Here is a 55530-nt window from a genome sequence, read left to right as displayed (position 1 = left end):
TCCTCGCGGATGGGGGCGCTCTCGGGCGATACTGGACGCAGATATCGGCCAACGGAGGAGAACAAGGTGCGTGCGATCTGGAAGGGCTCGGTCTCGTTCGGTCTGGTGAACGTGCCGGTCAAGCTCTACTCGGCGACGGAGTCCCACGACGTGTCCTTCCGTCAGGTGCACGCCAAGGACGGTGGCCGCATCAAGTACCAGCGGGTCTGCTCCATCGACGGCGAGGAGGTGCCGTACGCCGACATCGCCAAGGGGTACGAGACCGAGGACGGCGAGATGGTGATCCTCTCCGACGACGACCTGGCCGAGCTGCCCTCCACCTCCTCGCGGGAGATCGCGGTGGAGAAGTTCGTGCCCAGCGACCAGATCGACCCCATGCTGTTCGAGAAGAGCTACTACCTCGAGCCGGAGAAGTCCGGGGCCAAGCCCTATGCGCTGCTGCGCCAGGCCCTGGTGGACGCCGACCGGATGGCCGTGGTCACCGTCGCTCTGCGCCAGCGCACTTCCGTGGCGGTGCTCCGCGTGCGCGACGACGTGATCGTGCTGCAGACCATGATGTGGCCCGACGAGATCCGCACCCCCGACTTCTCCATCGACGCCGGAGAGGTGAAGACCAACGAGGTCAAGATGGCCCAGATGCTGGTGGAGACGCTCGCCGGGGACTTCGACCCCGAGGACTTCGAGGACGACTACGCCGCCGCGGTGGAGACGCTGGTGAAGACCAAGATCGAGGGCGGCGAGGTCAAGCGCACCGCCACCGCCACCAAGAGCTCCGGCGAGGTGGTCGACCTGCTGGCCGCGCTCCAGAAGTCCGTGAATGCCGCGAAGAAGGCTCGTGGCGAGGACGTGCCGACCGCCGACGAGCCCGCCGACGCGCCCGCCGACGCGCCCGCCGACGCGCCCGCCGACGAGGCCCCTGCGAAGGGGGCTGCGGCGAAGAAGGCCACGGCCAAGAAGGCACCCGCCAAGAAGACGGCCGCGACGAAGACGGCCACCAAGAAGACGGCCGCCAAGAAGGTAGCGGCGAAGAAGGCGAGCTGAGGCCGTCCGCTCCGCACTGTCGCGCTCGCCGCCCGGGCCACACTTGGCTATGGTCCTGAAGTGAGGCACCTCACCAATTATGGACAAGAACTGACCAATCCGATTGGCGCCGGGGTCCGAACAACGTGCACCGGGGCAGTTTCTTGGTCTGCGCCGGACCACCGCGTGGCAGCACGCACGAGACGTTGGGAGCGTGGCAGTCGTGAGTCTGGCCCCCGACCTCGTCGTCCTCCTGGACGACGACGGCGCACCGTGCGGGACCGCGCCGCGGACAGAGGTGCACACCACCCGGACGCCGCTGCACCTGGCCTTCTCCTGCCACGTGCGCGACGCGGACAGACGGGTGCTGCTGACTCGGCGGGCCGTCGGCAAGCGAACCTGGCCCGGGGTGTGGACGAACTCCTTCTGCGGCCACCCGCGTCCCGGCGAGGAGCCGGAGGCAGCGGTGCACCGCTACGCGACTCACGAGCTGGGCCTGGTCCTGCGCGACCTGGAGCTGGTGCTCCCGGACTTCCGCTACCGGGCGGTCGACGCCTCCGGCACCGTGGAGAACGAGATCTGCCCGGTCTGGGTCGCCGAGACCGAGCAGGCGCCCGCCCCCAACCCCGACGAGGCGGAGGAGTTCCGCTGGGTCACCCGTGAGGAGCTGCGGGCCGCGGTGGCCGCAGCACCCTGGGCGCTGAGCCCGTGGCTGGTCGAGCAGCACCCCCGGCTCGAGGCGCGCGACTGGTCGCCGACCCTCGCCGGAGGCCGGCGATGAGCACTCCGCTGGACTCCGATGATGCGGCACTGGAGACGGCCCTGTCCCGGGCCGGGACCGGGGGCAAGCAGTTCCGACCCCGCCTGGTCCACTCCATCCACGACCTGCTGGGCGGGCGGGCCGGCGAGGCCGTGACGCAGGTGGCCGACGCCGTCGAGCTGCTGCACACCGCCTTCCTGGTGCACGACGACGTCATCGACGGGGACGACGTACGACGGGGGCGGCCAAGCGCCTCCGGCGCCTTCCGGTCCGCGGCGACCCGGGCGGGCGCCTCCCCCTCGGGCGCCGACTCCTACGCCCTGACCGGTGCCGTGCTGACCGGCGACCTCGCGCTCGCCGACGCGCTCCGTGCCGTCGCCACCGCCCCGGTCCCACCCTCGACCGTGCGCCGGCTGCTGGACCTCTTCGACCACGCGCTGCGGGTCTCGGCCGCCGGCGAGCTCGCGGACGTGCGTCTCTCCCTCGGCCTGGAGGAGCCCACGATGGAGGAGGTCCTGACGATGGCCGAGCACAAGACGGCCGTCTACTCCTTCCAGCTGCCGCTGCAGTGCGGTGCGGTGCTGGCCGACGCGTCACCGGAGGTGGTCGCCGGTCTGGGCGAGATCGGCCGCCGGGTCGGGGTCGCGTTCCAGCTCATCGACGACCTGGTCGGCATGTTCGGCACTCCCGAGCAGACCGGCAAGGCCGCGGTGAGCGATCTCCGCGAGGGCAAGCGCACTCCCCTGATCGTGCACGCGCGCACCACCCCGGCCTGGACCACGGTGCGACGCCACCTGGGCGACCCCCGGCTCACCGAGCAGGACGCGGAGCGGGTCCGGGCCGCGCTGCGCGCCGGTGGCTCGCACGCGTTCGTCAGCGACCTGGCAGCCGAGCACCTCGCGGCGGCGGCGCGCCACACGGTGGCCCTGGGTCTGCCGGCCGGGCTGGTCGAGCGGGTGGGCGACGTGTCCGGCATGCTGCGCGAGGGCGCGGCATGAGCGCGGCCGACCCGCAGGGCGGGCCCGAGTCCCGACCGGCACCGCACCCCTTCGAGCTCTACGACGCGGTCGCCGAGGCCGCCTCCGCGCTGGTGATCCGGCGCTACTCCAGCTCCTTCGGCATGGCCAGCCGGCTGCTCGCCGAGCCCGTCCGCACCCGGGTGCGCAACATCTACGCCCTGGTGCGGGTGGCCGACGAGGTCGTCGACGCGCCGCGGCCGGACGGCTCACGTGCACACCAGGCCGCGGCGCTGGACGACCTGGAACGCGAGCTGCGCGCGGCCCTGGTGCGCGGCATGAGCCCCAACCTGGTGGTGCACGCCTTCGCCCGCACGGCGCGGGTCGCCGGCATCGGCCCCGAGCTGATCGACCCGTTCTTCTCCTCGATGCGCACCGACCTGTTCCGCAGCGAGCACGACGCGGAGAGCTTCGAGCGCTACGTCTACGGCTCGGCCGAGGTGGTGGGCCTGATGTGCCTGCGGGCCTTCCTGGTCGACGAGCCCGACCCCGCCACGGCGTACGACGCCCTCGCCCCCGGCGCCCGGCGCCTGGGTGCGGCCTTCCAGAAGGTGAACTTCCTGCGGGACCTGGCCGCCGACGAGCAGGACCTGGGACGTCACTACTTCCCCGGGCTCGACCCCGAGCACCTCGACGACCGGACGCGCGACGCGCTCCTGGACGACATCGACCTCGACCTGGCCGCCGCGGCCGCGGTGATCCCCGACCTGCCGCCGAGCAGCCGTCGGGCGGTGCGGGTGGCCCACGACCTCTTCGCCGAGCTGTCCGCCCGGCTGCGCGCCACCCCGGCCGTCGAGATCCGCCGGCGCCGGGTGCGGGTGCCCGGTCCGCACAAGGCGCGCCTGGTCGTCGGCAGCCTGCTGCGGAGCGCCCGATGAGCGCGGGCCGCGTGGTGGTCATCGGCGGCGGCATCAGCGGCCTCGCCACCGCTGCCCTGCTCGCGACCGACGGCTGGAGCGTCGACCTGCTCGAGCAGCACGACGAGCTGGGGGGCCGCGCCGGGCTCTGGGAGACCGACGGCTACCGGTTCGACACCGGACCCTCGTGGTACCTGATGCCCGAGGTCTTCGAGCACTTCTTCGCGATGCTCGGCACCTCGGCCGCCGCCGAGCTGGACCTGGTGCGCCTGGACCCCGGCTACCGCGTCTTCTTCGAGGGCGATGCCGAGCCGGTCGACATCGCCGGCACCCGGGCGGAGAACGAGCGGCTCTTCGAGTCCCTGGAACCCGGTGCCGGGTCGGCGCTGTCGAGCTACCTCGACTCCGCGCGGCATGTCTACGACCTCGCGGTCGATCGTTTCCTCTACACCAGCTTCGACTCCGGCTCCTCCCTGCTCAACGCCGACGTGCTGCGCAACGGGCCACGGCTCGGCGCCCTGCTGACCCGGTCCCTGGAGTCCCACGTGGCGGCCCGCTTCGACGACGTGCGCCTGCGCCAGGTGCTCGGCTACCCCGCGGTCTTCCTGGGCACCTCCCCGGACCGGGCGCCCAGCATGTACCACCTGATGAGCTGGATGGACCTGGCCGACGGGGTGCTCTACCCGCGCGGCGGCTTCACCACCCTCATCGACGCGATCACCCGCCTGGCGGCCCAGGCCGGGGCCCACCTGCACACCGGGTGCACGGTGCAGGAGATCCGCACCACCGCACCCTCCCCTGGCCGCGGCCGCCGCGCCGCCGTTCGCGGGGTCACCTACGTCGACGGCGACGGGGCCCGCCACGAGCTCGACGCCGACATCGTGGTCGGCGCCGCCGACCTGCACCACGTCGAGACCGCACTCCTGCCCAGGCACCTGCAGACCTATCCCGAGTCCTGGTGGGCCAAGCGGGACGCCGGCCCGGGCGGAGTGCTGGCGATGCTGGGCGTCGACGGTGCCCTGCCCCAGCTGGCTCACCACTCGCTGTTCTTCACCCGCGACTGGCACCAGAACTTCGACGACATCTTCGGCCACCCCTCCCGGGTGCCGGATCCCGCCTCGCTCTACGTCTGCCGACCCTCGGCCACCGACGACCAGGTGGCCCCGGCCGGCAAGGAGAACCTCTTCGTGCTGGTGCCCGTCCCCGCAGACCCCTGCATCGGACGGGGCGGGACCGACGGCCGGGGCGGCCCGAACGTGGAGAAGATCGTGGACGCGGCCATCGCCCAGGTCGCCGGCTGGGCCGGAGTGCCCGACCTCGCCGAGCGCGTGGAGGTACGCCGTACCTTCGGCCCCGGCGACTTCGCCGGCGAGCTGAACTCCTACCGTGGCAGCATGCTCGGACCAGGTCACGTGCTGAGGCAGAGCGCCTTCCTGCGCGCCGACAACATCTCGAAGAAGGTGGACGGGTTGCACTACGCCGGCTACGGCACCCGCCCGGGCATCGGGCTGCCGATGTGCCTGATCAGCGCGGAGCTCACCCTGAAGCGGCTGCGGGGCGACCGCACCAGCGGACCGTCCCCGGTGCCCCCGGCGGTGGATGCGTGAGCCTGCTCTACCTGGGCTTCGTCGTGCTGTCCACGCTGTGCATGGGTCTGGTCGACCGACGGTGGTCGCTCTTCCTGTTCGCCCGCCCCCGCCTGGCGGCCGGTGTGGTGGGCCTCGGGGTGGCGTTCTTCATCGCGTGGGACCTGGTCGCGATCGAGCTCGGCATGTACGTGCGCGGAGACTCCCCCGCGATGACCGGGCTGGAGGTGCTGCCCGAGCTTCCGGTGGAGGAGATCTTCTTCATCGTCTTCCTGTGCTACATCACGATGGTGCTGCACTCCCTGCTCCTGCGAGCGCCGTGGCGGGCGGAGGTGCGCCGGTGACCTACGCCGAACTCGCCGGGATCTTCCTGCTCAGCGCCGCGGCGCTGCTGGTGGTCGCTGCGGTGCTGCGTCGCCCCGACCGGTCCTGGTGGGCCGCCACGGGGGCGACCGCGGCCGCGATGATGGGCCTGACCGCCGTCTTCGACAACGTGATGATCGCCGCGGACCTGTTCCGCTTCGAGGAGAGCCAGCTCTCGGGGGTCATGATCGGCCTGGCTCCGATCGAGGACTTCGCCTGGCCGCTGGCCGCCGTGGCCGCGCTGCCCGCGCTGCGGCTCCTGCTCCAGGGGCAGGCACGCCGTACCGAGCCGGGGACGAGGTGAGCGCCGTGGCCGCCGAGGCCGGGGACGGCGCCCGACTGCTCGGCCAGGTCGTCGGGTCCTCGCGGCCGCTGAGCTGGGTCAACACCGCCTACCCCTTCGCGGCGGCCTACCTGCTGGCCGGCGGCGGCGTCGACCTGGTGCTGGTGCTGGGCACCATCTGGTTCCTGATCCCCTACAACCTGCTGATGTACGGCGTGAACGACGTCTTCGACTACGAGTCCGACATCCGCAACCCGCGCAAGGGCGGCGTGGAGGGCATGGTCCTGGACCGTCGGGTGCACAGCCTGACGATCTGGTCCGCGGTGCTCCTCAACGTCCCGTTCGTGGCCGCGCTGGTGGCGCTGGGGGACCTGCGCTCCACGCTGGTGCTGGGCGTCAGCGTCTTCGCGGTGATCGCCTACTCAGCGCCCGGCCTGCGGTTCAAGGAGCGACCCTTCCTGGACTCGCTCACCTCCAGCACGCACTTCGTCAGCCCCGCCGTGCTGGGGCTGGCGCTGGCCGACGCACCGGTCACCGGCACGGCGGCAGCGGCACTGGGCGGCTTCTTCGCCTGGGGTGTCGCCTCGCACGCGTTCGGGGCCGTGCAGGACATCGAGGCCGACCGGGCCGGCGGGATCGGCTCGGTGGGCACCGTGCTGGGAGCACGGCGCACCACGTGGTTCGCCCTGGGCGCCTACCTCCTGGCGGGGCTGCTGCTGCTGACCCTGCCGTGGCCCGCCACGCTCGCCGCGGCCCTGGTGCTGCCCTACCTGGCCAACGTGGCGCCGTACCTGCGGCTGGGCGACACCGAGTGCGAGCGGGCGCACGACGGATGGCGCCGCTTCCTGTGGTTGAACTACCTCACCGGGTTCCTCATCACTCAGCTGTTCATCCTGCTGACCTTCTCCGGCTGAGCGCCCGCCCCAGCCTCTCGGTCCAGCGCAGCCAGGGGGGTTGCACCGCCCAGTTCACCCGCAGGGTGCGCAGCGCCCGCACCAGCCGGCGGCGCAGCTGCGCCCCACCGCGCAGCGAGCGGGCCGACACCCCCACCCCGAGGGTGGGGTCCAGGACGATCCGGCGGGTCGGCCCCAGCACGAACGCCAGGTCCAGGTCGTCGTGCAGCTCGGGGTCCTCACGGTGCACCTGCGCACTCACCGCCTGCCAGGTGGTGCGCCGCACCGCCATGCTGGAGCCCCACACGGCGGTGTGCCCCAGGGCCAGGTGGCACAGCGCGTAGTAGGCCCCCAGGTAGATCCAGGCCACCGGCGTGCGCAGCGGCCAGGGCAGGTCGTAGAACCAGCCGGCGCCCGTGACCGCGTCCCGGCTCTCCTCCGACATGGCCCGGGCGACCCGCGCCACCCAGTGCCGCGGCGGGCGGGAGTCGGCGTCCAGCCGGGCGATGACCTCCCCGCTCGCGGCGTCGTATCCCACGGCCGCGGCCATCGGGATGCCGCGACGCGGCTCGTGGACCACCACCGCACCGAAGTCCCTGGCCACCTGCGCGCTGTCGTCGGTCGAGCCGTTGTCGACGACCACGACCTCCAGCGGCGCCAGGCTCTGGCGGCTGAGCAGCTCCAGGCAGTGGCGCAGCGCCACCGCGTCGTCCAGCACCGGGATCACCACCGAGACGGTGACCGCTGCCTGCGGCCCGGCGGCCGATCGGTGCCCGGTCACCGGCGGCGCGCCGGGAGCCGGGAGGCGAGCAGCAGGGCGGCGACGACCGAGCCGGCGAGGCCGGCGACCAGGTCGCCCATGGTGTCGTCGTACCCGACCTGGATGTGCTCGTCAAGGAGGGCGTGGCCCAGCCACTCGCCGAACTCCCACAGCACCGCCAGGGTCACGCCCAGGCACACGGTGACCAGCCAGACACCGCCCCGGGGCTGGTCGTTGGAGAACAGGCGCAGTCGGCGCGCCGCGACGTACCCGATGGCGGCGACCAGGCCGGTGGCGCAGGCGTGGACCACCACGTCCAGCCAACCCACGCGCCGGTACCAGTCGAGCTGGGCCGCCCAGGCGCCGAAGAGCAGCATGGCGCAGTAGGCCACGTCCAGCACGGCCGGCGTACCCAGGGCCCGGGGCACCATGACGCCTCCCAGCACCAGCATGAAGAGGGCGAACCCGATGAAGCCGTCGGTGAAGGTGCTGACCACGACGCTGAGCAGGGCCGCCGCCCGCAGCAGGTCTCCGGGCACCAGGGGCCATCGGCGCCGGTCCCCCGCGGTGATCTGGTTCACGAGCGTCAGCGTAGACGCCTGCGTCGCAGCCCCTGCCCCGCGGCGGATCCGCACCCGCGGTCAGCCGATGGTGAGCAGACCGCGCACCACCCGCAGCCCCACGGACATCCGCGCCAGGTCCGCCTCGTCGTCGAGGCAGATCTCCTCCAGGGTCTCCGCGGAACGGGCCACCAGCTGCGAGTGGGCGTCCTCCCAGACGGCGACCCGGGCTGCGGCCGACCCCTCGTCCCGCGTCCCGGAGAGCACCTGCGCGGTCAGCTGGGCGTGCACCGAGTAGAGGTCGTCCCGCAGCGCGGCCCGGGCCATCGCCTGCCACCGGTCGGCCCGGGGCAGGCTGAGGATGCGTTGCACCAGCGCCGGCAGTCCCAGCCGCTCGCCGAGGGTGAAGTGCAGGCGGGCCACGTCCGCGGTCGCCTCGCCCGCGCGATCGGCGGTCTCGAGGATCGAGAGCAACGAGTACGCCGCGGGCAGCACCGCGACCCGGGTGGCGAGGCCCTCGGGCACACCCTGCTGGGTCAGGGAGTCACGCCTGCCCTCGAAGGCGAGCTGCTCGCGACCACCGATGAGGTTCGGCAGCTCGAGCATCGCCTTCTGCACCGGCACGCTGAGCGCGTCGACGATGGCGTCGCTGTCCAGGGGCGCGCGCCGGTTGGCCACCAGCCAGCGCGAGGCCCGCTCCACCAGGGTGCGCATCTCCAGCCGCATCCGGGTCTGCACCGCGGCGGGCAGCCGGTTGTCGGCCTGCCGGATCTCGTCGCGCAGGGCCAGGGAGCCGAAGAGCTCCCGGGCCACGAAGTTGGCACGCGTCAGCTCGGCCGCCCCAGCCCCGGTCTCCCGGGCCAGGCGCGGCCAGTAGGTGATGCCCGCGCCGTTCACCAGGTCGTTGACCACCTGGGTGGTGATGATCTCGCGCCGCAGCGGGTGGGTGAGCATCTGCGCCCGGTAGTCCTGGCGCATGTTGGAGGGGAAGTAGGTGATCAGGTCGAGGCGTAGGTACGGGTCGTCGGGCAGCTCGGTGGCCAGCAGCTCATCGGCCAGCACGATCTTGGTCCAGGCCAGCAGCACGCAGAGCTCCGGGGTCGTCAACCCCTCGCCGCGCTCGATCCGGCGGCGCACCTCCTTGCCCGAGGGCAGGCCCTCGAGCTCCCGGTTCAGCACGCCACGCCGCTCCAGGGTCTTCATCCAGTCCTCGTGCACGTGCAGGAGCGCCGGCGCCTGGGCCTCCGCGTTGGCCAGGGCGAGGTTCTGCTCGTAGTTGTCCCGCAGCACCAGGCCGGCGACCTCGTCGGTCATCGCCGCGAGCAGGGTGTTGCGACCCTCGGTGTCGATCCCGCCGTCCTTGACCACCTGGTCCAGCAGGATCTTGATGTTGACCTCGTGGTCGGAGGTGTCGACCCCGGCCGAGTTGTCGATGAAGTCGGCGTTGATCCGGCCGCCGTCCCCGTCCGCACCGACCGAGGCGTACTCGATCCGCCCCAGCTGGGTGAAGCCGAGGTTGCCGCCCTCCCCCACGCACCGCGCCCGCAGCTGGGCACCGTCGACCCGGATCGGGTCGTTCGCCTTGTCGCCGGCGTCCGCGTGCGTCTCGGTGCTCGCCTTGACGTAGGTGCCGATGCCGCCGTTCCAAAGCAGGTCCACCGGGGCCAGCAGGATCGCCTGCATCAGCTCGGCGGGTGTCATCGACTCCACCGCGTCGTCGATGCCGAGGGCCCGCCGGACCCTCTCGTCCAGCGGGATGGACTTGAGGCGACGGCTGAACACCCCTCCCCCGGGCGAGATCAGGGAGGTGTCGTAGCTGGCCCAGCTGGAGCGTGGCAGCTCGAAGAGACGCTTGCGCTCGGCGTACGACGCGGCGGCGTCGGGATCGGGATCCAGGAAGATGTCGCGGTGGTCGAAGGCCGCCACCAGTCGGATGTGCTCGGAGCAGAGCATGCCGTTGCCGAACACGTCTCCGGACATGTCGCCGATGCCGACGCAGGTGAAGTCCTCGCGCTGGCAGTCGATGCCCCGCTCGCGGAAGTGCCGCTGCACCGAGACCCACGCGCCCCGGGCGGTGATGCCCATGGCCTTGTGGTCGTACCCCACGGAGCCGCCGGAGGCGAAGGCGTCCCCCAGCCAGAACCCGTACTTCCCTGCCAGCGCGTTGGCGATGTCGGAGAAGGTCGCGGTGCCCTTGTCCGCGGCCACCACCAAGTAGGCGTCGTCCCCGTCGTGCCGTACGACGTCCGGCGGCGGCACGCAGGCTCCGTCCACGAGGTTGTCGGTGATGTCGAGCAGGCCCGAGATGAAGGTCCGGTAGCAGGCGACCCCCTCGGCCAGCCAGGCCTCCCGGTCACCGGGATCGGGCAGCCTCTTGGCGTAGAAGCCGCCCTTGGCACCCACCGGCACGATCACCGTGTTCTTGACCATCTGCGCCTTGACCAGGCCCAGCACCTCGGTGCGGAAGTCGTCGCGCCGGTCCGACCAGCGCAGACCACCACGGGCGACCGCGCCGAAGCGCAGGTGCACGCCCTCCACGCGCGGGGAGTAGACGAAGATCTCGAACTGCGGTCGCGGCTCGGGCAGCTCCGGGATCGAGGACGGGTCCAGCTTGAAGGAGATGTAGGACCGCGGCCCGCCGTCGCCGGCCGGCCGGAAGTAGTTGGTGCGCAGCGTCGCCCCGAGCAGGGTCAGGTAGGAGCGCAGGATGCGGTCGTGGTCGAGGCTGGCGACCTCGTCCAGGGCGGCCCGGATCTGGCCCTGCAGCTCCTCGACCCGCGCGACCCGGGCCTCGTCGTCGCCCGGGGCGCCGTTCTCCCCGGGGTCGAAGCGCGCTTCGAACAGACGCACCAGGAGCCGGGTGATGTCGACGTTGACCCGCAGCGCCGACTCGATCGAGCCCATGGAGAACAGGGAGCGGCCCTGTCGCATGTACTTGGCGTAGGCGCGCAGCACGGTGGCCTGGCGCCAGGTCAGGCCCGCGCTCAGGACCAGGGCGTTGAAGCCGTCGATCTCGTTCAGCCCGTCCCAGACGGCGCGGATGGTGTCGGAGAACAGCGTGCGCGCACGGTCCGGCAGCGGCCCCTGGTGGCGCAGACCGAACTCGTAGATGTGCGTCCTGCGGGACAGGCCCTCGAGCTCGTAGGGGCGTTCGTCGACGACCTCGACGCCCATCGAGGAGAGGATCGGCAGCACCTCCGACAGCGACAGCGGCGACCCGGCCCGGAACACCTTGAGCCGGGCCTGGTCGCGCTCGCCGGCCGGCGCCGGGGCGAGCTGCAGGTCAACGCCCTCCTCGCCCTCGATGGCCTCCAGCCGGGCCAGGTCCGCGGCGCCGGTCAGGGGGCTGAAGTCCTCCTTGTAGGCCTCGGGGAAGGAGCGCGCGTAGGCCTGTGCCAGCTGAGAGCCGCGGTCCTCACCGTGCTCGGCCACCAGGGCAGCGAGCAGGTCGTCGCGCCAGGAGCGCGAGGCCTCGGACAGCAGGTGCTCGATCCTCGCGGTGTCGAACTCGCCGATGCTCTGTCCCCGCGCCGGGTGGACCACGAAGTGCACCCTGGCGGTGTTGGACTCGTCCACCCGGGCCGTGAACTCCACCGTCTCCCCACCCAGCTGCTCCCGGAGGATCTCGGCGAAGCGCTCCCGCACCGCGGTGCTGTAGCGGTCCCGGGGCAGGTAGACCAGGGCGGAGACGTAGCGCGCGTAGGTGTCGCGACGCACGAAGGCGCGCAGCTGCCGGCGCTGACCGACGTACATCACGCTCTGCGCGATGGGCGTGAGCTCGGACGCGGGAGTGTGGAAGAGCTCGTCCCGCGGATAGTTCTCCAGCGTGTCCATCAAGGCCTTGCCGGCGTGGCTGCGGTCGTCGAACCCGACCGCGGCCAGCACCGCCGCCGCCTTCTCCCGCAGCAGCGGGATCCGGGTGATGGACTCGGTGTAGGCGCGGCTGGCCAGCAGCCCCAGGAAGCGGCGCTCGCCAGCCACGTTGCCGTGCTCGTCGAAGGTCTTCACCCCCACGTAGTCCAGGTACGCCGAGCGGTGCACGGTGGCTCGGGAGTTGGCCTTGGTCAGGACCAGCAGGGTGCGCTCGGTCGCCTTCTCCCTCACCACCGGCCCCAGCCGGCCCGAGGAGCCGGACATGTCCGGGTCCGCGCGCAGGATGCCCAGCCCGGTGCCGGGCACCGCCCGCAGCGCGAGGTCGTCCCCGGAGGACTCGAGCGCGTACTCGCGGTAGCCGAGGAAGGTGAAGTGGTCATCGGCAAGCCACTCCAGGAGCTCGCTGCCCTGGCGGATCTCCGCTGCGGGCAGGTCCGGGGGTGCGGTGCGCAGCTGTGCCACGATCTCGGAGGCCTGGGCGCACATCTTCTCCCAGTCCTCGACCGCCTCGCGCACGTCGCGAAGCACCCCTTCGAGGGCCTCGGCCAGCCGCGCCGGCTCCTCGGGATCGGTGACCCGGTCGATCTCCACGTGCATCCAGGACTCCGCCGGAGCCTGCTCGAGGTGCTCGTGGGCGGCGGTCTCGTCCAGCGGCGCAAGCGTCACCATCTCACCGGCGAGGTCCCGGCCCACCGAGAACCGCGGGTGGATGACCCCGCGCACCTCGCGTCCCTGCCGGGCGAGCTCCATGGTGACCGAGTCGACCAGGAAGGGCATGTCGTCGGTGACGATCTCGACCACCGAGTGACCGCTCGCGGACCAGCCGTCGTCGTCGGCTCCGGGAGTGCTGACCCGGACCACCGCCCGGCCCTGGGGTCGGACCCGTGCGGCCCGGTAGTGGCTGAGGAAGGCGCCGAAGAGATCCGCGGGCGTGCGATCGATCAGGTCCTCCGGCGGCGCGTGCCGGTAGTAGGCAGGCAGCAGGACCTCCACGTCGCCTGCGGAGGGGGCGCCGTCGACGTCTTCGCTGCCGCGGCAGGCCACGGCCTGCCTCAGGAGGTCGAGCTTCTCTTCGTCAGCGGGGGTGGCCACGGACTCGACCCTAGGACGCGAGCTGTGACACATACAACACGGCCGGCTACCGGCGCGTCACATCGAGGCGCCATGATGTCTCCATGACCAAGCGAATCCACCACGTCCTCACCTACGACGCCCCCTTGGACGCTGTCGCCGCGATGCTGCTGGACCCCGCGTTCCGTGACCAGGTGTGCCAGCGTCAGCACGTCCTCAGCCACTCGGTCCAGGTCGAGGAGACCCCGGCCGGCACCCAGGTGAGGGTGCAGCGGGTGCAGGCGGCCTCGGGCATCCCCTCGTTCGCCGCCAAGTTCGTCGGCGACCGGATCGACATCGTGCAGACCGAGACGTGGCAGGACGCCAGGGCCGACTACACCGTCAGCATCCCCGGCAAGCCGGGTCAGATCACCGGTGTCGCCGAGCTGGCGGAGTCAGCGGGGGTGACCACCGAGACCGTCACCCTCGACGTCAAGGTGTCCATCCCGCTGGTCGGCGGCAAGATCGAGGGGCTGGTCCACGACCTCCTCGTCAAGGCCCTGCGCACCGAGAACACGGTCGGCACCGACTACCTCGCCTCCCGCCCGGTCTGAGTCGGAGGAGGCCTCCCGGTCCTCCCGGCGCCGCAGCCACACGAGCACCCCGAGCACCAGGAACGGACCGAAGGCCAGCACGAGGGTGAGGGCCTGCTCGTAGCCGTGCAGGGCGCCCATGTGCATCGGCGGGATCTGCGGCGGCAGGTACGGCGTCATGACCTCATTGTCCCCCGTGCTGGTTCCCGGTGGTGGCTCCCCCCGGGGTGCCGGCCCGGCACCGCCCGGTCCGGGAGCGCACCTCAGCCCATGTGCGGGTAGCGGTGGTCCTTGGGCGGCACGAACGTCTCCTTGATCGACCTCGGGCTCGTCCAGCGCAGCAGGTTGACCGCCGCCCCGGCCTTGTCGTTGGTCCCCGATGCGCGCCCGCCGCCGAAGGGCTGCTGTCCGACCACGGCCCCGGTCGGCTTGTCGTTGACGTAGAAGTTGCCGGCCGCGAAACGCAGCGCGTCCTGGGCCCAGGCGATCGCGGCTCGGTCCTGCGCGATGACCGCCCCGGTGAGGGCGTACGGCGCGAACGACTCCAGCTGGGTCACGACCTGCTCGAACTGCGCGTCCTCGTAGACGTGCACCGCGAGGATCGGGCCGAAGTACTCCTCGGAGAACATCTGGTCGGTCGGGTCGGTCGACTCCACCACGGTCGGCCTGACGAACCATCCCACGGAGCCGTCGGTCTGGCCCCCCGCCAGCAGGGTCAGGTGGTCGGTGCCGGCGACCCGCGCCAGGGCCTTCTGGTGCTTGGCGAACGCTCGCTCGTCGATGACCGCGCCCATGAAGTTGGAGAAGTCGCTGACGTCGCCCATCGGCAACGCCTCCACGTCGGCGAGCAGCTGGTCGCGGATCGCGTCCCACACCGACCGGGCGACGTAGGCCCGCGACGCGGCCGAGCACTTCTGGCCCTGGTACTCGAAGGCGCCCCGGATCATCGCCACCCGGACCACGTCCGGGTCGGCCGACGGGTGGGCGACGATGAAGTCCTTGCCCCCGGTCTCCCCCACGATCCGCGGGTAGGACCGGTAGCCGGAGATGTTCTCCCCCACCGTGCGCCACAGGTGCTGGAAGGTGGGCGTGGAGCCGGTGAAGTGGATGCCCGCCAGGTCGGGATGCGCCAGGGCCACCTTCGAGACCTCCAGACCGTCCCCGGGCAGCATGTTGATCACCCCCGGCGGCATGCCGGCCTCCTCGAGCAGCTCCATGGTCAGGCTTGCGGCCAGCTGCTGGGTCGGTGAGGGCTTCCAGATGACGGTGTTGCCCATCAGCGCCGGAGCCGTGGGCAGGTTTCCGGCGATGGCTGTGAAGTTGAACGGGGTGATCGCGTAGACGAACCCCTCCAGGGGACGGTGGTCGGTCCGGTTCCACACCCCTGGCGAGTTGGCGATCGGCTGGTCGGTGAGGATCTGCTTGGCGTAGTGGACGTTGAACCGCCAGAAGTCGATCAGCTCACAGGCGGCGTCGATCTCGGCCTGGTACGCCGTCTTGGACTGCCCCAGCATGGTGGCGGCGTTGAGCCGCTGCCGCCACGGTCCGGCCAGCAGGTCCGCGGCCTTGAGCAGGATCGCGGACCGCTCGTCCAGCCCCAGGTCCCGCCACGGGGCCGCGGCGCGGGCGGCTGCCGCGACGGCGTCCTGGGCGTCCTGGGCGGTGGAGCCGTGGAACGTCGCCAGCACGTGCTGGTGGTCGTGCGGCTGCACCACGGTCAGCTCCGCACCGCGACCGGGACGCCGTTCCCCGTCCACGTGCGCGGGCAGCAGGGGCTGGAGGCCCTTCAGCCGGGCCAGCTCCTGCTCCAGGGAGGCTCGCTCCGGCGAGCCGGGAGCATAGGTCAGGTTCGTCTCGTTGGTGGGAGCCGGGGGAAACGCGATGCCGTCCATGTCCCGATCGTGTCAGAGCCCGGCAACCGACGTGAGCGACGGGGTCAGCGCCGCCGGGCGAGCGCTCAGCGCAGGCCCATGACCTCGTCGACCTCGGTGGCCGCGAACCAGGCCAGCTCGTGGTCCAGGCACCGCTCGGCGGCCTCCTCGAAGGCCTCCAGGTCGCCGCGATCGAGCGCCGCCACGGCCGCGGAGACGTCCTCTCCGGCCTCCTCGGTGTCCACCAGCCAGGCGACCACGTCGCCGGGGATCGAGACCTCGGCACGGACCTGGGCGACGTCGTCGACCTGCTCCACCTCCGTGGCCTCCACCACCAGCACCAGGCGCCGGCGCGGACCGTCGTCGGTGACGAAGTGGTGCAGCGACTCCTGGGCCGCCTGGGTCATGGCGACGTGCTCCAGCTCCTCGTCGTCGCAGTCGGGCAGCGCGGCGCGCAGCGCGGGAGTGACGGCGTACCCGGTGTGCTCGGCGTACGACGGCGCGTCCCCCATGGCCTGGACCATGCGGTGCACCTCGACGCGCTCGACGACGCCCTGCCAGTCAGCCGGGAGGTAGACCCGGGTGCTCATCGCGGCTTCCGCCGGTCCGGGCTCTGCTTCTTGCGGCCGCGCGGCGCCCGCGGGCGGGTGTCGCTGGCCGAGTCGCTCAGCTCCTCCAGCGCCTCGACCAGGCACTGGCCCAGCACGTCGGCATCGGGGATCAGGTCCCGGTCCACGGTGATGCCGTAGAAGACCTGGCCGTCGTAGGAGGTCACCCCGATCGCCACCGCGTGTCCGGGCAGCAGCGGGTGCACCGGATAGCTCTCGAGCATCCGGGCCCCGGCGGCGTAGAGCGGGAACTGAGGTCCCGGCACGTTGGTGACCGAGAGGTGGAAGCCGCGCCGCAGCTCCGCACCCGCCACCCGGGACCCGAGTGCGTGGAACGTGGTGGGCGCGAACCCGGCGATGCCCGCGAGCCGTTCCGCACCCACCGCCCGGCCCGTCTCCTTGTGGCCGTGGAAGCTGTGGCTGACCTGGAGCAGGCGCACCACCGCACTGGGCTCACCGACCGGGAGGTTGACCTCGTGGCCGGTCACCTGGGTGCCCAGGGAGGTGGGCTCCAGCTCGTCGTCGATGACCGACATGGGGACGATGGCGCGCAGCCGCCGGATCCCGTACAACGCCTCGTCCCGCGTCATCAGCCAGCCGCGGAGGCCACCGGTGACGGTGGCCAGCACCACGTCGTTGACCGTGGTGCCGTGGACCCGGCGGATCCGGCGGTAGTCGGCCAGGTCGGTGGCCACCGTGACCAGTCTTCGCTGCTGCGACAGCGGACCGTTGACCGGGGACTCCGGCGTCGGACGGCGGTTGGACAGTGCGCTGGCCACCTGGCCCACGCGGTTGACCGCGGAGTCTGCGGTGCGCAGGAAGGACCCCAGGTTGCTGCGGGTCGTGCTCAGCACCGTGGCGGGCGAGTCGAGACTGTCGGCGATGGCCCCCAGCACCAGCGACGCCGCGGTCGGAGTGCGCTCGGGGCGCCACTCGTCCCGGCCCAGCGGCTCCTGGTCAGGGCTGACGTCCAGCATCACCTGGCCCAGGTCGACGGTCTGGATACCGTCGACGAGGATCTGGTGCGACTTGGCCAGCACCGCCACCCTGCCCTCGTCCAGGCCCTCGATGACGTAGACCTCCCACAGCGGGCGGTTCCGGTCCAGCGGCCGGGACACGATCCGCGCCGCGAGCTCCAGCAGCTGGTCCATGGTGCCCGGACGGGGCAGCGCGGAGCGCCGCACGTGGTAGCTGAGGTCGAACTCATGGTCGTCGACCCAGACCGGGTTCGCCAGTCGGCCCGGCACCGCCTGGAGCCGTTGGCGGTAGCGCGGCACGTAGGCGATCCGCTCCGCGATGAGGTCGACCACGCTCGCGTAGTCGAAGCCGCGCTTGCCGGGCTCGAAGACCTCGAGGGTGGCGTTGTGCATCGGGGTGGAGGGCGAATCCGTGGCCAGGAAGGCCAGGTCCCGCGGCCGGAGCCGCTCGCTCATGTGTCCCCTTCCGTCGAGGTGGTTGGCTGCGCATGGGAGTCTGACAGAAACCAACACATCCGAGGAGTGAAGACCACGATGCCTGTCCCGTCCCGATCTCGCCTGCGCCTTGCCACCGGGTTCGCGCTGTCCTGCCTGGTGCTGGGAACCCTCGCATCCTGCGGTGACGACGTCGACACCACCCCGGGTTCGGAGGGCGGGTCTACCTCGACGCCCACCTCGACGCCCACCTCGACGCCCACCGCGTCCCAGACCCAGGCGCAGGAGCCGGCCCCCATCGAGATCACCCTCGAGCAGGACTCCTTCGACCCCAAGGGCGAGCGGATCGAGGTCGCCGCAGGCGAGCCGGTGAAGATCGTCATCACCGCGGACCGTGCCGGCGAGCTGCACGTGCACTCCACCCCGGAGCAGGAGATCGAGTTCACCGCCGGCGTCACCAAGCACGAGGTCACCATCGACCAGCCCGGCGTGGTCGAGGTGGAGTCCCACGACCCGGCGCTGGTGGTGCTCCAGCTCGAAGTGCGCTGAAATGGCGCCCGACCTCTGGGCACACGGCCTGGGAGGAGCCAAGGACCTCCCGATCTCCCGCGAGCTGGCGGTAGCGGGTGCGGTCGCCGCGCTCGTCATCTCCTTCACCGTCCTGGCGGTGGCGTGGCGTTCCCCGCGCTACGACGCGGCGAGCTCCGGCCGGCCGGCACCCGCCTGGTTGCAGTCCCTCGTGGCGGCGCCGGCGTACCGGTGGGCCGCCAAGGTCCTGGGTCTGCTGCTGCTCGGCTACGCGGCCGTAGCCGCGGTCCTCGGCCAGGACCTGGTGATCAACCCGATCTTCGGCATGTTCTACGTGCTGGTCTGGGTGGGCCTGGTGCCGCTGAGCCTGCTGCTGGGTCCGGTGTGGCGTGCGGTGAGTCCCTTGCGCACCATCGTGGAGCTCATCGCCCGGGCCACCGGCTCGGACCCCGAGCGGGGCATCTACGACTACCCCGCCCGGCTGGGCTACTGGCCCGCGGCGCTGGGCCTGTACGCCTTCGTCTGGCTCGAGCTGGTGCACCCGCACTCCACCGAGCTCGGCACCCTGCGGCTGTGGCTGGCGGTCTACCTCGCGGTGATGCTCGCCGGGGGCACGCTCTTCGGTACCCGCTTCCTGGCCCGTGCCGATCCGTTCGAGGTCTACTCCACCCTGGTGGCGCACCTGTCGGTGTGGGGCCGCCGTGGCGACGTCCTGGTGCTGCGCTCGCCGTTGGCCAACCTGGACTCGGTGGTGGCGCGGCCCGGACTGGTCGGGGTGGTCGGGGTGCTCTTCGGCTCCACCGCCTTCGACTCCTTCCGCGAGTCGCCCATGTGGCTGCGCCACGTGCAGGGGTCGGAGATCAGCGGCACGGTGTGGAACAACCTGGCCCTGCTGGCCTTCTGCGCCGGAGTGACGGCGGTCCTGGTGGTGGCGACCATGGCCACCGGCGTGGGCTCCGGCACCGCTCGTTCCGCGCTCCCGGACCTCTTCGCGCACTCGATGGTGCCGATCATCGTGGGCTACATCGTGGCCCACTACCTGTCCTACCTGGTGGAGTACGGCCAGACGACGCTGATCCAGATGAGCGACCCGCTGTCGCGGGGGGACAACTGGCTGGGGACGGCCGACTGGTCGGTGAACTACTGGCTCTCCTACCACCCGACCCTGCTGGCCAACATCAAGGTGGCAGGCGTGGTGATCGGCCACATCCTCGGCGTGGTAGCCGCTCACGACCGCGCCATCAGGCTGCTGCCTGCGCGGCACCAGCTCACCGGCCAGCTGCCGCTCCTGGTCGCCATGGTGGCGTTCACCGCGGGCGGGCTGTACCTGCTCTTCGCTTCCTGACCCGGCCCGGGAGGCGCCCGCGCGGACCTTTCGGACGGGCCGCGTAGCTGGCCGGGTGGACCGCGTCCACCACGGACGCGATGCCGCGGGAGAGCGGGGAGTCCCCGTCCTCGCCGACCGCGCGGCCTGCCACCAGGGCACGGTCGGCCGCGGCCTGGTCCTCGGGCAGGAAGTGCAGGCCGGCGACGAGGGCGAAGCCCTCCACCATCGCGGCGACGTCCGGCTGCGACCACCCCAGCGACGAACGCATCCGGTTGACCACCACCCGCACCGGCACCTCCCCGAGCACCTCACGCAGGTCGACCAGGCCGCGGGCCAGCCGCGCCAGGCCGACCGGGTCCGCGGAGCCGACCACCACGATGTCGTCGGCGGCCTCCAGCGACTCCAGGGTCAAGGCGTGCGGGGCACCCGTGCCCCGGTCCCAGGTGTCGTCACCGAGGTCGAACCCGGCATCGACAACGACCTCCCAGCTCTTCCGGGCCTCCTCGAGCACCTCACCGAGGGCTCCGGGTCGGACCTCGACCCACCGGTCGGCGCGAGGCAGGCCGGTCAGCACGCCCAGCATCGGGGTCACGGCACGGCACGCCGAGGGGAGCCGCTCGGGCAGTGAGCCGGACGCGGCGAGCCTCGAGGCGGCCAGCACCCCGGAGACCTGGTCCAGCACTCCGAGGTGCTGCGCCACGGCGGCAGCGCGCGGGTCGGCGTCCACCAGGAGGGTCATGGTGTCGCGGCGGGCCAGCTCCGACGCGAAGGCGGTGGCCAGGGTGGTCCGACCCGGAGACCCGGCCGGCCCCCACACCGCCACCACCTTGTGCACGGCACCGTCCTCGGCGGGCCGCTGGTGGAGGCTGGCCCCGGGGTCGGAGCGTGGTCGGGTGTCGGCGCCTCCCTCCACCGTGCTCACCACGTCCGGCAGCGACTCCAGCTGGTCACTGGTCACCACGGTCCGCACGTCGAGCCGCGCCAGGCGCACCGCGAGGTCCTCCCCGACGCCGCTCGCGGCGACGGCGACGGCCCGCACGTCGTGGCGCCGCAGGTGGGCGACGGCCTCCGCGTCCAGGCCCGGGGCCAGCAGCGAGACCACGGCCACGTCGGCCTGCCCACTGGCCGCGGTGGCCATCAGGTCGTCGACGTCGACGCAGCGCTTGAGCACCACGATGCCGGGCCGGGTCCCCAGCTGTGCCAGCGCCGGGGACTCCCAGGCGGCGCCGGAGGCCAGCAACAGGACGCAGATCATCTCAGCCGCGCCCGACGAGCATCAGGCGGTCGGTGCCGCTGGCGGTGAGCACCCGGGCCAGGTCGACACCCTCGTCGGCCACGCCGAGGACCAGCTGCCGCTGCCCCTCGGCACCGAACCCGCTGCTGGCCCGGGGCGCCTCCACCACTGTCACCTCGCTCACCGCGAGCCTGGCCCGGGCGGTCTCCGCCCCCGGCCGCGGGGCGAGCCAGACGTCGACCACCGAGCCGCTGCGCACCGAGGGCGGCACCTGGGCCGACGGCACGGAGACCGACACGTGGGCGATGTCCGAGCGGGGGGCTCCGAGCACGGCCCGCGGCACCATCTCCCCCACCCCGATGCCGCGCAGCAGGTAGCGGTCGGCGGGCAGCTCGTCGTCGACGCCGAAGTAGGCGCGGGCGTCCGCCGGCTGGGCGAACCTGACCCGGGTGACCTCCAGGTCCGAGGGCTCAAGGACGTCGCCGGGCGCCAGCTCGCGGGAGACCGACCACATCGCCACCGACTCATCGGCACCCCCGACCACCCTGGCGCCGACCACCACCGAGACGGCCACCAGCGCCACCCCGATCCAGAGCCGGGGATCACGCCAGCCGGGCGTGGTCGCGCGCAGCGCGGGCGGAGCGTCGAGGTTCCCCGAAGAGTTCAGCACGGCCCTCATCCTCGCGGTTGCCGCGCGCGGCTCCGCCAGTTGTCCACAGGAAGACCCCCGGGGGTCGGCACCCGTGTGGACGCGGCTGGCACCATGGGGCAATGCCCGGCACCCCACGCTTCCTCACCCTTGCCGACGTCGCGGAGGTGCTCAACACCTCCAGCGCCCAGGTCTACGCCCTGGTCCGACGAGGCGAGCTCCCCGCGATCAAGATCGGCGGCCGCGGGCAATGGCGGGTGGAGTCGGAGCAGCTGGAGGCCTTCATCGCCCAGATGTACACCGAGACGCGTCAGTTCGTCGACGAGCACCCGTTCGTGGAGGCCGACGCCCGCGGCTCGGAGGACTGAACCGGCTCAGCCGACCTCGGAGTCCAGGGTGATCTTGACCTTGCTCTCCTTGCCGCCGCGGACCACGGTGAACTCCAGGGTCTCGCCCGGCTGGTGGGTGCGGATCGAGACGATCAGCGAGATCCCGTCCGTGACCCGCTGGCCGTTCACCGCGACCACCAGGTCGTCGCTGCGCAGCCCTGCGTCCTGGGCCGGGGTGTCGTCGCGCACCTCGTCGATGCGAGCGCCCTGGAACTCCCTGGACTCGCCGGTCTGGACGGTGGCTCCGATCACCGGGTAGCGCGCCTCGCCGGTGCTGAGGATCTGCTGGGCGGTGGTCTCGACCTGCTCGATCGGGATGGCGAAACCGACCCCGATGTTGCCGGCCTCCTGCATGAAGCCACCGGTGGTGGCGATGGCGGAGTTCACGCCCACGACCTGGCCGGCGAGGTTGACCAGAGGTCCGCCGGAGTTGCCCGGGTTGATGGCGGCGTCGGTCTGCACCGCGTTGATGAACGACGAGGTGTCATCGGTCTCACCGGTGGTGACGGGACGGTTCAGGGCACTGACGATCCCCGACGTGACGGTCTGGCTGAGCCCCAGCGGTGCGCCGAACGCGACCACCGGCTCCCCCACCCTCAGCCCGGTGGAGGACCCCAGGCTGGCGGGCCGCAGCGACGAGCTGGCCTCGACCTTGAGGACGGCGAGGTCGTAGACGCTGCTGCGCCCGACCACGGTGGCGGTGTGCGTGGTGCCCTCGGAGTCGACCACGTCGATGGTGCCGTCGTCGGCGGCGTCGGCCACCACGTGGTTGTTGGTGATCACGTGACCCTCGGTGTCCAGCACGAAACCGGACCCGGTGGCTCCGCCGTCCGATCCGTCGAACCCGGCGAGGATCTGCACGGTGCTGGGCAGCAGCTCCTCGGCGACCGCGGAGACCGACTGGTTCGACGCGGAGATCGGCGGAGCGGTCCGGGTGGTCGAGGGGCTCAGTCCGCGGGAGACGGCGGGGTCCTCGCTCGACTCGTAGAGCGCCGCACCCATCGCACCGCCCACGAGCCCGACCACCAGCGCCAGCGCCGCGACCGCGGGCCACGTCCACGCGGGCAGCCGCCGGCCATGCTGGACGGGCGCCGGGTCCCCGGCTGCGGGCCCGGCCGGCGCGGCACCGAACGGCACCGGGCCGAAGGGCAGCGGGCGGGTCGCCTCCCGCTCATGCCCCGGATCGCCGGTCCAGGCCGGCGCCGAGTGCTGACCGGCAGCGCCGGGGGCGGCGTGCCCCGGCTGCTCGGAGGCCGGCGCGGGCTCCTGAGCAGCGCCGTACGGCTGGGTGTCAGCCAGCGGATCCACTCGCGACTCTGCGTGCGGCTCTGCCGGGCGCCCGGGCTGCGGGTACGGCGGCAGCGCCCCGTCGGCCCCGTGGTCGGCCCCGTGGTCGGCCCCGGTCGGCCCCGGGGGCTCCTGATCGTTCACGGACCCATCTTCTCCCGCCGCAGGCCCAGACGCGTCGTCGGGCTCTCCCGCGACACGTTGTCCACGCTGGGGGCCGGTCGCACCAGACTGGTGGCCGGCGCGCGACGCTCCGCCGGCGGGGTGTTGGCCGGTGCCGCGCCCAGGGCGAGCACGCCCACCACCGAGACGCCGACCGCGCCGGCGCCCAGGGCCACCAGCGAGCGGGTGCGGGACCTGGCGTCACCGGAGCCCACGGCACCGGACGCGCCGAACGCCTCCGGGGACAGCGTCAGCAGGTGCTGGGTGAGGTTCTGCTTGAGCGAGAGCGGCGCGGTGGCGGCGTCGTGGCCCAGCTCCGCGAGCCGGGTCTTCACCCAGCCCTCACGCTCCACCAGGTCACGGCAGGGGTGGCACACGTGCACGTGCTCCCAGGCCCGCTCCTCCTCCGCAGCCGGCAGACGGCCGTCCAGCAGTGCGCTGACCCGGGCTCCGAGGTGGCCGATCACTGCTGGCCCCCCAGGGCGGGGAGCGCCTCGCTGGTCGGCCCGGCATAGCGCTCGCGTCCGTCGCTGGGGGCCCGGTGGGCCAGCGCGGTGCGCAGCATGCCCCGGCCCCGGTGGATCCGGGAGCGCACGGTGCCCAGCTTGGCGTCGAGGATCTCCGCGATCTCCTCGTAGCTGAGGCCCTCCACGTCGCAGAGCACCACCGCGGCCCGGAAGTCGGGGGGCAGCGTGGCCAGGGCCCGCTCCACGTCGTCGTCGAACATCTGGTCGGCGTACGCCGCGTCCGGGGTCGCCTCGGAGCTGGTCAGCCGGCTCGCCCGCTCGTCGGAGAGGGCGTCGAACCGGATCCGCTGCCGGCGCCGGGCGGAGTCGAGGAAGAGGTTGGTGGTGATCCGGTGCAGCCAGCCCTCGAACGTGCCGGGAGTGTAGGAGTCCAGGGAGCGGAAGACCCGGACGAAGACCTCCTGGGTGAGGTCCTCGGCGTCGTGCCGGTTGCCGGTCAGGCGGTAGGCAAGGCGGAAGACCCGGTCGGAGTGGCGGGTGACCACCTCGTCCCACGTGGGGACCTCCGACGTCTGCTGCGTCGAGTCCGTCACGGGGGCCTCCTGCTGGGTGCGGAACGGTGCGCCGAACACATGCTCTCCAACGTGTCGTGCACCGGGGGGAGGCCCGACGCTATCGAGTGGGACTGAGAGAAGGCTGTGAGCGAGCCGTGAAGTCCGCTCGAGACGAGAACGATCCGGACCCCCACGGTGTTCCCGGAGCCCCGAACTCTCATTCGCGGTAGAGTCCGCAGACATCTCGCGCCTGCCGCGAGGGAGTTCCCGACACACCTCAGGACCGACCCAGGAGGTCACCATCACCACCCCGATCAAGCCTGCGAGCTGGACCTACGCCGAGCAGTTCGTCGCCGAGGACGACGTCCTCGCCGCTGCCCGGTCCCGCGCCGAGGAGGTCGGGGTGACCTCGATCGGCGCCGGCGGCGGAGCCGCCCTGCGCTTCCTGGCCGCCGTGCTGGAGGCCCGCACCGTGGTCGAGATCGGCACCGGCACCGGCGTCTCAGGCCTGTGGCTGCTGCGTGGGATGCGCCCGGACGGCGTGCTGACCACCGTCGACATCGAGGCGGAGCACCAGCGCCTGGCCAAGGAGACCTTCGCCGAGGCCGGCATCCCCCCGCAGCGCGCCCGCACCATCAGCGGCGCCGCGCTCGACGTGCTGCCGCGCCTCACCGACGGCCACTACGACCTGGTGTTCTGCGACGGGGACAAGCACGAGTACTCCGCCTACCTCAAGGAGGCCCTGCGCCTGCTCCGACCCGGCGGCGTGGTGGCGTTCGACAACGCCCTGTGGCACGACAAGGTCGCAGATCCGGCCCAGCGCGACGAGCAGACCGTGGCGATCCGCGAGCTGCTGCGCCAGATCAGCGAGCACGAGTCGCTGGTCCCGGCCCTGCTGCCCGTGGGTGACGGCCTGCTGGTCGCCAAGAAGGAGTGGGCCGGGGAGTCCTGAGCCCCGCTCAGGTCTCCACGGCGGCTCTGGGGGCGGCCTGGAAGCCTTCCCAGCCCTCGGCCACGGCGACGACGTCGCACGGCTCGATGAGCACCGGGGGCGAGCCGACGATCCGGGACACCGGCGACGCTGGGGCGCCGGCGCGAAAGCTTGCCTCGAACTCTTCGCGGTCCTCCGGGCTCGCGAACACGTAGCTGCCCTCGAACCACTCGCCGGGCCGCTGCCGCCAGGTCTTGAAGCGCAGCCCGGCCATCCCCGAGAACTTGGGGTACGACGTCTCCGCGACGTAGTCGGCCAGCTCGTCCTCGACCCCGGGCGCTGCGTCCACCAGCGACCAACGGACGCTGAGTCCCCTCACCGGACTCCTTCGAGCGGTGCCCGGGAGCCGAGCCAGGTCAGCAGCAGCCGAGCCCCGAAGCCGGTGGGGCCGGTCGTCCACTCGTAGCGCTCCGCGGGAGCGTCCCCGACCGAGGCGACGTCCAGGTGGGCCCAGGGCACGTCCTGGGCGAAGTGCTGGAGGAACAGCGCGGCGGTGATCGCGCCCGGGCCGCCCGCGGCGTTGTCGGCGTCGGCGACCTTGGAGGAGAGCTTCTCCTCGTAGTCGGCCACCAGCGGCATCCGCCACACCTGCTCTCCGGAGAGCCGGCCGGCCTCGGCCACCGCGGAGGCCAGGGCCTCGTCGTTGGCGAAGAACCCGCCGGTCTGCTGACCCAGGGCGACCTTCATCGCCCCGGTCAAGGTGGCGACGTCGACCAGGGCGTCAGGCGCCAGCTCCGCCACGGCGTACGCCATGGCATCGGCCAGCACCAGGCGACCCTCGGCGTCGGTGTTGTTCACCTCCGAGGTGCGGCCGCCGTAGTGCACGATCACGTCGCCGGGACGCATCGCGTTGCCGCTGATCGCATTCTCCGCGCAAGCCACCAGACCGGTGACCCGCACGGGGCACCCGACGTCGGCGAGCGCGGCCATGGTGGCGAGCACGACGGCGCCTCCGGTCATGTCCCGCTTCATGCTCACCATGCCCTCGGCGGGCTTGATGTCCAGGCCGCCTGAGTCGAAGGTGATGCCCTTGCCGACCAGGACCACGTGCGGCACCGCGGCCGAGCGCTTCCCGCTGCCCCTGCCCTTGCCCTTGCCTGAGTCCGCGGAGGAGTCGGGGTGGTAGTCCAGCCGGATCAGGCGCGGCGGCGTCGCCGAGGCCTTGCCGACGGCGACGATGCCGCCGAAGCCCTGCGCCTCGAGCTGCTTCTCGTCCCAGATCCTCACCTCGAGGTCGGCGGACTCGGCCAGGGACGAGGCCTGGTCGGCCAGCCACGCAGGGTTCTTCAGGTTCGAGGGCACCGTGGCCAGGGTCCTGGCGCGCCAGCCGGCACCGCCCAGCGCCAGCGCCCGGTCCAGCTGGGCCCGCGCTCCTGCGGCGTCGCGGTGCCCGGCCAGCACGACCTGGCGCACCGGACGCTGCCGAGGCCCGTCGGAGCGCCAGTGGAAGGTGAACGAGCCCAGCATGGCCCCGACCACGAACGCCTCCACGGCAGCGTCGCCGGCGATGGAGGCGATGGTGGTGGCCACGCTCTCGCGGTCCTTGACGGCCCGCGCCAGGCAGGCGCCGGCGCGGCGGAAGTCGGTGGCCGACTGCTCCCCGACCCCGACCAGCAGCACCAGGCTCACGTCACCCGAGGCCACCGGCACGGGCGTCACCTCTCCGGTGTGGCCGTCGGCCTTGACCGACTCCAGCAGGGCGAGAAGGTCCAGGCCCAGGGCCTCGCCCGCCTCGTCGGCGCCGGGGCCCAGGCTCAGCCCACCGTCGCCGTCCGCGGGCAGCACCGGGAACGCCCAGCACTCCACTCCCCCGATCTCGTGGGGCGAGTGCTCGCTGAGGGCGAACTCGGGCGGGGATGCCTGGGTCGGCAGCACGGGAGTCTCGAGGGGGGTCACGATCAGCCGACGACGTCCTTGAGCGCGTCACCCAGAGCTCGTGCCTCGTCGGCATTGAGCTCAACTACGAGCCGGCCGCCGCCCTCGAGGGGTACGCGCATCACGATGCCGCGACCCTCCTTGGTGACCTCCAGCGGTCCGTCGCCCGTCCTCGGCTTCATGGCCGCCATGAGCACACCTCTGCTTCCCTGTTGTTGCGCGGCTCGGTGTGGCCGCAGCGATGCCTAGGCACCTATTATCCCCCATACCCGTCGTGACCGGCACCACAGGGCCAAGACGGTTGGTGGGACAGGTCCGCTATCAGGCTGCCACACTCAGCCGCATGCATGCACGCTCCGCCCTCTTCGACGTGTACGGCGATCTCCTGCCCGACCGCGACAACCGGGCCTGCGTCGCTGGTCTGGTCCGGCTGCTCGACCCCCTGGGGATCAGCGCCCCCGCGGTCCGTACCGCGATCTCGCGGATGGTCGCCCAGGGCTGGCTGGAGCCGGTGTCGCTGCCCGGTGGCCGCGGCTACGCGGCCACCGCCCAGGCCGTACGCCGTCTCGACCAGGCCGCGAGCCGCATCTACCGACGGCAGGTCGGCGAGTGGGACGGGCGCTGGCAGCTGCTGGTCCTGGAGGCCGCGATGGGCCGTGCGCTGCGGTCGCGGGTGCAGCGCGAGCTGGTCTACCTCGGCTACGCGGAGCTGCGACCGGCGGTGTGGGTGAGCCCGTTCGCCCGTCCCGAGCTCACCGAGGTGCTCCAGCGTTGCGACACCACCGCGGTGGTCACCACGGTCGACGACTTCGCTCCCCCGTCCGCGCCACTGGCTGCCTGGGACCTCGCGGGACTCGGCACGGCGTACGAGAGCTGGCTCGCCCAGGTGGCCGACCAGGTCGCCGAGCACCTGGCGGCGCACGACGACCCCGACGAGGCGGCGTTCGCGGCGCGCTTCCACCTGGTCCACGAGTGGCGCAAGTTCCTGTTCACCGACCCGGGACTCCCGGAGTCGCTGCTCCCCCCGGACTGGCCCGGCCGGGGGGCATCGGCCTACTTCGCCGAGGAGGCGGGACGGCTTCGCGCAGGCGCCGACCGGTTCGTCACCCGCACCCTGGCCCACGACTGACCCACGGGCAGGCTGGGGCCGAGACGATCGAGCGGGCCGGTCACCGCGGTTTCCGGCACACTGGGTGCGCATGACCGCACCTGTGCTGCTCCAGACCTCCGACGGCGTCGCCACCATCACCCTGAACCGGCCTGAGGCGATGAACAGCCTCGACGTCACCACGAAGGAGCTGCTGCTCGAGGTGGTCCACGACGTCGCCGCCGACGAGCGGGTCCGGTCGGTGCTCCTCACCGGGACCGGCCGGGCCTTCTGCGTGGGCCAGGACTTGAAGGAGCACGTGGAGATCCTGCGCAGCGACGCTCCCGACTCGCTGTTCCGCACGGTGACCGAGCACTACAACCCGATCGTCACCGCGCTGGCCACGATGCCGAAGCCCGTGCTGGCTGCGGTCAACGGCGTCGCGGCCGGTGCGGGTGCGAGCTTCGCGCTCGCCTGTGACTTGAGGATCCTGGCCGAGCCGGCCGGCTTCAACTTCGCCTTCGCCGGCATCGGACTCTCCTGCGACAGCGGGACGAGCTGGACCCTGCCTCGGCTCGTGGGCCGGGAGAAGGCGCTCGAGCTGCTCTACCTCCCCACCACCGTGGGGGCGCACGAGGCCGTCGCGATCGGGCTCGCGGGACGCGTGGTGCCGGCTGAGGAGCTGATGGGGCTCGCGCACGAGGTGGCCCTGCGACTGGCCCAGGGCCCGACGGTGGCGCTCGGGGCGATCCGGTCCGCGGTGACCTACGCGGCCGAGCACTCCTTCGCCGAGTCCCTGGCGCACGAGTCGACGTTGATGACCAGGACTGGCCTCACCGCCGACCACCGGCAGGCGGTCGAGGCGTTCCTGGCCAAGACCCGGCCCGTCTTCGAGGGCCGCTGATCACGACCGGCGGCGCTGCCTCAGACGACCCCGGTGGCGAACGCGTAGGTGAAGACCAGCACGCCGATGACGAGACCGCCCTGGGCCAGGATGGAGAGGCCGGGGCCCTCGCTCCAGGTGTCCTCCTCGACGTTGGTCGCGTGACGACCGTGCGAGGGGAGCCACCGCATGAGGAGTACCAGGCCCGCGAAGGCAGCGCACCACCACAGCGCGAGCGCGGCGATGCCGACGGTGTCCTCGTGGAGGCGGGAGTCCTCTGGGGAGAACATGAAGGCGCACCAGCCGATGAAGGCCAGCAGCCCTGCGGCCGTGTGCACGTTGAGTGCGGGCTTGTTGACCTTCATGGGGCCTTCGGTCTCGTCCTTGCCCAGGCGCACGCGCGTGAGGAGGATGACTACGAGGGCGAGGGCCGTCAGGACCCAGACGATGATTTCAGTCGACACGCAGGGAAGTGTGCCCCAGCGTCTGTGGTGCCCGCCACGTTATGGCCAGATTCAGGGCGAGTCGTTGTCTGATTGTGCCGAAACCGGATGCTGCGACTGCTCCAGCTGGCCGGCCAGGCGGTCCAGCAGGGCGTCGACGTCGCGCATCCGGTAGCCACGTACCGCCAGCGGGAAGCGCACCTGACGCAGCTCGGCGGCGCCGAGGGGCCCCTCGGGCAGGTCCTCCAGGCCGCTGACCCGTTCCACCGGAGGCAGCGTGCCCGCTCCACCGGCGGCGGCCGCGGCCACCCCGCCGAGCACCAGCACCACCAGGATCGCGAACAACCACATCATCGTCTGGCCCCGTTCCTCGAGCACGTCGTCATTCGGGTCGTCGTCATTCCGGTAGCTCCGGCTCGGGCGTCCGGTAGCGCCCCTCGCGAGCCTGCACCATCAAGGACACGGCCTCGTCGACGTCGTCGGTCAGCGTGATCATGTCCAGGTCCGAGGCGTTGATCTTGCCCTCGGCGAGCACCGTGTCCCGCATCCAGTCAAGCAGCCCCGACCAGTAGTCCACACCCATCAGGACCACGGGGAAGGAGGTGACCTTCTGCGTCTGCACCAGGGTCAGCGCCTCGAAGAGCTCGTCGAAGGTGCCCAGTCCCCCGGGCAGCACCACGAACCCCTGGGAGTACTTGACGAACATCATCTTGCGGGCGAAGAAGTAGCGGAAGTTGATCCCCATGTCGACCCAGCGGTTCAGCCCCGCCTCGAAGGGCAGCTCGATGCCCAGTCCCACGCTGACGCCGCCGCCCTCGCTGGCGCCCTTGTTCGCCCCCTCCATGGCACCCGGCCCGCCCCCGGTGATCACCGCGAAGCCGGCATCCACCAGCGCGCCCCCGACCCGCTCGGCCAGCGCATAGAACTGATGGTCGACCTGGGTCCTGGCTGAGCCGAAGACCGCGATCGCCGGGCCCAGCTCCGCCAGGGCGTTGAAGCCCTCCACGAACTCGGCCTGGATCTTCATCACCCGCCACGGGTCGGTGTGCACCCAGTCGGACGGACCGCGGGAGTCCAGCAGCCGCTGGTCGGTGGTGCTGGTGTCCACCTGCCCCCGGCGCATCACGACCGGGCCCTTGAACTGGTCCTTCACGACTCCTCCAGCCACAGGCGCAGCTGCTGCTCACAGCGCACGATGTCGGCCACCGGCACCTGCTCGTCCTGCTTGTGCGCGAACATCGGATCGCCGGGCCCGTAGTTGACCGCCGGGATGCCCAGCGTGGAGAACTGCGCGACGTCGGTCCACCCGAACTTGGGCGCTGCCTGGCCGCCCACCGCGGCCAGGAACGCGCGGGCTGCCGGCAGGTGCAGGCCGGGCATGGCACCGGGTGCCAGGTCGGTGATCGTCAGCTCGAACCCGTCGAAGAACTCCCGCACGAACGCCTCGGCCTGCTCGCACGAGCGGTCCGGGGCGAAGCGGAAGTTGACCTCCACCACGCACTCGTCGGGGACCACGTTGCCCGCGACGCCACCGCGGATGCCGACGGCGTTGAGGCCCTCGTGGTAGGTCAGGCCGTCGATCTCCGGGGTGCGCGCCTGGTAGCCGCGCAGCCGGTCCAGCACCTCACCGGCGCCGTGGATGGCGTTCACGCCCTTCCAGCTGCGCGCGGAGTGCGCGCGCTCGCCGGTGGTGCGCACCTCGGCGCGGAGCGTGCCCTGGCAGCCGGCCTCGACCCCGGCGTTGGAGGGCTCCATCAGGATCGCGAAGTCCGCGGCCACCAGGTCCGGGTCGCTCTCGGTGAGCAGGCGCAGGCCGTTGTAGGTGGAGTCGACCTCCTCGGCCTCGTAGAAGATGAACGTCAGGTCGCGGTTCGGCGCGGGCAGCGTGGCCGCGAGCCGGAGCATCACCGCGTCCCCGCCCTTCATGTCGCAGGTGCCGAGCCCGTGCAGCACGTCGCCCTCGCGGCGGGCCGGCAGGTTGTCGTTGAGCGGAACGGTGTCCAGGTGACCGGCGATCACCACCCGCTCGGCCCGCCCCAGGTCCGTGCGCGCCACCACCGTGTTGCCACGGCGTACGACGTCCAGGTGGGGCAGCGGGCGCAGGGCGGCCTCGACCGCGTCAGCGATCTCCTGCTCGTGGTGGCTCACCGACTCGATGTTGACCAGCTGCTCGGTGAGCGTCACCACGTCCGCGCTCAGGTCCAGGATCGGATCCAGTGTCGACATGCGCCCATCCAACCAGAACCCGCCTCGCCCTCAGCCCCGGTCCGGCGCCACCTGGACCGAGACGTCGTCGGCCGTGCCGGCGTAGACGACCTCGGTGGTCAGGGTCTCGGCCAGCACCAGCTCCTGGTGGGCGCGGGCGGCGTCCAGCACGGGCTGCGGGGCGGCGAGGGTCAGCGTGATCCGGTCCGAGACGTCCAGTCCGGCGTCCCGACGGGCCTGCTGCACCGTGCGCACCAGGTCGCGCGCCAGGCCCTCGGCCTCGAGCTCGGGCGTCACCACGGTGTCCAGCACCACGAAGCCGCCGCGCGGCAGCATCCCGGTGGCGGTGCCGCCGTCGCCGTCCCCGGCCACGGTCTCCAGGGTGTACTCCCCCTCGACCAGGACCAGGCCGCCGGAGGTGACCGTGCCGTCCTCGGCCACCGACCAGTCGCCGGACTTGGAGCCCTTGATGGCCAGCTGCACGTCCCGGCCCAGGCGGGGACCGGCGGCACGTGCGTTGACCGTCAGCTTGCGCTGCACGGCGTACGCCGCCGCGGCGGGGTCGTCGCCGGCCACCACGCGGACCGCCTTCAGGTTGAGCTCGTCGGCGATCAGCGACTCGAAGCCGGCCACCGACGCACCGTCGGAGACGACCGTGAGCGAGGACAGCGGGAGCCGGTTGCGCAGGCTGTGGGCCTTGCGCAGCGCCGACCCCGCGGAGCAGACGTCCCGGACCGCGTCCATCGACTCGACCAGGGCGTCGTCCTGGGGCAGCTCCTCGGGCGTCGGCCAGTCCGTCAGGTGCACCGAGCGCCCGCCGGTCAGGCCGCGCCAGATCTCCTCGGTCACCAGGGGCAGCAGCGGCGCGGCCGTGCGGCAGACCACTTCCAGCACCGTGTAGAGGGTGTCGAACGCGGACTGCGTGGACTCGTCCACGACGCCCTCGCTGGCCCAGAACCGCTCCCGGGAACGACGGATGTACCAGTTGGTGAGCACGTCGAGGAAGGTGCGCATCGAGTCGCAGGCGCCCGCGATGTCCATCGCCTCGTGCTGCCGGGTGCTGTCGGAGACGAACCGGGCGGCCTTGGCGAGCAGGTAGCGGTCCAGCGGGTCGGTGGAGTCGGTGGAACGACGCGCCTGCACCCCGGCGGCGTTGGCGTAGAGGGTGAAGAAGTACCAGCTGTTCCACAGCGGGATCATCACCTGGCGCACCGAGTCGCGGATGCCCTGCTCGGTGACGACCAGGTTGCCCCCGCGCAGGATCGGCGAGCTCATCAGGAACCAGCGCATCGCGTCCGCGCCGTCCCGGTCGAAGACCTCCGAGACGTCGGGGTAGTTGCGCAGCGACTTGCTCATCTTGTTGCCGTCCGAGCCCAGCACGATGCCGTGGCTGATGGCGGCCTTGAACGCCGGCCGGTCGAACAGCGCGGTGGCCAGCACGTGCAGGGTGTAGAACCAGCCGCGGGTCTGGCCGATGTACTCCACGATGAAGTCGCCCGGGAAGTGGTGCTCGAACCAGTCGGTGTTCTCGAACGGGTAGTGCACCTGGGCGAACGGCATCGACCCGGAGTCGAACCACACGTCCAGCACGTCCTCGACCCGGCGCATCGTCGACTTCCCCGTCGGGTCGTCTGGGTTGGGCCGGGTGAGCTGGTCGACGTAGGGGCGGTGCAGGTCGGTGACCTCGACGCCGAAGTCGCGCTCGAGCTCGGCGAAGCTGCCGTAGACGTCCAGGCGCGGGTACTCCTCGGAGTCGGACTTCCACACCGGCACCGGGGAGCCCCAGAACCGGTTGCGGGTGATCGACCAGTCGCGGGCGTTGGCCAGCCACTTGCCGAACTGGCCGTCCTTGATGTGCCCCGGAACCCAGTCGATCTCCTCGTTGAGCTCCAGCATCCGGTCCTTGATCTTCGTCACCTCCACGAACCAGGAGGAGACACCCTTGTAGATCAGCGGCTGCCGGCAGCGCCAGCAGTGCGGGTAGCTGTGGTCGTAGGTCTCGCGGCGCAGCAGCACCGTGCCGGGCGTGACCGAGCCGGCCGGCTCGCCCCGGGTGGCGGCCTTGAGGTCGTCGATGATGTGGGGGTTGGCGTCGAAGACCTGCATCCCCTCGTACTCGGTCACCGGGAAGGTGAACCGGCCGTCCTTGCCGACCGGCATGACCGCCTCGATGCCTTCGCGGTCGGTGACCACCTTGTCGTCCTCACCGAAGGCGCCGGCGGTGTGCACCAGGCCGGTGCCGTCGGTGGTGGTGACGAACTCGGCGTCCACGACCCGGAAGGCGTTCTCGTGGCCGGCGTAGTAGGAGAACGGCGGCGTGTAGGTGCGGCCCACCAGGTCGGCGCCCTTGAGGCGTCGTACCACCTGGGACTCGATGTCGCCCTCGGGGTCGTCGAGCAGCTCGCGGGAGTACGCCGCGAGGCGCTCGGCGCCGATCACGTAGCGCTCGGGGGTGCCGGTGACCGAGGAGGTGACGAGCACGTAGTCCAGGTCGGCACCGACCATCACCGCGAGGTTGGCCGGCAGCGTCCAGGGCGTGGTCGTCCACACCAGGGCCAGCGCGCCGGTGAGGTCGTCGCCGGGCTCACCGTCGAGGCGGTAGCCCACGGTGACCGCCGGGTCCTGGCGCATCTGGTAGACGTCGTCGTCCATCCGCAGCTCGTGGTTGGACAGCGGGGTCTCGTCGTTCCAGCAGTAGGGCAGCACCCGGAAGCCCTCGTAGACCAGGCCCTTGTCGTGCAGCTGCTTGAACGCCCAGATCACCGACTCCATGTACTCGGGGTTCAGGGTCTTGTAGTCGTTGTCGAAGTCGACCCAGCGCGCCTGGCGGGTCACGTAGGAGCGCCACTCGCCGGTGTACTTCAGCACCGACTCGCGGCAGGCGGCGTTGAACTTCTCCACCCCGAGCTCATGGATCTCGTCCGTCGTCTTCAGGCCGAGCTGACGCATCGCCTCGAGCTCGGCGGGCAGTCCGTGGGTGTCCCACCCGAACCGCCGCTCCACGCGCTTGCCGCGCATGGTCTGGAAGCGCGGCACGACGTCCTTGACGTAGCCGGTCAGCAGGTGGCCGTAGTGCGGCAGCCCGTTGGCGAAGGGCGGGCCGTCGTAGAAGACGAACTCGTTGGCGCCGTCGGTGCCGGGGTCGCGCTGCTGCACCGAGGCGGCGAAGGTGTCGTCGGCGTCCCAGTAGGCCAGCACCCGCTCCTCGATGGTCGGGAACGACGGGGCGCTGGGCACCCGGTCGGTGCCGGAGGTTGAGACCTGGGGGTAGCGGGGGCCGGTCATCGGCATGTCTCCTGCGTCGTTGGCTCGTGGGCTGGTTCACCACGAGGACGACAGGGCTGCCGCGGTACCACCTCGCTTGCCCGTCTCACGACGGACCGCTCCGTTGAGGCTGTGACGGGCCCACCCGTCCGGTTCTACTGGGGTGCCGACCGGGATGTCGGACCTGTTCTTCCGGAAGGCTCGCCGCTGATGACGGCTCAGACGCCTGCCTAGATCGTACGGCGTCGGATCGCGGGCCCGCCAATCGCTTTCAGGCGAGGGGATGCGAGAGCACCGTGCCAACGCGTCCAACGCCTGTCCTGGGTTCCCGCCAGGCATCGCTCAGGGGCGGGTCTCCGGCTCCACGTGCCGCAGCCAGGCCAGCCCGACGAACGGCAGCACCAGCGGCACGAAGCCGTAGCCCTGGCCGTAGTGGGACCAGACCGTGTCGTCGGCGAACAGGCCGGGATCGAGCACCGTGGCGGTGCCGACCACGAGCACGCCGGCGAGCTCGAAGGCGCAGGCCGCCAGCGCGACGTGGAAGGCGCGCCGCCCCGGCCGCCGGAAGGCCAGCGTCGCCACCAGGTACACCACCGCGGCGACCGCGGAGAGCAGGTAGGCCACCGGGGCCTGGTCCAGCTTGGTGGCGATCTGGGCGCCGGCTCGGGCGCCCGCGGCGACGGCGAAGACGGCGTACGCGGCGATCAGGACCTGCCCCATCGCCCGCCGGCGGGCGGGGACCGGACGTGCGCCGGGGGTGCTCACCACGTCTGCTGCAAGCGGGTGACCAGGACGCACAGGGCCACCGCGGTGACCGCCAGGACGGCCAGGTGCGGGTCCGCGTGCTGGGGCACGTCCTCGACGGGGGCTGCCCCCTCCTTCGCCGGGTCCTCCGCCAGGTCCTCCGCCCCGTCCTCCGCCGGGTCCTCCGCCCGACGGCTCAGCAGCACCGCCGGCAGGCCCAGCGCCGCGACGGCGTAGCCGACGTGGGTGACCAGGGAGCCCACCTCGTGCCCCTGCAGCAGGGTGACCAGGTCCAGCACCACCACCACGACGGTCGCGAGCTGACCGACCCGCATCGCGGTGCGGGCCACCGGGGCGAGGGAACCGACGCCGATCCCCACCAGGGAGACCACGGCGACGAGGCCCAGATAGGCGGCGACGGCGTAGGTGAGGGCGGGATACACGTACTTGAGGGTATCGACCGTCCCCGTAGAGTTGCCCAGGTGATCCAGTCTGCCGCCTGGGGCTACGGCCTCGTGTCCCGTGATGCCTCCGACAACGTCCTCGACGTCTGGTTCCCCGCCCCCGCCCTCGGCTCCGCCGGCGACGCCGCCCAGGGCGCGCCCGCCGAGCTGACGGCCCTGGAGGGCAAGGACGAGGTACGCCGGGTGCGCACCGCCGTGGAGCTGGTGGAGATCGCCGACCTGTCCGCGGCCCCGGTCAGCACCCAGGACGCCTGGCTGCGGCTGCACCTGCTCTCGACCCGCCTGGTGGTGCCGCACTCGATCTCCCTGGAGGGCCTCTTCGGCCTCCTCACCAACGTGGTGTGGACCTCCGCCGGTCCTTGCGCGGTCGAGGGCTTCGAGGCGACCCGGGCCCGGCTGCGCGCCAGCGGTCAGCACGTCACCGTGTTCGGCGTGGACAAGTTCCCCCGGCTGGTCGACTACGTGATGCCCACCGGGGTCCGCATCGCCGACGCGGACCGGGTCCGGCTCGGCGCCCACCTGGCCAGCGGCACCACAGTGATGCACGAGGGCTTCGTCAACTTCAACGCCGGCACGCTGGGCGCCTCCATGGTCGAGGGCCGCATCTCGGCCGGCGTCGTGGTCGGCGACGGCTCCGACGTCGGTGGCGGCGCCTCGATCATGGGCACCCTCTCCGGCGGCGGCACCCAGGTGATCTCGGTCGGCGAGCGGTGCCTGCTCGGCGCCAACTCCGGCATCGGGATCTCGCTCGGCAACGACTGCGTGGTGGAGGCCGGCTGCTACGTCACCGCGGGCACCAAGGTGAGCGTCCGCGACGACGACGGCGAGCGGGTCGTCAAGGCAGCCGAGCTCTCCGGCGCCGACAACGTGCTGTTCCGCCGCAACTCGGTCACCGGAGCCATCGAGGCCGTCGCGTGGAAGGCCCAGGGCATCGCCCTGAACGCAGCTCTCCACGCCAACGACTAGCCGTGGCGGTACGGCGGTCCGGGGTCGCGCGGTGGGCGCTGGCGATCCTCGTCGCCGGCGCCTTGTTCGTGGGGGTGGGCCTCGTCTTCGACCGAGGGGTGGGCCCGCTCCTCGCGCGCGATGAGTGCATCGCCGAGGTCGACGGGCACACGGTGCGGCTCTCCCCGGAGCAGGCCGAGAACGCCGCGCTGATCGTGGCCATCTCGGTGCAGCGCGGCATGCCCGCCCGCGCGGCCTCCATCGCCCTGGCCACGGCGTACCAGGAGTCGAAGATCCTCAACATCAGCTACGGCGACCGGGACTCCCTGGGACTGTTCCAGCAGCGTCCCTCCCAGGGCTGGGGCACGCGCGAGCAGGTGACCGACCCCTACTTCGCGACCAACGCCTTCTACGACGCGCTGGACAAGATCGGCGACTACACGGCGCTGCCGATCACCGTCGCCGCCCAGGAGGTGCAGCGCTCGGCGTACCCCGACGCGTACGCCGACCACGAGAAGGACGCCCGCACCCTCGCCTCGGCCCTGACCGGGCACTCCCCCGAGGCGTTCACCTGCGTGGTGGACCAGGACGCCTCTGCGGCATCGCTCGAGCCGACCGAGACCGGCCTGACGGCGCGGGCCGACCTGGTGCGCCGTGACGTGGAGGCGGCGTTCGGCCCGCGCTCGTTCGGCGGCTTCGCCCCGGGCGGGGTGCGCGAGGGACACATGAAGGGCTCGGCGCACTACGAGGGACGGGCGGTCGACGTGTTCGTGCGCCCCGTCAGCCCCGACAACCGACGGCTCGGCTGGGCGATGGCCCACTACTTCGTGGCGCAGGCGGCCCGGCTGGACATCCAGACCGTGATCTTCGACGACCGGATCTGGCAGGCCCGGCGCTCCGACGACGGCTGGCGCGACTACCGGGTGCCGCGCTCCTCGTCGGGGGACCGGGCGATCCTGGAGCACCGGGACCACGTGCACGTGGACGTGCCTGCCTGAGCGCCGCGGGCAGCTCACCCCGGGCCCGCAGGTACGTCGATCAGGCGCGCAGCCGCGCGGCGGCAGCAGCCACCCGCTCGTCGGTCGCGGTGAAGGCGACGCGCACGTGGCGCCGTCCCGCCGCACCGTAGAAGGCGCCGGGGGCGACCAGGATCCCGCGGTCCGCGAACCACTGCACCGAGTCCCAGCAGGGCTCCTCGCGGGTCGCCCACAGGTAGAGGCTGGCCTCGCTGTGGTCGATCCGGAAGCCCGCGCCCTCCAGGGCCTCGCGCAGCACGGCCCGGCGGGCGGCGTACCGCGCGTGCTGGGCCACCACGTGCTCGTCATCGGCCAGCGTCGCGGCCATCACCCGCTGCTGCGGCTCGGGCATCTGCAGCCCGAGGTTCTTGCGAACCGCCAGGAGCTCCGCGACGACGGCCGCGTCGCCGGCGACGAACGCGCACCGGTAGCCGGCCAGGTTGGACCGCTTGGAGAGCGAGTGGACCGCGAGGATGCCCTCGTGGCTACCGCCGCTGATGTCGGGATGGAGCACGCTGCTCGGCGGCCGCTCGGCGTCCCAGGCGCACTCCAGGTAGCACTCGTCGGAGACCAGCAGCGTGCCCCGGTCCCGGCACCACTCCACGACCTTGCGCAGGTGCTCAGGCGGCAGCACCTGCCCGGTGGGGTTGGAGGGGCTGTTGAGCCACAGCAGCCGGGGCGTCCGCGGACCGATCGCGGTGAGGCTGTCCGCGGCCAGCACCTCCGCGCCCACCAGCGTCGCCCCCACCTCGTACGTCGGGTAGGCCAGCTCCGGCTGCACCACCAGGTCGCCGGGGCCGATGCCCAGGTGCAGCGGCAGCGCGCCGATCAGCTCCTTGGAGCCGATCACCGGCAGCACCGCGCCCTCGCCGGACCCGGGCCGCGGGTCCAGACGCAGTCCGGTCACGCCGAACCGGCGCTCCAGCCAGTCGATCGCCGCTTGCCGGGTCTCGACGTTGCCGATGGTGACCGGGTAGCCCGGAGCGTCCGCAGCCTCGCGGAGCGCCTGCTGGGCCACCTGCGGTGTGGAGTCGACCGGGGTGCCGACCGAGAGGTCGACGATCCCGTCCGGGTGTGACCGAGCACGCGCCGCGTGCTCGCTCAGCTGGTCCCAGGGGAAGTCCGGGAGCCGTGCGGAGACCGGGGTCGCCGCACGGCTGTGCAGATCTGCCACCGACGAGCTCAGTGGTCCTGGTTCTGCGGGGGCAGAGCGGCGACCATCGGGTGGTCCTTGTCGATCTCACCCATCTTCGCCGCGCCACCGGGCGAGCCGAGGTCGTCGAAGAACTTGACGTTGGCGTCGTAGTAGTCCTTCCACTCCTCCGGGGTGTCGTCCTCGTAGAAGATCGCCTCGACGGGGCAGACGGGCTCGCAGGCACCACAGTCGACGCACTCGTCGGGGTGGATGTAGAGCATCCGCTTACCCTCGTAGATGCAGTCGACGGGACACTCGTCGACGCACGCGCGGTCCTTGAGGTCGACACACGGCTGGGCGATGACGTAGGTCACCGGAACCTCCTGGGTTGGCGCGGATGGACTGGGCTCAGCCTAGTATCCCCGCGTGCCTGCATCCTCGGAACCCCAGCATCCGGGCGCCGCCCCCGGCGCCCACACGCTCGGACCACACGTGGTGGGGCAACGCGTCGTGGTCCGGCGGGTCCTGCCCGGCCAGACCGGCCCCTCGGGCGGACCCGCCCTGACCGACGTGCTGGGCATCTGCCGCAGCTGGACCCAGCAGAGCTGCGTGATCGAGCGCGCCGACGGGGACACCGTCGAGATCCGGGTCCGCGACATCGTCTCGGGCAAGCCGGTCCCGCCGCGCGCCTCGGTCCGGCAGCGGGTCACCGCGCGGGAGGCCGAGCTGCACACGCTCTCGATGTGGCCCGACCTGGACCGCTCCGACCTCGGTGACTGGGTGCTGCGCGCCGGCGGACTGCTGGAGCCTGAGCCGGAGCATCCCCGGGGACGTCTGGTCGCCCGGGCCAACTCCGTGCTCGCCATGGGCGACCCCGGGGTGCCGCTCCCGGAGGCTGCCTCCGCCGTGGCGGAGTTCTACTCGGCCCATGCCCAACCAGCGCTGGCCCAGGTCGAGGTGGACGGCGAGAACGACCAGGAGCTGACGCGGCTGGGCTGGACCGCCGCGCGGCCCGACGAGGGGGACGCGCTGTTCCAGGTGGCGTCGTTGGCACGGGTGCTGCGCACCGTGGGCCGGCCCCCGGGCACGGGCATGGTCCTTACCGAGGACGGGGACCGCGCCACGGTGAGCGTCGGCACGCACGCCCGGACCCGGGTGGCCCTGGACGGCGACTGGGCCGGCCTGCACGCGACCTGGGTCGCCCCGACGCACCGCAGGCAGGGCCTGGCGGTCGCGGTGATCGCGGAGGCCCTGGACTGGGCCGCCTCCCGCGGCGCGACCACGGCGTACCTGCAGGTGGTCGAGGACAACCATCCCGCGCTCGGCCTCTACCGGCGGCTGGGGTTCACCACCCACCACGCCTACCGGTTCCTGGCCGGGCCGACCGGCTAGGCGGCGCCGAGCGACCTGGTCTCTCGGGCGCGCCTAGCCCGCGGGGGGCGTGCAGACCACCGAGTCCGAGGGCGTGTAGGTGGTGCTGAACGTCTCGGTGCGCACCACCTTCTTGGAGCCCGGGGTGTGGAAGATCCGCTTCACGTCGACGTCGAAGCCGCCGTAGCCGGAGTTCGGGTAGCAGTCCTCGGTGTCCAGCGTCCGGGTCTGGGCCTGGGTGAAGTTGTAGCGCTCGCTGGTGCTGGAGGTGATGTCCCAGACCTTGGTGGACCACATGCTCACGGTCACCGAACCCTGGCTGGACGGCGAGCTGGGGCTCACCTTGGCGTCGATGAGGACCCCGTAGTCGGTGTTGTTGCGGAACCGCAGGTCCACCGCGCCCCACGCGACCGTGGCCTCGCGGCCCACCGGGTAGCGGTCGATGTAGAAGGAGTGGGGCTTGTGCTCCACGTCCTCCAGGCCCGCGAAGAACATCGCGTTGAACACCGTGGTGGCCATCTGCGACACCCCGCCGCCGAGGTCCTCCTTGAAGATCCCGTCGCTGATGATGAAGCCCTCGGTGAAGCCGTTCTCCCGGGTGCGCTCCCCCACGGTGTCGTTGAGCGAGAAGGTCTCCCCCGGCTTGAGCACGGTGCCGTCGATCAGCTCGGCCGCCCGGCCCAGGTTGACGTTGCGGTACTCGGCGTAGGGGAAGTACGTGGTGAAGCTGGAGACCTTCTCCTTGATCTGCAGCGCCTCGGCGTCCGCGGTCTTGAACTCGGCCTCGGCGACCGTGGAGTCGACAGCGAGGGTGCGCTGGCCCGTGGGGGCTGCCACCAGGTCGAGGAACGCGGCGTCGATCTGCCCCTGGTCGAAGGTGGCGCCCGGCTTGTCCGGGATCACCGTGGGCTGGCCGTTGACCAGCTCCACGGTGGCGTCGACCGGTCCGCCCTCGTCGGCCACCGCACCGTCCACGACGTCGGCCAGCGCTTCGGAGTCCAGCTGCGGCACCAGGGCACCGTCCTGCGGCACCAGCGAGAGCGCGGGAGTGTAGTCCGCGGGCGCCAGGCGCACGCTGCGGCCCTCGAACGTCAGGGTCACCGGCTCGCTCACGGCCTGGTTGGCGAACGAGGTGAGCGCCTGCTGCACGTCGGCCTCGTCGATCTCGGGCTCGGTCTCGACCAGCTCGACGCCGGCCTGCGCGGGCTCGCTGAGGTACGCCGTCTCCAGCGCCTCGCGGGCCGCCTCGCGGTCCAGCGACAGTCCGGTGCGGGCGTTGCGGGTCTTGACCTCGCCACCCTTGAACGTGACCGCGCCCTCCTTGGCGGGTCGCCCGGCCTCGGAGTCGACCTGGTCCAGCAGCGCCGACATCGCGCCTTCGTCCACGACGACGTCGGCCTCGAGGTCGTCACCGCCGGTGAAGTAGTCCCACAGCCGGCCCGGGGACCAGGAGTCCTTCCCGCCCGCGTCGGCCACCGACGACTGGTAGTCCACCGAGAGACCGGCCTGCTCCGGGGTCACCGAGCGCGGAGTCCCGTCCACGACCAGCTCGATGGGGGCCGCCGCTCGCTCTGCCAGCCCGCGCTCGAGCACCTTGGCCGCCTGCTCCGGGCTGTGGCCGCCGATCTTCACCCCCGAGACGGTGGCGCCGCGGGGCACCTTGTCCCCGGCGAGCTGGTGGGCGAGGGCATAGCCACCCAGCACCAGCACCAGCAGGCCCAGCAGGAGCAGGGCGACGACGCGACCGCCCGCCTTCTCCTGCTCGTCGTCGACGGGCCCGCGAGCGGGCTGAGGGGCTGCTGACTTGGATCCGAGCACGCGGCGAGTCTAGGAGGAAGGACCTACATCTGGCAGATCGCGGACCCGACGTGCACTGGACAGGCTCACCACTCCCCACCCTCCGACCACCAGACCGAGGATGAGCAACACGTAGCCCTTGGGCCCGTCGGCGATCAGGAAGTCCCCTTCGGGCCGGGGAGTCATGCAGTAGCCCAGCGCCAGCACCCAGCCCGCCGCGAACGGCAGTCGGGCCCACCAGCCGGGCGGTAGCGCGACCAGGACGCAGCAGGCGGCCGCGTAGGCCAGCAGCAGCGCCCACCACCCGTTGCCGTGCAGCAGCACCGCGGCCACACCCGACACCGCACCGATGACCGCGAGCAGCAGCGCGGCCAGCACGTGCAGCAGCCTGGGCGCGCGGCTCACAGCCCCGCGAAGAGGTCGGTCTCGAGTCCGTCGGGACCGACCGGGCCAAGGGACCCCTTGGCCATCCGGTAGTACTCCACGCCCCAGGCGGTGGCCCCGACGTTGTTGGACAGCGCGAAGAACGGGCCGTCGGTGGTGATCTGCGTCGCGTGGGCGGCCAGGGCCGCCATCTTGGTGTCCACGTAGTCGCGGGCGTCGACCGCGGCGGCGAGGTCCGCGTCGGGGGTCACGAAGTGCGGCAGCGGGCCGTCGGGGTCCATGCCCTCGAAGCTGGCGGTGTCCCCCGCCTCGCGCAGCATGCGCAGCCCCTCGCGCATCTTGGACTCCGACATCGCCCCCCAGTAGACCTTCGCCACGTCGTGCGCCTCGCCGAGCTCGCGCCGGTAGGAGGGCACCGCCGCCAGGGAGACGGCGTACGTCGCCACCCGGTGCGCCTGGATGTGGTCGGGGTGGCCGTAGCCGCCGAACTGGTCGTAGGTCACCAGCACCTGGGGGCGCACCTCGCGGATCACCTCCACCAGGTGGTCGGCCGCCTCGGTGAGGTCGGCGCGCCAGAAGGCGTTGTCGTGGATGTCGTCCGCGGCGACGGCGTGGCCGTCGGGGTGCCACTTCATCCCGGAGTCGCGGTAGCGCCCGAAGCCGCCCAGCCAGCGGTGGTCGGTGACGCCCAGCGCCTTCATCGCCGCCGCGAGCTCGCCCTTGCGGTGCTCGCCCAGGCGGTCGTCGGCCTCAGCGCCGAGGTGCTCCAGCTCGGGGACCAGGATCTCCCCCATCTCTCCCGCGGTGCAGGTCACCAGGGTGACGCCGCGACCCTCGGCCACGTACTTCGCCATCGTGGCGCCCTGACCGATGGACTCGTCGTCGGGGTGGGCGTGCACGAGCAGGAGGCGCTGGTCAGTCATGGAGCGAGCCTAGTCGTCCCTACCAGCGGCACCGGACCGGCCGCCGGGGCGCTTGATCCGCCGGGGCGCATCGGGCAGGGCCGGTGGCAGCGGTGCGTCGGCGCCGGACACGGAGTCGCCGACCTCGTCGAGCCACCCGTCGTACTCGTCGACCAGGAGCTCGAGCAGGAACCCGGGCGCGTCGCTGAGCACCGCCCAGGGGTGGTCCTCGTCGTCGTCCTCGCCCGCCAGGCGCTCGCGCTCCACCTGGGCGGCGTACCCGTCGCCGACCAGCCGGGAGGCGACCGCGCGGGCGTCGTCCTCGTCGAAGAAGACCGCTCGAGGGACGGTGCTCATGCCGAGAGCACCTCCGCCAGCTCGGCCAGGAACGGCCGGTCCGCCTCCAGCCAGTCCACCGAGTCGAGCTCGTCCGCGCTCAGCCAGCGCAGCTCGTCGTGCTCGAGCGGCACCGGGACGCCACGCACCAGCCATGCCACGGCGACGCTCAGCTCGTGTCCCCCGGGCAGGGGCACGACCGGGTCCAGCCAGGTGCTGACCTCGATGCCGCACTCCAGCTCCTCGGCGATCTCGCGGACCAGCGCCTCGTCGGGCGCCTCGCCCTCCTCCACCTTGCCGCCCGGGAACTCCCAGCGCCCCGCGGCCGCGGCCGGCTGGGTACGCCGCGCCGCGAGGACCCGACCCTGGTCCACGATCGCGGCACCCACCACCAGAGCCATCGCCCTCAGCCCTCCCTGCTCAGGCCGACGTCGGGTCGGCGCCGACCCGGACGACGGTCTTGCCGAAGTTGCGGCCCGAGAGCATGCCCCGGAACGCCTCGGGCGCGTTGTCCAGGCCGTCGACCACGTGCTCGCGGTAGCGCACCGACCCGTCGGCGACCCACGCTGACATCTCGCGGACGAAGTCGGCCTCGTGCTCGGCGACGAACTCGTCCTGGATGAAGCCGCGGATGGTCAGGCTCAGGCTGAGCACCCGGCCCATGAAGCCGGGCAGCTGGTCGGGGCCCTGCGGCGCGGAGGTCGCGTTGTAGTTGGCCACCAGCCCGCAGACCGGGATCCGGGCGAACTTGTTGAGCCGGCGGGAGACGGCGTCGAAGACCGGTCCGCCGACGTTCTCGAAGTAGACGTCGATGCCGTCGGGGGTGGCCGCCTCGAGGTCCTCGCGGAACGTGGGCGAGCGGTGGTCGACCGCGGCGTCGAAGCCGAACTCCTCGATCAGGGCGCGGCACTTCTCCTCGCCGCCGGCGATGCCGACCGCGCGGGCCCCCTTGAGCTTGGCGATCTGGCCGACCGCGGACCCGACCGGGCCGGTCGCGGCGGCCACCGCGACGGTCTCGCCCGGCTGGGGGCGGCCGATCTGCAGCAGCCCGGCGTACGCCGTGAAGCCGGGCATGCCGAGCACGCCCAAGGCGGTGGAGACCGGCGCGGCGGCGGGGTCCAGCGAGCGCATGTGGCGGGCGTCGGCCACCGCGTAGGTCTGCCACCCGGTGTAGGCGAGCACCAGGTCGCCGACCTTGCGACGGTCCGAGCGGGACTCCACCACCTCGCAGACGGTCGCGCCCTGCATGACCTGGCCCACCTCCCAGGGGGCGGCGTACGACTTGGCCGCACTCATCCGGCCCCGCATGTAGGGGTCCAGGGACAGGTAGACCGTGCGCAGCAGCACCTGGCCCTCCGCGAGCTCCGGGAGGTCGGTGGTGACCGTGCCGAACGTCGAGTCGTCGGGCTCGCCCACGGGGCGGGCGGCCAACGTGATCTGGGTCGTCTTGGCGGAGGTCGTCATGGCCCGAGACTACGGTGGCCTGCATGGCTGAGCCCAACGACGCCGTGGTCGGCGTACACCTGCGACGGACCCAGGAGAACGACGCCGAGATCGACGCCCTGGCTGACGTGCTGGGCGGGCGCGCCGGCCTGGAGGACCTGCTGTCCAACCTGAAGTTCCAGGCGCGGAAGTCGCTCGCCGGGCGACTGATGGGGCGCGCTGTGAACCGGGCGATCACCTGGGACGCCCACGACCGGCGCGACCCGGTGTGGTGGCCCCAGGGCATCACCTCCTCGGCCGATGCCAGCGAGACCGGCGAGGTCCACGGCCGCCGGTTGCTGGTCACCACCTGGTACTCCAAGCCCGTCGACGGGGTGGCGCGCGGATCCCGGCTCACGTTCCTGGACCTCGACACGCTCCGGTACCGGCACGTGCTGCTGGTCGTGCCGGAGCTCGACGACCAGGGGCGGCTGCAGCTGGGCGGCCTGCGCATCCACGCTGGCGGCATCGTGTGGGCCGGGCCCTACCTGCACATCGCGGCCACCGCCCGCGGCTTCGTGACCTGCCGGGTGGAGGACCTGATGCGGGTGCCGGGGGACAACGAGCGCCCGGACCAGATCGGCGTCGTCGACGGCCGGGTGGCCTCCTTCGGGCACCACTACGTGCTGCCGGTGCGCTTGACCCACAAGGCGTACGCCGACGACGGGGTCACCAAGCTCCGCTACTCCTTCCTCTCCCTGGACCGCCGGTCCGACCCGCCGGGGCTGCTGGCCGGGGAGTACGGCCGGGGCGCCCAGACCACCCGGCTCGCCCACTTCGACCTCGACCCCGAAACCTGGCTGCCGGCCACCGACGAGGACGGCTGGTCCCGGCCCCTGCTCGAGGACCGCGGCCTGGCACGGATGCAGGGGGCCGTGGTGGCTCGGGGCCGGCACCACGTCACCGTCTCCAACGGGCCGTCCACGCCCGGCTCGGTCTTCACCGGGTCGCCCGGCGCCCTGCGGCGCAGGCGGTGGGCCGTCCCGGTGGGGCCGGAGGACCTCACCTACTGGCCCTCGGAGGACGCCTTGTGGACCGTCACCGAGTACCCCCGGCTGCGATACGTGGCCAGGATGTCCCGCAGCTGGTTCGACTGACCGGCGGCGGCGCCTCGAACCGCGCCGCCTCGAAGGTGGACGAGCCGGGTCAGCGGGGGGTCATGGCCAGCTGACGCGACTGCGCCACCAGCCGCCCTGCGGAGTCCCAGACCTCGCAGTCCTCCTCGAACATCCCCCCGGCCAGGTTGCTGGTGTGCGTGCGCACCCGCAGCCAGCCCGGCGCCGGGACCGCGCGCACGTGGACGCTCAGCTCCAGGGTCGGCGCCCAGCCCATCATGCCCAGGTCGAAGGCGACCGGGGGCAGCGCGTCGACGGCGAGCAGCAGCGCCAGCACGTCGGGCTCCCGCCCGTCCTTGAGCCGGAGCCACGCCCGCAGGTCGCCGCGCCCGCTGGGCTGGCCCATCGCCCAGCCGACGCACTCGGGGTCGAAGAGGGTGTCGAAGCGGTCCACGATCGGAGCCATCCTCCGGAACTCCTCCGGTGCCAGGTCGCCCGAGACGCACTCCTCGCGGGCCGGCAGCTCGAAGGGCACCGCCGTGGTGCGTACGTCGGCCGGCAGCCGCGCGTGGTCGCCGTACGTCGCCAGCACCGCGATCCGCTGGGCTCCGTCCTGGCTGAGGTCCGCTGCCACGGTGGCGACGGTGCGACCCTCGCGGAGCACCCGGGTGCTGATCGTGGCGGGACCGGGGACCGCGGCAGCGATGTAGTGGGCACTGATCGCTAGCGGGTCCGGCTTGTCCGCCAGGGTGTGGCGGATGGCGTTGCCGATCGTGGCCAGGGTGATGCCGCCGTTGATGCCACCGCCGATGTGCCAGCCGTCGCCGAGCTCGGCGGCGTACTGCCCGTCGCCGGTGGGGGTGATGCCGATCGCCTCGTCGAACTCAGTCGCCATGCGCGGAAGGGTACGCACCGAGGGCGGTGGCTGTCGGACCGGCGCTCGGGTGGCTGGCCCGCGCCGCGGACCGACGGCCGCTCCTCGGAAAAATGACCTCTGCTGTGACCTTCGCCGATCACGCGCTACGATCGTGCTCGCACGGCCCCGGAGTGTGGCTCGTCTGCACCACTCCTCCGAGAGGCTCGCTCTCCCCGTGAGAGTCGTTCCGCCGCGATCGTCGGCCGCGCCCCACCGAGAACCACTGTCAGGGCCCAGAACCGGCGCCCCACCACGCACTGGCGAGGAGGACCTTGTCCGGCCAGACCAAGTCCGCGACCCGCGGCAACCGCGCGAGCCGGCGACCCAAGCGGGCTCGCCGACTCGACAACGAGGGGATCATCCCGGTCCTCGCACGCGCCGTCCGCGAGATCGAGAGCGAGGCCCAGCGCGGCCGCGTCTCCCCCTCGGCACGCACCCGCTTCCAGGTGGTCGCCCTGCTGGTGCGCGAGGAGCGGGCCCGGGTCAAGGCCGACGCCGAGGCGACTGAGGCCCAGCGCGCCGAGCAGCTCAAGCGGCTCGACGGCGTGGCCACCATCCTGGCCAAGACCGCTGCGCGGGACACCAGCCTGCTGATGCTGCTCGCCGAGGACGCGGAGGTCAGCGACGCCGCGCGCGCGCTGCGGCGCAAGATGATCGCCCAGGCCGGCCTGGAGGCCCCCGAGGAGGAGACCCCCGAGGCTCCCGAGGGCGAGGCCCCCGCGGTGACCGAGCGCCGGGTGGTGCCGCAGACGGTGCTGGCCCGCCAGCTCGCCAACCCGTTCCAGGCCCCCGACTTCGACGCCGTCGCCAAGCGGATCGAGCCCAAGACCCATCGGCTCGCGAACTGGGAGCTGATCGGCCCCCTGCTGCGCTCCTTCGAGCTGGCCAACGGTGCCCCCGCGTGCCTGGAGATGCCCGACCCGAAGCTGCGGCGCACCCGCGACGGCCTGGAGATGATGCGTCACCAGGCCCAGCTGGTCGCCTCGGTCCAGGAGGGTCACCGGACCTTCCTGCTGGCCGACGAGCCCGGACTCGGCAAGACCGCGCAGGCGCTGCTCGCCGCGCAGGCCGCCGACGCCTACCCGCTGCTCGTCGTGGTGCCCAACGTGGTGAAGACCAACTGGGCGCGCGAGGCCAAGATGTGGACCCCGCGGCACAAGGCGACCGTGATCCACGGCGACGGCAACGACATCGACGGCTTCGCCGACATCGTCATCGTCAACTACGAGGTGCTGGACCGCCACGTGGGTTGGATCGGGGACCTGGGGTTCAAGGGGATGGTCGTCGACGAGGCGCACTTCATCAAGAACCGGAAGTCCCAGCGCTCCCAGCACGTGCTGCAGCTGGCCGACCGGATCCGGGCCCGGCACGTGCGCCCGCTGATGATGGCCCTGACCGGCACCCCGCTGATCAACGACATCGAGGACTTCACCTCGATCTGGCAGTTCCTGGGCTGGATCGACGAGCAGAAGCCCATGCCGGAGCTGATGGCCCGGCTCGAGGAGACCGGACTCACGCCCGAGGACAAGGCCTTCTATCCCGCCGCCCGTCGCGCCGTGGTGGACATGGGCATCGTGCGGCGTCGCAAGGTCGACGTCGCCGCCGACATCCCCGCGCGCCGCATCGCCGACATCCCCGTCGAGCTCGACGACGAGGCAGGACGCTCCATCCGCGAGGCCGAGCGCGAGCTGGCCCGCCGCCTGGTGGAGCGCTACGACCGGGTGATCGCGGCCCGCAAGCCCGAGCACCGCGCGGCGAGCCTGGTCGACGGCATCGACGAGGAGCTGGTGCGCCGGGTCGCGGAGTGGGAGCGCGACGAGACCGACGACAACGCCGCCGGCGAGAACGTCTTCTCGATGATCCGTCGCATCGGCACCGCCAAGGCTCCGCTGGCCGCCGACTACGCGACCCAGCTGGCCCGCAGCGTCGGCAAGGTGGTGCTCTTCGCCAAGCACGTGGACGTGATGGACACCTGCGAGGAGATCTTCCAGCGGCGCGGCATCCGCTACGCCTCCATCCGCGGCAACCAGACGCCCAAGGTGCGCGAGAAGAACATCGACGCCTTCGTGAACGACCCCGACGTCGCCGTGGTGGTCTGCTCGCTGACCGCCGCCGGGGTCGGCCTCAACCTGCAGGTCGCCTCCAACGTGGTGCTGGCAGAGCTGTCGTGGACCGACGCCGAGCAGACCCAGGCGATCGACCGGGTGCACCGGATCGGCCAGGAGGAGCCGGTCACGGCCTGGCGGATCATCGCCGCCCAGACGATCGACACCAGGATCGCCGAGCTCATCGACAGCAAGGCCGGCCTCGCCGCCCGCGCGCTCGACGGCTCGGACGAGGAGGTCACCGCCTCGGCCGACATCCAGGTGGAGGCGATGGTGGCACTGCTCACCAACGCACTGCGGGCCCGGGGTCGCTGACCCCAGTGGGGTGAGTCCGCGTCGTACGGCGCGGGCTCAGGCCTCGGACACGTGGCCGGGCGTGGTGGCGATGAAGTCGCCCAGCAGGTCGGCGAACCGGTCTGGGTCCTCGAGGTGCGGGAAGTGGCCCGCACCCTCGAAGAGCTCGACGCGGGCCTCGGGCACCGACTTCTGGGCGCTGATCGCGTGCCAGGCGGGGATCATCCGGTCCTTGGAGCCCCAGACCAGCATGATCGGGATCGGCAGCGGCACCACGTCGGCGAGGTGGTCGTGGGCGCTCACCGTCTGCCCACCGGGGTCCACCACGGCCCGGGTGGTGGCCAGGAACGCCTTCCGGCTCTCCCTGTCGCCCAGGGAGGTGAACCCGCGCCAGATCGCGCCGATGTCGGCTCCGGGCTTCCACCCGACCTTCGCAGCGGCCCTGCCGACCGCCTCCACCCGGGTGAGCACCCACCGCGAGGCGATGACGCCGAGCACCTGCTCGGCGCCGGGCAGCGTCGCGGAGCGCAGCAGCGGGCTGACCTCGCGCCCCAGTCCCCCGCTGGCCACCAGCACCAGCCGCTCGACCCGCTCGGGGAAGAGGTAGAAGAACTGCATGGCGATCCCCCCGCCCAACGAGTGACCCACCAGGGTGACCGTGTCGATCTCGAGACGGTCCAGCAGGTCGCGCAGGGTCGCGGCGTGCGAGCTGAGCGAGTAGTCCCCCATCGGCTTCGCGGAGGCGCCGTGGCCGAAGAGGTCGGGCACGATCACCCGCTCGGTGTCGTCCATCCGGTCCACCAGGTGCTTCCAGTTGTACTGGGAGCCGAGGATGCCGTGGATGAAGAGCACCACTGGCCCCTCTCCGGCGTCGACGTAGGAGAGCTCGTGGCCGTGCAGGACGATCGTCTGCGGGGACATCTGCTGCACCGGGTCCTCCTGGGCCTGCGCGTGGGGTGGGTCTGATCCCAACGTAGTCCTGCCCGGGCCCCCCGAGCGCGCCGAGTGACGCACGTCGCGGCACCGCGACCAGCAGACGGACGCCATGTCTGGCGTTCGCCACCCCCCGCGTGCTGACATGGGCGCATGACACTCAAGGGCGAGTACGTACCGAGTCCCGAGCAATGGGTCCGCGACCAGGTCGCGGCCTACGAGGCCTCGAACGGGGCCGAGGCCAACACCATCATGGACCGACCGATCGTGGTGATCACCTCGCAGGGGGCTCGCTCGGGCAATCTGCGGAAGAACCCGGTGATGCGCGTGGAACACGACGGGGTGTACGCCGCCGTCGCCTCCAAGGGCGGAGCACCGGAGCACCCGGTGTGGTTCCACAACTTCGTCGCCAACCCGCGCGTGGAGCTCCAGGACGGTGCGGAGAAGCACGAGTACGTCGCCCGGATCGCCACCGGCGCCGAGCGCCAGGAGTGGTGGGAGCGCGCCGTCGCCGCATACCCGCCGTACGCGGAGTACCAGCAGAAGACGGACCGCGAGATCCCGGTCTTCCTGCTCGAGCGCGCCTGACTCAGCGGTCCCCCGCGATCAGCGGCTCCAGCGTCAGCTCGGGGTGGTCGCGCTCGATCACGGTGACCCGCCACTTGTCCGGGAGGAGTGCGAGCAGGGTCCCGTCGTTGCGCTCCATCACCTCGACGCCGCGGACGCGGGCGAGCTCGGGCGCGGACGCGGCGTCGGTGCGCCGGGCCTGGGTGTAGCTCAGCGGCTCCAGCCGGACGGGCGCGCCGAACTCGCTCTCCATCCGGGCTTGGGCCACCTCGAACTGCATCGGACCGACGGCGGCGAGCACCGGTGACTGCTGGCCGCGCAGGTCCGAGCGCAGCACCTGCACCACGCCCTCGCCGTCGAGCTGGTCGATGCCGCGGCGGAACTGCTTGAACCGGCCGCTGTCCTTGGCCGTCGCCACTGCGAAGTGCTCGGGCGCGAACGTCGCGATCGGCGGGAAGGAGACCGGCTCGTCGACGTAGATGGTGTCGCCGATCTTCAGCGCCATCGCGTTGACCAGGCCGATGATGTCGCCCGGGTAGGCGGTGTCGATGACCGCGCGCTCCCGACCGAAGATCGCCTGGGCGTACTTCGTTGCGAAAGGTCGCCCGGTCTGGGCGTGAGTGGCGATCATCCCGCGCTCGAAGACGCCCGAGCAGACCCGGGCGAAGGCGACGCGGTCGCGGTGGTTGGTGTCCATCCCCGCCTGCACCTTGAACACGAAGGCGCTGAACGGTGCTGTCACGTCGCGGACCTCCAGGGGCCGGCCCTCGGAGTCCTCGGGGCCGTGCCGGAACGGGACCGCCGGCGGGGCCAGCTCGACCAGCGTCTCCAGCACCGCCGAGACCCCGAAGTTGGAGATGGCGGAGGCGAACAGCACCGGGGTCGTGAAGCCTGAGAGGAACAGGTCCTGATCGTGGTCGGCGCCGTCGGATGAGAGCAGCTCGGACTCCTCGACCGCGGCGTGCCACACGTCGCCCACCTGGGCCGCCGCCGCGTCTCCACCCATCCGGGCCTCGGGTGCCCGGGTCGCACCGCCGGCCGTCCGCGTGTACGCGATGTAGTCGCCGCTGCGTCGGTCGAGCACCCCGCGGAAGTCGCCCGCGATCCCGACCGGCCAGGTCAGCGGCGTGGGGACCAGCTTGATCTTCTCCTGGATCTCCTCCATCAGCGTGAGGGCGTCGAGCCCGGGCCGGTCCCACTTGTTGATCACCGTGATCACCGGGATCCCCCGCGCCTTGCAGACCCGGAACAGCTTCAGCGTCTGCGGCTCCAGGCCCTTGGCGGCGTCGACCAGCATCACGGCCGCGTCCACCGCGGAGAGCACCCGGTAGGTGTCCTCGGAGAAGTCGGAGTGGCCGGGGGTGTCCACCAGGTTGACCACGTGTCCGTCGTAGGAGAACTGCAGGGCCGCGGAGGTGATCGAGATGCCGCGCTCCTTCTCCATCTCCATCCAGTCCGAGACCGTGGAACGTCGACCGGCCTTGCCGTGGACGGCCCCGGCCTCGGTGATCACCTGGGCGTGCAGAGCCAGCGCCTCGGTCAGCGTCGACTTCCCCGCGTCGGGGTGGCTGATGACCGCGAAGGTACGGCGTCGTGCCGCCTCGCGCACCACGTCCTTGTGCCGCGCGGCAGCGCCGGGGGTCGCGCCGGAGGTGGAGTGGTCGGTGGTGGGCGTGGAAGTCACAGGGTCCTGAATCGTCGAGAGGTCGCCCGGCGAGAGCGGCACGGGCCCGCCCATTCTACGAGGCCGTTCCACCTCGTCCGCGCCGAAGACGCCTCAGCGTCCCCCGAGGACCCAGCCAGCGCGGCACGCGGGCGCGGTAGTCGGCGTACTCGGCGCCGAACTTGGCGCTGAGCGCCTGCTCCTCGGCCGCGATCTGGGTGCGCTCCATGACCTGCACGAATCCCACGGCGACCAGCAACGCCGGCAGGGAGCGCAGCCGCACCGCGTTGGCGACCAGCAGACCGGTCATGCCGACGTACATCGGGTTGCGGGAGAACTGGTTCGGACCGCTGGTCACCAGGCTCGTGGTGCGGTCGGGGTGCAGCGGGTGGACCGTGGTGTGCTGCTTGGCGAAGCGTGCGGCGGTGGTCGCCGCGAGGGCGACCGACAGCGCGCCGATGGCAACCGCCGCGGCGGTCGTGCTCGAGTGCGGCGCGCCCCTGCCGGGCAGGACCTGCTGGCCGAGCAGCCCGGCGACCACCAGCACGGGCGGCGGCAGGCGACGTTCTTCCATGGCGCAACGGTAGCGGCTGCGCGCCGCGAGGTCACCGGTCCAGCGCACGCGATCAGCCTCGGCCCTAGGCTCCTGGCGTGACCGACGTACTGCTTGCCACCTTCAGTCTGCTTCCTGACGGCGAGCCCGGTGGGGACCTGCTGCTCAGCGCTCTGGCCGAGCGCGGCGTCACCGCCCGCTGGGCCGTCTGGGACGACAGGGCCGTCGACTGGGCGGCGGTAGACCTCGTGGCGGTGCGCGCCACGTGGGACTACCACCGACGTTGCCCGGAGTTCCTCGCTTGGGCCCGGGCCACGGCTGCCAGCACCCGGGTGCTGAACGGCCCCGAGGTCTTCGCCTGGAACGCCGACAAGGCCTACCTGAACGCATTGGCGGACCACGTCCCGGTGGTGCCGACGCGACTGCTCGACGACGCCACCCTCGCGACCGGGCTCAAGGCCGAGACCGCCCGGTGGGGCACGGTCGTGGTCAAGCCGCGTACCGGCGCCGGGGGAATAGGGGTGGTGCTGGCCACCAGCTCCAGCGACCAGCGCCTCGAGGGTCTCGTCGCGGGACCGTGGATCGTGCAGCCGCTGGTCGAGAGCGTCCGGACGGTGGGAGAGGCCTCGGTCTTCGTGTTCGACCAGGCTGCGGCCACCCAGGTGGCCAAGGTCGCCGCAGCCGAGGAGATCCGGGTCCACGAGTCGTACGGCGGCACCTCGCGGGTGGTGCCGCTGGGCTCCGAGCAGCGCGATCTCGCCGAGCGCACGGTCCGAGCCGCCGCTGGGATCCTGGGCATGGAACTCCCCTACGCCAGGGTCGACCTCATGCACTGGGACGGTGCGTGGGCGGTCAGCGAGCTTGAGCTCATCGAGCCCGGGCTCTACCTGGAACTGGAGCCGGCCAACGCCGAGCGGTTCGCCCAGATGGTGGGCAAGTCGCTCGGTCGTTGACCGGCGGGGTTCTAGGCGGCGTGCGGGCTGAGGTCAGCCAGCCGCGAGCGTCTCGACGATGCCGTCGCCGAGGCTCTCGGCGACCTTGGCGTCGCTGGTGCTGATGGTGATGCTGGTCAGACCCACCTCGGTCTCCACGATCAGCGCCTGCGCGTGCACGACGCCGTCCTGCACGGGCAGGTCATAGGTGACGCGGGCCGCGTCGCCCGCCTCGGTCTCGAGGCGCTCGATGCCCTGGACCGTGGCTCCCAGAGTCAGGAACTCCGCCTCGATCTGGGTGTCGTTGGGCAGCTTGTCCCCTGCCTCAGAGACGTTGATGTTGTCCAGGAAGCCGTTCTTCGCGCCGTCGCCCGAGGCGAGGTAGAGCTGGATGCCGCCCATCATCTCCTCGAACTGCTCGGGCGTGACGTTCAACCGGCCGGCCAGCTCCTTGACCGCGTCGTTGTCGGCGCTGCCCTCTGCCATCTCGCTGGCGTCCAGGACGGTCCATCCCTCGGGAGCCGTGAAGCTCACGCCGAGGGCGTTCACCCGGCCCTCGGCCGAGGCGCTCTCGCTGGCCTTGGCGGGCTCCTTGTCCTCGGAGTCGCCTGAGCAACCGGTGAGCAGGAGAAGGGCGGTGATAAAGGAGGCGAGCAGTGTTCGATTCATGCACTAACGATAAGTGGCATTCATGATCCTATTTACCGCGTTACGGGTGCCGTGTGATGCCCCCCACAGACTATTTCGCAAACCTGCCCTGAATTCCCAGGCATAGGCGGGCAAACCGTTCTCAGCAACCTTTGGTCAGCCACCCAAGGCCGCGCTATCGCCTGGTGAAATGCGAAAGAGGGGCCGCCATAAGGCGGCCCCTCTTCCAAATTATTGTCCGGCGGCGTCCTACTCTCCCACAGCCTCTCGGTTGCAGTACCATCGGCGCTGAAAGGCTTAACTTCCGGGTTCGGGATGGGACCGGGTGTTTCCCTTTCGCTATGGCCGCCGTAACTCTTGTGGTCAACACACCCATGGGTGTGGACCAAGTCTTGGTTGGTGTTCGTTGTTCAGTTGTCACAACCGTGTCAAACCCTG

General features: G+C 71.9%; 56 protein-coding genes and 1 rRNA gene. 22 read left to right on the top strand and 35 right to left on the bottom strand.

Annotation, left to right across the window (positions count from 1 at the left end):
- Window positions 1-66 precede the first annotated feature (66 nt).
- From C5H89_RS13925 to C5H89_RS13890, 8 genes are all read left to right on the top strand, one after another.
- The gene (locus C5H89_RS13925) at window positions 67-1041 is read left to right on the top strand and encodes a Ku protein (protein WP_104107597.1); all 975 of its coding nucleotides are present in this window, start codon (window positions 67-69) and stop codon (window positions 1039-1041) included.
- 193 nt (window positions 1042-1234) lie between these two features.
- The gene (gene idi / locus C5H89_RS13920) at window positions 1235-1801 is read left to right on the top strand and encodes an isopentenyl-diphosphate Delta-isomerase (protein ID WP_240181872.1); all 567 of its coding nucleotides are present in this window, start codon (window positions 1235-1237) and stop codon (window positions 1799-1801) included.
- A complete protein-coding gene (locus C5H89_RS13915) occupies window positions 1798-2778 on the top strand; it encodes a polyprenyl synthetase family protein (RefSeq protein ID WP_104107596.1) in 981 nt (326 codons plus the stop codon). Before idi ends, C5H89_RS13915 begins: the two co-directional genes overlap by 4 nt.
- Window positions 2775-3674 carry a squalene/phytoene synthase family protein gene (locus tag C5H89_RS13910; protein ID WP_101523790.1) on the top strand — a complete coding sequence of 300 codons (900 nt, stop codon included), beginning with the start codon at window positions 2775-2777 and terminating at the stop codon, window positions 3672-3674. Before C5H89_RS13915 ends, C5H89_RS13910 begins: the two co-directional genes overlap by 4 nt.
- The gene (crtI, locus tag C5H89_RS13905; protein WP_104107595.1) at window positions 3671-5260 is read left to right on the top strand and encodes a phytoene desaturase family protein; all 1590 of its coding nucleotides are present in this window, start codon (window positions 3671-3673) and stop codon (window positions 5258-5260) included. The genes C5H89_RS13910 and crtI overlap by 4 nt, the downstream gene beginning before the upstream one ends.
- Window positions 5257-5583, top strand: a complete 327-nt coding sequence (locus C5H89_RS13900) for a lycopene cyclase domain-containing protein (protein WP_104107594.1) — start codon at window positions 5257-5259, stop codon at window positions 5581-5583. The genes crtI and C5H89_RS13900 overlap by 4 nt, the downstream gene beginning before the upstream one ends.
- Window positions 5580-5906: a lycopene cyclase domain-containing protein gene (locus C5H89_RS13895; protein ID WP_104107697.1), complete on the top strand. Its 327-nt coding sequence runs from the start codon at window positions 5580-5582 to the stop codon at window positions 5904-5906. The genes C5H89_RS13900 and C5H89_RS13895 overlap by 4 nt, the downstream gene beginning before the upstream one ends.
- A complete protein-coding gene (locus tag C5H89_RS13890; RefSeq protein ID WP_205305033.1) occupies window positions 5903-6799 on the top strand; it encodes a prenyltransferase in 897 nt (298 codons plus the stop codon). The genes C5H89_RS13895 and C5H89_RS13890 overlap by 4 nt, the downstream gene beginning before the upstream one ends.
- On the opposite strand, the gene C5H89_RS13885 is transcribed toward C5H89_RS13890, so the two are convergent.
- From C5H89_RS13885 to C5H89_RS13875, 3 genes are read right to left on the bottom strand one after another with little or no spacing between them, the layout of a single operon-like run.
- A complete protein-coding gene (locus C5H89_RS13885; RefSeq protein ID WP_104107593.1) occupies window positions 6774-7559 on the bottom strand; it encodes a glycosyltransferase family A protein in 786 nt (261 codons plus the stop codon). The two genes, C5H89_RS13890 and C5H89_RS13885, sit on opposite strands and share 26 nt — an antisense overlap.
- Window positions 7556-8119: a hypothetical protein gene (locus C5H89_RS13880; RefSeq protein ID WP_205305032.1), complete on the bottom strand. Its 564-nt coding sequence runs from the start codon at window positions 8117-8119 to the stop codon at window positions 7556-7558. The genes C5H89_RS13885 and C5H89_RS13880 overlap by 4 nt, the downstream gene beginning before the upstream one ends.
- Window positions 8120-8179: 60 nt before the next feature.
- Window positions 8180-13063 carry an NAD-glutamate dehydrogenase gene (locus tag C5H89_RS13875; protein WP_240181871.1) on the bottom strand — a complete coding sequence of 1628 codons (4884 nt, stop codon included), beginning with the start codon at window positions 13061-13063 and terminating at the stop codon, window positions 8180-8182.
- 83 nt (window positions 13064-13146) lie between these two features.
- Between C5H89_RS13875 and C5H89_RS13870 the strand changes: the two genes are divergently transcribed.
- The gene (locus C5H89_RS13870) at window positions 13147-13635 is read left to right on the top strand and encodes a DUF2505 domain-containing protein (protein WP_104107591.1); all 489 of its coding nucleotides are present in this window, start codon (window positions 13147-13149) and stop codon (window positions 13633-13635) included.
- A gap of 242 nt (window positions 13636-13877) precedes the next feature.
- Here C5H89_RS13870 and pruA read toward each other — a convergent pair whose 3' ends face one another.
- From pruA to C5H89_RS13855, 3 genes are all read right to left on the bottom strand, one after another.
- On the bottom strand, window positions 13878-15506 hold the full coding sequence (gene pruA / locus C5H89_RS13865; protein ID WP_104107590.1) for an L-glutamate gamma-semialdehyde dehydrogenase: 1629 nt from the start codon (window positions 15504-15506) through the stop codon (window positions 13878-13880).
- Window positions 15507-15571: 65 nt separating this feature from the next.
- Window positions 15572-16075: a hypothetical protein gene (locus tag C5H89_RS13860; RefSeq protein ID WP_104107589.1), complete on the bottom strand. Its 504-nt coding sequence runs from the start codon at window positions 16073-16075 to the stop codon at window positions 15572-15574.
- Window positions 16072-17526 (bottom strand): wax ester/triacylglycerol synthase family O-acyltransferase, encoded by a 1455-nt coding sequence (locus tag C5H89_RS13855; protein ID WP_104107588.1) that lies wholly within the window; start codon window positions 17524-17526, stop codon window positions 16072-16074. Before C5H89_RS13855 ends, C5H89_RS13860 begins: the two co-directional genes overlap by 4 nt.
- 78 nt (window positions 17527-17604) lie before the next feature.
- Here C5H89_RS13855 and C5H89_RS13850 point away from each other — a divergent pair, with 78 nt between their 5' ends.
- Both C5H89_RS13850 and C5H89_RS13845 read left to right on the top strand, forming a co-directional pair.
- On the top strand, window positions 17605-18054 hold the full coding sequence (locus C5H89_RS13850; protein ID WP_162799375.1) for a hypothetical protein: 450 nt from the start codon (window positions 17605-17607) through the stop codon (window positions 18052-18054).
- 1 nt (window position 18055) lies between these two features.
- Window positions 18056-19378, top strand: a complete 1323-nt coding sequence (locus C5H89_RS13845) for a hypothetical protein (RefSeq protein ID WP_104107586.1) — start codon at window positions 18056-18058, stop codon at window positions 19376-19378.
- On the opposite strand, the gene C5H89_RS13840 is transcribed toward C5H89_RS13845, so the two are convergent.
- On the bottom strand, window positions 19341-20615 hold the full coding sequence (locus tag C5H89_RS13840; RefSeq protein WP_104107585.1) for a hypothetical protein: 1275 nt from the start codon (window positions 20613-20615) through the stop codon (window positions 19341-19343). The genes C5H89_RS13845 and C5H89_RS13840 overlap by 38 nt on opposite strands.
- Window position 20616: 1 nt before the next feature.
- Complete coding sequence (locus C5H89_RS13835; protein WP_104107584.1) at window positions 20617-21264, bottom strand: hypothetical protein; 648 nt, start codon at window positions 21262-21264, stop codon at window positions 20617-20619.
- Between the two features lie 101 nt (window positions 21265-21365).
- Between C5H89_RS13835 and C5H89_RS13830 the strand changes: the two genes are divergently transcribed.
- Window positions 21366-21611: a helix-turn-helix domain-containing protein gene (locus C5H89_RS13830; protein ID WP_101523778.1), complete on the top strand. Its 246-nt coding sequence runs from the start codon at window positions 21366-21368 to the stop codon at window positions 21609-21611.
- A 6-nt stretch (window positions 21612-21617) separates the two neighbouring features.
- Here the strand turns inward: C5H89_RS13830 and C5H89_RS13825 are convergent, their stop codons facing one another.
- Genes C5H89_RS13825 through sigE form a run of 3 tightly spaced genes read right to left on the bottom strand, consistent with a single transcriptional unit; the run spans window position 21618 to window position 24345 of the window.
- The gene (locus C5H89_RS13825; protein ID WP_104107583.1) at window positions 21618-23063 is read right to left on the bottom strand and encodes a trypsin-like peptidase domain-containing protein; all 1446 of its coding nucleotides are present in this window, start codon (window positions 23061-23063) and stop codon (window positions 21618-21620) included.
- A complete protein-coding gene (locus C5H89_RS13820) occupies window positions 23060-23548 on the bottom strand; it encodes a hypothetical protein (protein ID WP_104107582.1) in 489 nt (162 codons plus the stop codon). The genes C5H89_RS13825 and C5H89_RS13820 overlap by 4 nt, the downstream gene beginning before the upstream one ends.
- A complete protein-coding gene (gene sigE / locus C5H89_RS13815; RefSeq protein WP_275887125.1) occupies window positions 23545-24345 on the bottom strand; it encodes an RNA polymerase sigma factor SigE in 801 nt (266 codons plus the stop codon). The genes C5H89_RS13820 and sigE overlap by 4 nt, the downstream gene beginning before the upstream one ends.
- A gap of 58 nt (window positions 24346-24403) precedes the next feature.
- Here sigE and C5H89_RS13810 point away from each other — a divergent pair, with 58 nt between their 5' ends.
- Window positions 24404-25054, top strand: a complete 651-nt coding sequence (locus C5H89_RS13810) for an O-methyltransferase (protein WP_104107580.1) — start codon at window positions 24404-24406, stop codon at window positions 25052-25054.
- 7 nt (window positions 25055-25061) lie between these two features.
- On the opposite strand, the gene C5H89_RS13805 is transcribed toward C5H89_RS13810, so the two are convergent.
- From C5H89_RS13805 to C5H89_RS13795, 3 genes are read right to left on the bottom strand one after another with little or no spacing between them, the layout of a single operon-like run.
- A complete protein-coding gene (locus C5H89_RS13805) occupies window positions 25062-25412 on the bottom strand; it encodes a hypothetical protein (protein ID WP_104107579.1) in 351 nt (116 codons plus the stop codon).
- A complete protein-coding gene (locus C5H89_RS13800) occupies window positions 25409-26989 on the bottom strand; it encodes a leucyl aminopeptidase (protein WP_104107578.1) in 1581 nt (526 codons plus the stop codon). Before C5H89_RS13800 ends, C5H89_RS13805 begins: the two co-directional genes overlap by 4 nt.
- 2 nt (window positions 26990-26991) lie before the next feature.
- Complete coding sequence (locus C5H89_RS13795) at window positions 26992-27159, bottom strand: DUF3117 domain-containing protein (RefSeq protein WP_082587569.1); 168 nt, start codon at window positions 27157-27159, stop codon at window positions 26992-26994.
- A gap of 152 nt (window positions 27160-27311) precedes the next feature.
- Between C5H89_RS13795 and C5H89_RS13790 the strand changes: the two genes are divergently transcribed.
- Both C5H89_RS13790 and C5H89_RS13785 read left to right on the top strand, forming a co-directional pair.
- Window positions 27312-28097: a PaaX family transcriptional regulator C-terminal domain-containing protein gene (locus tag C5H89_RS13790; RefSeq protein WP_104107577.1), complete on the top strand. Its 786-nt coding sequence runs from the start codon at window positions 27312-27314 to the stop codon at window positions 28095-28097.
- Window positions 28098-28167: 70 nt separating this feature from the next.
- Window positions 28168-28959 carry an enoyl-CoA hydratase-related protein gene (locus C5H89_RS13785; protein ID WP_104107694.1) on the top strand — a complete coding sequence of 264 codons (792 nt, stop codon included), beginning with the start codon at window positions 28168-28170 and terminating at the stop codon, window positions 28957-28959.
- A 20-nt stretch (window positions 28960-28979) separates the two neighbouring features.
- On the opposite strand, the gene C5H89_RS13780 is transcribed toward C5H89_RS13785, so the two are convergent.
- The 7 genes from C5H89_RS13780 to C5H89_RS13750 all read right to left on the bottom strand — a co-directional run bounded on the left by C5H89_RS13780 (window position 28980) and on the right by C5H89_RS13750 (window position 36037).
- Entirely contained in the window at window positions 28980-29402 is a 423-nt protein-coding gene (locus C5H89_RS13780; RefSeq protein WP_104107576.1) for a hypothetical protein, read from the bottom strand.
- A 51-nt stretch (window positions 29403-29453) separates the two neighbouring features.
- Window positions 29454-29759, bottom strand: a complete 306-nt coding sequence (locus C5H89_RS13775; protein WP_240181869.1) for a DivIVA domain-containing protein — start codon at window positions 29757-29759, stop codon at window positions 29454-29456.
- Window positions 29760-29778: 19 nt separating this feature from the next.
- Entirely contained in the window at window positions 29779-30504 is a 726-nt protein-coding gene (locus C5H89_RS13770) for a TIGR00730 family Rossman fold protein (protein ID WP_104107692.1), read from the bottom strand.
- A 26-nt stretch (window positions 30505-30530) separates the two neighbouring features.
- Window positions 30531-31607, bottom strand: a complete 1077-nt coding sequence (gene dapE, locus C5H89_RS13765) for a succinyl-diaminopimelate desuccinylase (protein WP_104107575.1) — start codon at window positions 31605-31607, stop codon at window positions 30531-30533.
- A gap of 30 nt (window positions 31608-31637) precedes the next feature.
- Window positions 31638-34871, bottom strand: a complete 3234-nt coding sequence (gene ileS, locus C5H89_RS13760) for an isoleucine--tRNA ligase (protein ID WP_104107691.1) — start codon at window positions 34869-34871, stop codon at window positions 31638-31640.
- A gap of 321 nt (window positions 34872-35192) precedes the next feature.
- Complete coding sequence (locus tag C5H89_RS13755) at window positions 35193-35615, bottom strand: hypothetical protein (protein ID WP_240181868.1); 423 nt, start codon at window positions 35613-35615, stop codon at window positions 35193-35195.
- Complete coding sequence (locus tag C5H89_RS13750) at window positions 35612-36037, bottom strand: hypothetical protein (protein WP_104107573.1); 426 nt, start codon at window positions 36035-36037, stop codon at window positions 35612-35614. The genes C5H89_RS13755 and C5H89_RS13750 overlap by 4 nt, the downstream gene beginning before the upstream one ends.
- Before the next feature lie 42 nt (window positions 36038-36079).
- Between C5H89_RS13750 and dapD the strand changes: the two genes are divergently transcribed.
- Both dapD and C5H89_RS13740 read left to right on the top strand, forming a co-directional pair.
- On the top strand, window positions 36080-37024 hold the full coding sequence (dapD, locus tag C5H89_RS13745; RefSeq protein ID WP_104107690.1) for a 2,3,4,5-tetrahydropyridine-2,6-dicarboxylate N-succinyltransferase: 945 nt from the start codon (window positions 36080-36082) through the stop codon (window positions 37022-37024).
- 2 nt (window positions 37025-37026) lie between these two features.
- On the top strand, window positions 37027-38001 hold the full coding sequence (locus C5H89_RS13740; RefSeq protein WP_240181867.1) for a hypothetical protein: 975 nt from the start codon (window positions 37027-37029) through the stop codon (window positions 37999-38001).
- A gap of 40 nt (window positions 38002-38041) precedes the next feature.
- Here the strand turns inward: C5H89_RS13740 and dapC are convergent, their stop codons facing one another.
- Together dapC and fdxA are read right to left on the bottom strand one after the other, a co-directional pair.
- A complete protein-coding gene (dapC, locus tag C5H89_RS13735; RefSeq protein ID WP_275887124.1) occupies window positions 38042-39193 on the bottom strand; it encodes a succinyldiaminopimelate transaminase in 1152 nt (383 codons plus the stop codon).
- Between the two features lie 8 nt (window positions 39194-39201).
- Window positions 39202-39528: a ferredoxin gene (fdxA, locus tag C5H89_RS13730; protein ID WP_104107571.1), complete on the bottom strand. Its 327-nt coding sequence runs from the start codon at window positions 39526-39528 to the stop codon at window positions 39202-39204.
- A gap of 52 nt (window positions 39529-39580) precedes the next feature.
- Between fdxA and C5H89_RS13725 the strand changes: the two genes are divergently transcribed.
- A complete protein-coding gene (locus tag C5H89_RS13725; RefSeq protein WP_162799374.1) occupies window positions 39581-40546 on the top strand; it encodes a GNAT family N-acetyltransferase in 966 nt (321 codons plus the stop codon).
- Window positions 40547-40579: 33 nt separating this feature from the next.
- Here the strand turns inward: C5H89_RS13725 and C5H89_RS13720 are convergent, their stop codons facing one another.
- The 6 genes from C5H89_RS13720 to C5H89_RS13695 are packed head-to-tail and all read right to left on the bottom strand — an operon-like array spanning window position 40580 to window position 45408.
- Window positions 40580-42343 (bottom strand): VanW family protein, encoded by a 1764-nt coding sequence (locus tag C5H89_RS13720; RefSeq protein WP_104107569.1) that lies wholly within the window; start codon window positions 42341-42343, stop codon window positions 40580-40582.
- Between the two features lie 9 nt (window positions 42344-42352).
- Complete coding sequence (locus tag C5H89_RS13715; RefSeq protein ID WP_104107568.1) at window positions 42353-42727, bottom strand: hypothetical protein; 375 nt, start codon at window positions 42725-42727, stop codon at window positions 42353-42355.
- Window positions 42724-43629 carry an N-acetyl-1-D-myo-inositol-2-amino-2-deoxy-alpha-D-glucopyranoside deacetylase gene (mshB, locus tag C5H89_RS13710; protein WP_104107567.1) on the bottom strand — a complete coding sequence of 302 codons (906 nt, stop codon included), beginning with the start codon at window positions 43627-43629 and terminating at the stop codon, window positions 42724-42726. Before mshB ends, C5H89_RS13715 begins: the two co-directional genes overlap by 4 nt.
- Before the next feature lie 9 nt (window positions 43630-43638).
- On the bottom strand, window positions 43639-43965 hold the full coding sequence (locus C5H89_RS13705; protein ID WP_104107566.1) for a hypothetical protein: 327 nt from the start codon (window positions 43963-43965) through the stop codon (window positions 43639-43641).
- Entirely contained in the window at window positions 43962-44345 is a 384-nt protein-coding gene (locus C5H89_RS13700) for a (deoxy)nucleoside triphosphate pyrophosphohydrolase (RefSeq protein WP_240181866.1), read from the bottom strand. Before C5H89_RS13700 ends, C5H89_RS13705 begins: the two co-directional genes overlap by 4 nt.
- Window positions 44346-44364: 19 nt before the next feature.
- On the bottom strand, window positions 44365-45408 hold the full coding sequence (locus tag C5H89_RS13695; protein ID WP_104107564.1) for an NADP-dependent oxidoreductase: 1044 nt from the start codon (window positions 45406-45408) through the stop codon (window positions 44365-44367).
- Window positions 45409-45431: 23 nt separating this feature from the next.
- On the opposite strand from C5H89_RS13695, the gene C5H89_RS13690 reads away from it, so the two are divergent.
- Window positions 45432-46523: a hypothetical protein gene (locus C5H89_RS13690; protein ID WP_104107563.1), complete on the top strand. Its 1092-nt coding sequence runs from the start codon at window positions 45432-45434 to the stop codon at window positions 46521-46523.
- Between the two features lie 49 nt (window positions 46524-46572).
- Here C5H89_RS13690 and C5H89_RS13685 read toward each other — a convergent pair whose 3' ends face one another.
- Window positions 46573-47376 (bottom strand): thioesterase family protein, encoded by an 804-nt coding sequence (locus C5H89_RS13685; RefSeq protein ID WP_104107562.1) that lies wholly within the window; start codon window positions 47374-47376, stop codon window positions 46573-46575.
- A 293-nt stretch (window positions 47377-47669) separates the two neighbouring features.
- On the opposite strand from C5H89_RS13685, the gene C5H89_RS13680 reads away from it, so the two are divergent.
- Window positions 47670-49817, top strand: coding sequence for a DEAD/DEAH box helicase (locus tag C5H89_RS13680; protein WP_240181865.1), 2148 nt, complete (start codon window positions 47670-47672; stop codon window positions 49815-49817).
- Between the two features lie 36 nt (window positions 49818-49853).
- Here the strand turns inward: C5H89_RS13680 and C5H89_RS13675 are convergent, their stop codons facing one another.
- Window positions 49854-50717: an alpha/beta fold hydrolase gene (locus tag C5H89_RS13675; protein WP_104107688.1), complete on the bottom strand. Its 864-nt coding sequence runs from the start codon at window positions 50715-50717 to the stop codon at window positions 49854-49856.
- Between the two features lie 165 nt (window positions 50718-50882).
- Here C5H89_RS13675 and C5H89_RS13670 point away from each other — a divergent pair, with 165 nt between their 5' ends.
- Complete coding sequence (locus C5H89_RS13670; protein WP_104107560.1) at window positions 50883-51317, top strand: nitroreductase family deazaflavin-dependent oxidoreductase; 435 nt, start codon at window positions 50883-50885, stop codon at window positions 51315-51317.
- A 1-nt stretch (window position 51318) separates the two neighbouring features.
- Here C5H89_RS13670 and C5H89_RS13665 read toward each other — a convergent pair whose 3' ends face one another.
- Window positions 51319-52980: a peptide chain release factor 3 gene (locus C5H89_RS13665; RefSeq protein WP_240181864.1), complete on the bottom strand. Its 1662-nt coding sequence runs from the start codon at window positions 52978-52980 to the stop codon at window positions 51319-51321.
- A gap of 55 nt (window positions 52981-53035) precedes the next feature.
- Window positions 53036-53533 carry an isoprenylcysteine carboxylmethyltransferase family protein gene (locus tag C5H89_RS13660; RefSeq protein WP_162799373.1) on the bottom strand — a complete coding sequence of 166 codons (498 nt, stop codon included), beginning with the start codon at window positions 53531-53533 and terminating at the stop codon, window positions 53036-53038.
- 77 nt (window positions 53534-53610) lie between these two features.
- On the opposite strand from C5H89_RS13660, the gene C5H89_RS13655 reads away from it, so the two are divergent.
- On the top strand, window positions 53611-54465 hold the full coding sequence (locus C5H89_RS13655; RefSeq protein ID WP_104107557.1) for a hypothetical protein: 855 nt from the start codon (window positions 53611-53613) through the stop codon (window positions 54463-54465).
- A 33-nt stretch (window positions 54466-54498) separates the two neighbouring features.
- Here the strand turns inward: C5H89_RS13655 and C5H89_RS13650 are convergent, their stop codons facing one another.
- Together C5H89_RS13650 and rrf are read right to left on the bottom strand one after the other, a co-directional pair.
- Entirely contained in the window at window positions 54499-55113 is a 615-nt protein-coding gene (locus C5H89_RS13650) for a hypothetical protein (protein ID WP_104107556.1), read from the bottom strand.
- A 215-nt stretch (window positions 55114-55328) separates the two neighbouring features.
- A 5S ribosomal RNA gene (gene rrf, locus C5H89_RS13645) occupies window positions 55329-55445 on the bottom strand.
- Between the last annotated feature and the right edge of the window lie 85 nt (window positions 55446-55530).

Source organism: Nocardioides sp. 616, assembly GCF_002930065.1.
Classification (GTDB): Bacteria; Actinomycetota; Actinomycetes; order Propionibacteriales; family Nocardioidaceae; genus Nocardioides; species Nocardioides houyundeii.
This window is presented reverse-complemented; position numbering and strand designations above follow the sequence as displayed.

Coding starts and splice junctions, on each gene's coding strand:
- C5H89_RS13915 (WP_104107596.1), top strand. CDS start 1,798: ATGAGCACTCCGCTGGACTCCGATGATGCGGCACTGGAGACGGCCCTG.
- C5H89_RS13910 (WP_101523790.1), top strand. CDS start 2,775: ATGAGCGCGGCCGACCCGCAGGGCGGGCCCGAGTCCCGACCGGCACCG.
- crtI (WP_104107595.1), top strand. CDS start 3,671: ATGAGCGCGGGCCGCGTGGTGGTCATCGGCGGCGGCATCAGCGGCCTC.
- C5H89_RS13870 (WP_104107591.1), top strand. CDS start 13,147: ATGACCAAGCGAATCCACCACGTCCTCACCTACGACGCCCCCTTGGAC.
- pruA (WP_104107590.1), bottom strand. CDS start 15,506: ATGGACGGCATCGCGTTTCCCCCGGCTCCCACCAACGAGACGAACCTG.
- C5H89_RS13860 (WP_104107589.1), bottom strand. CDS start 16,075: ATGAGCACCCGGGTCTACCTCCCGGCTGACTGGCAGGGCGTCGTCGAG.
- C5H89_RS13855 (WP_104107588.1), bottom strand. CDS start 17,526: ATGAGCGAGCGGCTCCGGCCGCGGGACCTGGCCTTCCTGGCCACGGAT.
- C5H89_RS13850 (WP_162799375.1), top strand. CDS start 17,605: ATGCCTGTCCCGTCCCGATCTCGCCTGCGCCTTGCCACCGGGTTCGCG.
- C5H89_RS13845 (WP_104107586.1), top strand. CDS start 18,056: ATGGCGCCCGACCTCTGGGCACACGGCCTGGGAGGAGCCAAGGACCTC.
- C5H89_RS13840 (WP_104107585.1), bottom strand. CDS start 20,615: ATGATCTGCGTCCTGTTGCTGGCCTCCGGCGCCGCCTGGGAGTCCCCG.
- C5H89_RS13830 (WP_101523778.1), top strand. CDS start 21,366: ATGCCCGGCACCCCACGCTTCCTCACCCTTGCCGACGTCGCGGAGGTG.
- sigE (WP_275887125.1), bottom strand. CDS start 24,345: ATGTCTGCGGACTCTACCGCGAATGAGAGTTCGGGGCTCCGGGAACAC.
- C5H89_RS13795 (WP_082587569.1), bottom strand. CDS start 27,159: ATGGCGGCCATGAAGCCGAGGACGGGCGACGGACCGCTGGAGGTCACC.
- C5H89_RS13790 (WP_104107577.1), top strand. CDS start 27,312: ATGCATGCACGCTCCGCCCTCTTCGACGTGTACGGCGATCTCCTGCCC.
- C5H89_RS13785 (WP_104107694.1), top strand. CDS start 28,168: ATGACCGCACCTGTGCTGCTCCAGACCTCCGACGGCGTCGCCACCATC.
- C5H89_RS13770 (WP_104107692.1), bottom strand. CDS start 30,504: ATGCGCCGGGGGCAGGTGGACACCAGCACCACCGACCAGCGGCTGCTG.
- dapE (WP_104107575.1), bottom strand. CDS start 31,607: ATGTCGACACTGGATCCGATCCTGGACCTGAGCGCGGACGTGGTGACG.
- ileS (WP_104107691.1), bottom strand. CDS start 34,871: ATGACCGGCCCCCGCTACCCCCAGGTCTCAACCTCCGGCACCGACCGG.
- mshB (WP_104107567.1), bottom strand. CDS start 43,629: ATGACTGACCAGCGCCTCCTGCTCGTGCACGCCCACCCCGACGACGAG.
- C5H89_RS13705 (WP_104107566.1), bottom strand. CDS start 43,965: ATGAGCACCGTCCCTCGAGCGGTCTTCTTCGACGAGGACGACGCCCGC.
- C5H89_RS13700 (WP_240181866.1), bottom strand. CDS start 44,345: ATGGCTCTGGTGGTGGGTGCCGCGATCGTGGACCAGGGTCGGGTCCTC.
- C5H89_RS13695 (WP_104107564.1), bottom strand. CDS start 45,408: ATGACGACCTCCGCCAAGACGACCCAGATCACGTTGGCCGCCCGCCCC.
- C5H89_RS13690 (WP_104107563.1), top strand. CDS start 45,432: ATGGCTGAGCCCAACGACGCCGTGGTCGGCGTACACCTGCGACGGACC.
- C5H89_RS13685 (WP_104107562.1), bottom strand. CDS start 47,376: ATGGCGACTGAGTTCGACGAGGCGATCGGCATCACCCCCACCGGCGAC.
- C5H89_RS13675 (WP_104107688.1), bottom strand. CDS start 50,717: ATGTCCCCGCAGACGATCGTCCTGCACGGCCACGAGCTCTCCTACGTC.
- C5H89_RS13670 (WP_104107560.1), top strand. CDS start 50,883: ATGACACTCAAGGGCGAGTACGTACCGAGTCCCGAGCAATGGGTCCGC.
- C5H89_RS13660 (WP_162799373.1), bottom strand. CDS start 53,533: ATGGAAGAACGTCGCCTGCCGCCGCCCGTGCTGGTGGTCGCCGGGCTG.
- C5H89_RS13650 (WP_104107556.1), bottom strand. CDS start 55,113: ATGAATCGAACACTGCTCGCCTCCTTTATCACCGCCCTTCTCCTGCTC.